47 protein-coding genes and 1 riboswitch (1 of these 48 running past the window's edge) are annotated in these 57,671 nt (G+C 48.6%); of the genes, 34 read left to right on the top strand and 13 right to left on the bottom strand.

Annotated features, from left to right (window positions below):
- The 5 genes in view from FS628_RS28020 to FS628_RS28000 are tightly spaced (at most 60 nt apart) and all read left to right on the top strand, a layout consistent with a single transcriptional unit that may run on beyond the window.
- Positions 1-3 carry the final stretch of a helix-turn-helix domain-containing protein gene (locus FS628_RS28020; RefSeq protein ID WP_186328001.1) on the top strand. It extends 2,217 nt beyond the left edge of the window, so the window shows 3 of its 2,220 coding nt (coding positions 2,218-2,220); the start codon falls outside the window, past its left edge; its stop codon occupies positions 1-3.
- Positions 4-48: 45 nt separating this feature from the next.
- Entirely contained in the window at positions 49-2,361 is a 2,313-nt protein-coding gene (locus FS628_RS28015; protein ID WP_145326355.1) for a glycoside hydrolase family 3 N-terminal domain-containing protein, read from the top strand.
- Positions 2,358-5,483, top strand: a complete 3,126-nt coding sequence (locus FS628_RS28010) for an alpha-mannosidase (protein WP_145326354.1) — start codon at positions 2,358-2,360, stop codon at positions 5,481-5,483. The genes FS628_RS28015 and FS628_RS28010 overlap by 4 nt, the downstream gene beginning before the upstream one ends.
- Positions 5,484-5,543: 60 nt before the next feature.
- Complete coding sequence (locus tag FS628_RS28005) at positions 5,544-6,419, top strand: sugar phosphate isomerase/epimerase family protein (protein ID WP_145326353.1); 876 nt, start codon at positions 5,544-5,546, stop codon at positions 6,417-6,419.
- A 12-nt stretch (positions 6,420-6,431) separates the two neighbouring features.
- Positions 6,432-7,304 (top strand): sugar phosphate isomerase/epimerase family protein, encoded by an 873-nt coding sequence (locus tag FS628_RS28000; RefSeq protein ID WP_145326352.1) that lies wholly within the window; start codon positions 6,432-6,434, stop codon positions 7,302-7,304.
- Positions 7,305-7,352: 48 nt separating this feature from the next.
- Here FS628_RS28000 and FS628_RS27995 read toward each other — a convergent pair whose 3' ends face one another.
- Both FS628_RS27995 and FS628_RS27990 read right to left on the bottom strand, forming a co-directional pair.
- Positions 7,353-8,114 (bottom strand): MerR family transcriptional regulator, encoded by a 762-nt coding sequence (locus FS628_RS27995; protein WP_145326351.1) that lies wholly within the window; start codon positions 8,112-8,114, stop codon positions 7,353-7,355.
- A 16-nt stretch (positions 8,115-8,130) separates the two neighbouring features.
- On the bottom strand, positions 8,131-9,006 hold the full coding sequence (locus FS628_RS27990) for a CPBP family glutamic-type intramembrane protease (RefSeq protein WP_145326350.1): 876 nt from the start codon (positions 9,004-9,006) through the stop codon (positions 8,131-8,133).
- A 175-nt stretch (positions 9,007-9,181) separates the two neighbouring features.
- On the opposite strand from FS628_RS27990, the gene FS628_RS27985 reads away from it, so the two are divergent.
- Positions 9,182-9,409 carry a DNA-binding protein gene (locus FS628_RS27985; protein ID WP_145326349.1) on the top strand — a complete coding sequence of 76 codons (228 nt, stop codon included), beginning with the start codon at positions 9,182-9,184 and terminating at the stop codon, positions 9,407-9,409.
- Between the two features lie 210 nt (positions 9,410-9,619).
- The gene (locus tag FS628_RS27980; RefSeq protein ID WP_145326348.1) at positions 9,620-10,048 is read left to right on the top strand and encodes a VOC family protein; all 429 of its coding nucleotides are present in this window, start codon (positions 9,620-9,622) and stop codon (positions 10,046-10,048) included.
- Positions 10,049-10,141: 93 nt separating this feature from the next.
- Here the strand turns inward: FS628_RS27980 and FS628_RS27975 are convergent, their stop codons facing one another.
- On the bottom strand, positions 10,142-11,029 hold the full coding sequence (locus FS628_RS27975; RefSeq protein WP_260871228.1) for a hypothetical protein: 888 nt from the start codon (positions 11,027-11,029) through the stop codon (positions 10,142-10,144).
- A gap of 189 nt (positions 11,030-11,218) precedes the next feature.
- On the opposite strand from FS628_RS27975, the gene ytxJ reads away from it, so the two are divergent.
- The 9 genes from ytxJ to FS628_RS27935 all read left to right on the top strand — a co-directional run bounded on the left by ytxJ (position 11,219) and on the right by FS628_RS27935 (position 21,420).
- Complete coding sequence (gene ytxJ, locus FS628_RS27970; RefSeq protein ID WP_260871226.1) at positions 11,219-11,758, top strand: bacillithiol system redox-active protein YtxJ; 540 nt, start codon at positions 11,219-11,221, stop codon at positions 11,756-11,758.
- Between the two features lie 76 nt (positions 11,759-11,834).
- Positions 11,835-12,017: a hypothetical protein gene (locus FS628_RS32110; RefSeq protein ID WP_076329646.1), complete on the top strand. Its 183-nt coding sequence runs from the start codon at positions 11,835-11,837 to the stop codon at positions 12,015-12,017.
- A gap of 21 nt (positions 12,018-12,038) precedes the next feature.
- Entirely contained in the window at positions 12,039-12,116 is a 78-nt protein-coding gene (locus FS628_RS33155) for a potassium-transporting ATPase subunit F (protein WP_074096687.1), read from the top strand.
- Positions 12,117-12,175: 59 nt separating this feature from the next.
- Positions 12,176-13,855, top strand: coding sequence for a potassium-transporting ATPase subunit KdpA (gene kdpA / locus FS628_RS27960; protein ID WP_440131316.1), 1,680 nt, complete (start codon positions 12,176-12,178; stop codon positions 13,853-13,855).
- 208 nt (positions 13,856-14,063) lie between these two features.
- Complete coding sequence (kdpB, locus tag FS628_RS27955; RefSeq protein ID WP_222125301.1) at positions 14,064-16,064, top strand: potassium-transporting ATPase subunit KdpB; 2,001 nt, start codon at positions 14,064-14,066, stop codon at positions 16,062-16,064.
- A 61-nt stretch (positions 16,065-16,125) separates the two neighbouring features.
- Complete coding sequence (gene kdpC, locus FS628_RS27950) at positions 16,126-16,686, top strand: potassium-transporting ATPase subunit KdpC (protein ID WP_145326345.1); 561 nt, start codon at positions 16,126-16,128, stop codon at positions 16,684-16,686.
- A 91-nt stretch (positions 16,687-16,777) separates the two neighbouring features.
- Positions 16,778-19,117 (top strand): histidine kinase, encoded by a 2,340-nt coding sequence (locus FS628_RS27945; RefSeq protein ID WP_145326344.1) that lies wholly within the window; start codon positions 16,778-16,780, stop codon positions 19,115-19,117.
- Between the two features lie 4 nt (positions 19,118-19,121).
- Positions 19,122-20,717: an ATP-binding protein gene (locus FS628_RS27940; protein WP_145326343.1), complete on the top strand. Its 1,596-nt coding sequence runs from the start codon at positions 19,122-19,124 to the stop codon at positions 20,715-20,717.
- 1 nt (position 20,718) lies between these two features.
- Entirely contained in the window at positions 20,719-21,420 is a 702-nt protein-coding gene (locus tag FS628_RS27935; RefSeq protein ID WP_145326342.1) for a response regulator, read from the top strand.
- Positions 21,421-21,537: 117 nt separating this feature from the next.
- Here FS628_RS27935 and FS628_RS27930 read toward each other — a convergent pair whose 3' ends face one another.
- Complete coding sequence (locus tag FS628_RS27930; protein ID WP_145326341.1) at positions 21,538-22,839, bottom strand: alpha-glucosidase/alpha-galactosidase; 1,302 nt, start codon at positions 22,837-22,839, stop codon at positions 21,538-21,540.
- A gap of 202 nt (positions 22,840-23,041) precedes the next feature.
- On the opposite strand from FS628_RS27930, the gene FS628_RS27925 reads away from it, so the two are divergent.
- From FS628_RS27925 to FS628_RS27900, 6 genes are all read left to right on the top strand, one after another.
- Positions 23,042-23,869 (top strand): AraC family transcriptional regulator, encoded by an 828-nt coding sequence (locus FS628_RS27925; protein ID WP_145326340.1) that lies wholly within the window; start codon positions 23,042-23,044, stop codon positions 23,867-23,869.
- Positions 23,870-23,946: 77 nt separating this feature from the next.
- A riboswitch (cobalamin riboswitch) is annotated at positions 23,947-24,138 on the top strand.
- A gap of 193 nt (positions 24,139-24,331) precedes the next feature.
- The gene (nikB, locus tag FS628_RS27920; RefSeq protein WP_145326339.1) at positions 24,332-25,270 is read left to right on the top strand and encodes a nickel ABC transporter permease; all 939 of its coding nucleotides are present in this window, start codon (positions 24,332-24,334) and stop codon (positions 25,268-25,270) included.
- Positions 25,271-26,104: a nickel transporter permease gene (gene nikC / locus FS628_RS27915; protein WP_145326338.1), complete on the top strand. Its 834-nt coding sequence runs from the start codon at positions 25,271-25,273 to the stop codon at positions 26,102-26,104. It abuts the gene before it with no gap.
- A gap of 14 nt (positions 26,105-26,118) precedes the next feature.
- Positions 26,119-27,711, top strand: coding sequence for an ABC transporter substrate-binding protein (locus FS628_RS27910; RefSeq protein ID WP_145326337.1), 1,593 nt, complete (start codon positions 26,119-26,121; stop codon positions 27,709-27,711).
- 53 nt (positions 27,712-27,764) lie between these two features.
- Positions 27,765-28,508 carry an ABC transporter ATP-binding protein gene (locus tag FS628_RS27905; RefSeq protein ID WP_222125299.1) on the top strand — a complete coding sequence of 248 codons (744 nt, stop codon included), beginning with the start codon at positions 27,765-27,767 and terminating at the stop codon, positions 28,506-28,508.
- Complete coding sequence (locus FS628_RS27900; protein ID WP_186328000.1) at positions 28,498-29,361, top strand: ABC transporter ATP-binding protein; 864 nt, start codon at positions 28,498-28,500, stop codon at positions 29,359-29,361. The genes FS628_RS27905 and FS628_RS27900 overlap by 11 nt, the downstream gene beginning before the upstream one ends.
- A gap of 35 nt (positions 29,362-29,396) precedes the next feature.
- Here FS628_RS27900 and csaA read toward each other — a convergent pair whose 3' ends face one another.
- The 5 genes from csaA to FS628_RS27875 form a co-directional block, all read right to left on the bottom strand.
- Positions 29,397-29,726, bottom strand: a complete 330-nt coding sequence (gene csaA, locus FS628_RS27895) for a chaperone CsaA (RefSeq protein WP_145326334.1) — start codon at positions 29,724-29,726, stop codon at positions 29,397-29,399.
- A 112-nt stretch (positions 29,727-29,838) separates the two neighbouring features.
- Positions 29,839-30,471, bottom strand: a complete 633-nt coding sequence (gene udk, locus FS628_RS27890; RefSeq protein WP_017691162.1) for a uridine kinase — start codon at positions 30,469-30,471, stop codon at positions 29,839-29,841.
- Between the two features lie 204 nt (positions 30,472-30,675).
- Positions 30,676-31,254 carry a VanZ family protein gene (locus tag FS628_RS27885; protein WP_145326333.1) on the bottom strand — a complete coding sequence of 193 codons (579 nt, stop codon included), beginning with the start codon at positions 31,252-31,254 and terminating at the stop codon, positions 30,676-30,678.
- A 27-nt stretch (positions 31,255-31,281) separates the two neighbouring features.
- Positions 31,282-32,406 carry a DUF4179 domain-containing protein gene (locus tag FS628_RS27880; protein WP_145326332.1) on the bottom strand — a complete coding sequence of 375 codons (1,125 nt, stop codon included), beginning with the start codon at positions 32,404-32,406 and terminating at the stop codon, positions 31,282-31,284.
- Positions 32,390-32,923: an RNA polymerase sigma factor gene (locus tag FS628_RS27875; RefSeq protein WP_145326331.1), complete on the bottom strand. Its 534-nt coding sequence runs from the start codon at positions 32,921-32,923 to the stop codon at positions 32,390-32,392. Before FS628_RS27875 ends, FS628_RS27880 begins: the two co-directional genes overlap by 17 nt.
- 331 nt (positions 32,924-33,254) lie before the next feature.
- On the opposite strand from FS628_RS27875, the gene FS628_RS27870 reads away from it, so the two are divergent.
- From FS628_RS27870 to FS628_RS27855, 4 genes are all read left to right on the top strand, one after another.
- Positions 33,255-34,079 carry a PRD domain-containing protein gene (locus FS628_RS27870; RefSeq protein ID WP_145326330.1) on the top strand — a complete coding sequence of 275 codons (825 nt, stop codon included), beginning with the start codon at positions 33,255-33,257 and terminating at the stop codon, positions 34,077-34,079.
- A gap of 125 nt (positions 34,080-34,204) precedes the next feature.
- Positions 34,205-36,130 (top strand): beta-glucoside-specific PTS transporter subunit IIABC, encoded by a 1,926-nt coding sequence (locus FS628_RS27865; protein WP_145326329.1) that lies wholly within the window; start codon positions 34,205-34,207, stop codon positions 36,128-36,130.
- A gap of 45 nt (positions 36,131-36,175) precedes the next feature.
- A complete protein-coding gene (locus FS628_RS27860; RefSeq protein WP_145326328.1) occupies positions 36,176-37,633 on the top strand; it encodes a glycoside hydrolase family 1 protein in 1,458 nt (485 codons plus the stop codon).
- Between the two features lie 6 nt (positions 37,634-37,639).
- A complete protein-coding gene (locus FS628_RS27855; protein WP_145326327.1) occupies positions 37,640-38,599 on the top strand; it encodes a 2-keto-3-deoxygluconate permease in 960 nt (319 codons plus the stop codon).
- Between the two features lie 102 nt (positions 38,600-38,701).
- Here FS628_RS27855 and FS628_RS27850 read toward each other — a convergent pair whose 3' ends face one another.
- From FS628_RS27850 to FS628_RS27840, 3 genes are all read right to left on the bottom strand, one after another.
- Entirely contained in the window at positions 38,702-39,385 is a 684-nt protein-coding gene (locus FS628_RS27850; RefSeq protein ID WP_145326326.1) for a type 1 glutamine amidotransferase domain-containing protein, read from the bottom strand.
- Positions 39,386-39,944: 559 nt separating this feature from the next.
- Positions 39,945-42,965, bottom strand: coding sequence for a DEAD/DEAH box helicase (locus tag FS628_RS27845; protein ID WP_145326411.1), 3,021 nt, complete (start codon positions 42,963-42,965; stop codon positions 39,945-39,947).
- A 5-nt stretch (positions 42,966-42,970) separates the two neighbouring features.
- Positions 42,971-44,746 carry an SWIM zinc finger family protein gene (locus FS628_RS27840; RefSeq protein ID WP_186327999.1) on the bottom strand — a complete coding sequence of 592 codons (1,776 nt, stop codon included), beginning with the start codon at positions 44,744-44,746 and terminating at the stop codon, positions 42,971-42,973.
- Positions 44,747-45,029: 283 nt separating this feature from the next.
- On the opposite strand from FS628_RS27840, the gene FS628_RS27835 reads away from it, so the two are divergent.
- On the top strand, positions 45,030-45,848 hold the full coding sequence (locus tag FS628_RS27835; protein ID WP_145326324.1) for an endonuclease/exonuclease/phosphatase family protein: 819 nt from the start codon (positions 45,030-45,032) through the stop codon (positions 45,846-45,848).
- Between the two features lie 166 nt (positions 45,849-46,014).
- Here the strand turns inward: FS628_RS27835 and FS628_RS27830 are convergent, their stop codons facing one another.
- Positions 46,015-46,842 (bottom strand): methyl-accepting chemotaxis protein, encoded by an 828-nt coding sequence (locus FS628_RS27830; RefSeq protein ID WP_145326323.1) that lies wholly within the window; start codon positions 46,840-46,842, stop codon positions 46,015-46,017.
- Positions 46,843-47,212: 370 nt separating this feature from the next.
- Between FS628_RS27830 and FS628_RS27825 the strand changes: the two genes are divergently transcribed.
- From FS628_RS27825 to FS628_RS27795, 7 genes are all read left to right on the top strand, one after another.
- Positions 47,213-49,456, top strand: coding sequence for a glycoside hydrolase family 88/105 protein (locus FS628_RS27825; protein WP_145326410.1), 2,244 nt, complete (start codon positions 47,213-47,215; stop codon positions 49,454-49,456).
- Between the two features lie 334 nt (positions 49,457-49,790).
- Positions 49,791-51,131: an ABC transporter substrate-binding protein gene (locus tag FS628_RS27820; protein ID WP_145326322.1), complete on the top strand. Its 1,341-nt coding sequence runs from the start codon at positions 49,791-49,793 to the stop codon at positions 51,129-51,131.
- 48 nt (positions 51,132-51,179) lie between these two features.
- Positions 51,180-52,130 carry a carbohydrate ABC transporter permease gene (locus FS628_RS27815; protein ID WP_260871225.1) on the top strand — a complete coding sequence of 317 codons (951 nt, stop codon included), beginning with the start codon at positions 51,180-51,182 and terminating at the stop codon, positions 52,128-52,130.
- Positions 52,127-52,975 carry a carbohydrate ABC transporter permease gene (locus FS628_RS27810; protein WP_145326321.1) on the top strand — a complete coding sequence of 283 codons (849 nt, stop codon included), beginning with the start codon at positions 52,127-52,129 and terminating at the stop codon, positions 52,973-52,975. Before FS628_RS27815 ends, FS628_RS27810 begins: the two co-directional genes overlap by 4 nt.
- A gap of 28 nt (positions 52,976-53,003) precedes the next feature.
- Positions 53,004-54,860 (top strand): sensor histidine kinase, encoded by a 1,857-nt coding sequence (locus FS628_RS27805; protein WP_145326320.1) that lies wholly within the window; start codon positions 53,004-53,006, stop codon positions 54,858-54,860.
- Positions 54,857-56,461: a response regulator gene (locus FS628_RS27800; RefSeq protein ID WP_145326319.1), complete on the top strand. Its 1,605-nt coding sequence runs from the start codon at positions 54,857-54,859 to the stop codon at positions 56,459-56,461. Before FS628_RS27805 ends, FS628_RS27800 begins: the two co-directional genes overlap by 4 nt.
- Positions 56,462-56,514: 53 nt before the next feature.
- Positions 56,515-57,060, top strand: coding sequence for a GNAT family N-acetyltransferase (locus FS628_RS27795; protein WP_145326318.1), 546 nt, complete (start codon positions 56,515-56,517; stop codon positions 57,058-57,060).
- Positions 57,061-57,671 lie beyond the last annotated feature (611 nt).

The following is a 57,671-nucleotide window of genomic DNA, read 5'->3' as shown; positions in this document are numbered from 1 at the left end:
TGAGTGTACGCGCCTAACTAATTCCGAACGCATAAGGAGAATGTGCATATGGACTATAAAGATGCTTCGCTTCCCATTCAGGAGCGGGTTCAGGATCTGATCGGACGGATGACAACGGCAGAGAAGATTGGACAACTCATTCAGCCGATGGGATGGAAGACGTATGATAAAGCAGCTGATGGTACAGTACAGGTGACGGAAGAGTTCAAAGTGGACATGGAACAAGGTGGTGTCGGTTCTCTGTACGGTGTGCTTCGGGCCGATCCATGGACTGAAGTGACACTTGAGACGGGGCTGTCCCCACGGCAGGGAGCTGTCGCGACGAATGTCATTCAGCAGTATGCCATGGAGCATTCTCGGCTGGGCATTCCCATTTTGTTCGGAGAAGAGTGTTCCCATGGACATATGGCGATTGGAGCAACTGTGTTTCCCGTACCGTTAACAGTAGGCAGCACGTGGAACATGGAGTTATATCGCAGGATGTGTGAAGCTATCGCTGTGGAGACCCGGAGTCAGGGAGGAGCGGCAACCTACTCTCCAGTGCTTGATGTAGTGCGTGACCCGAGATGGGGGCGGACGGAGGAGTGTTTTGCCGAAGATCCCTACTTGATTGGTGAATTCGCAGTAGAAGCGATGAAGGGACTACAGGGTGATCGCCTCGATTCCAACCAGACGATAGTCGCGACACTCAAGCATTTTGCGGCTTATGGCAGCTCGGAGGGCGGGCGTAATGCAGCACCTGTGCATATGGGATTACGTGAATTGCATGAAATAGATCTGTTGCCGTACCAAAAAGCGGTAGAAGCCGGAGCATGCTCTGTCATGACCGCGTATAACGAGATTGATGGTGTACCTTGCACGTCCAGTACGTATCTGCTGAATGACCTTCTGCGTGAGCAGTGGGGTTTTGAAGGATTCGTGATTACTGATTTTGGCGCCATTCAGATGCTGGTCCATGGACATAACACCGCTGAGAACGGGGAGCAGGCCGTTGCACAGTCCCTTCAGGCAGGGGTAGATATGGAGATGTCCGGGTACATGTACCGCAAACATCTCGGTCAGGCGTTGGAGCAGGGGCTGATCGAAGAGAAGGATCTGGACTTGGCTGTGTGGCGGGTGTTGGAGATGAAATTCAGACTTGGGTTATTTGAAAAGCCTTTCGTTGATCCAGAGTTTGCAGAGCGGGTTATCGGATGTGAAGACCATACTCAGCTGGCGAGGGAAGTTGCACAAGAGGGAATTGTTTTACTGAAAAATGAAGGGGCTACCCTGCCACTCTCCAAAACAGGCACGAAGCTGGCCGTCATTGGTCCGAACGCGAACCATATCTATAACCAACTTGGGGACTATACCTCGCCACAACCGAGAGAGCAGATCGTCACCGTACTGGATGGCATTACGCGCAAGCTTGGCGCTGATTCGGGTCAGGTGCTGTACGCGCCTGGCTGCCGGATTAAAGGCGACTCCAGAGAGGGCTTTGCGCAAGCGCTGGCCTGTGCGGAACAGGCAGATGCCATTGTGATGGTGATGGGAGGGTCCAGTGCCCGCGATTTTGGCGAAGGTACGATAGACTTGCGGACAGGTGCGTCTGTGGTAACCGATGATCCATGGAACGACATGGAGTGCGGTGAGGGCATTGACCGGGCGTCCCTGAATCTCATGGGTGTTCAATTGGAGCTGGTGCAGGAGGTACATAAGCTGGGAAAACCGGTTATTGTGGTGTATATTAACGGCCGCCCGATTGCTGAACCTTGGATTGATGAGCATGTTCATGCCATTGTGGAAGCGTGGTACCCAGGACAGGAAGGCGGTAACGCAATTGCAGATATTCTGTTTGGCGATGTGAACCCATCGGGTCGCCTGACCGTGTCCATTCCCAAGCATGTTGGTCAACTCCCAGTCTACTATCATGCCAAACGCACTCGTGGCAAGCGGTATCTGGAGATGGATCTGGCGCCGCAGTATCCGTTCGGATATGGACTGAGCTATACCGAATTCAAATACGAGAATGTAAGGGTTATACCGGACGTAATCGGCCCGGAAGATGAAGCTCAGGTGATGGTTGAAGTCACGAATACCGGCGCGGTTGCGGGAAGCGAGGTTGTGCAGTTGTATATCACCGATGTATCGGCTTCGGTCACCCGGGCTGAAATGTCACTGAAAGGTTTTCGTAAAATCCATCTGGAGCCAGGACAGACCCAAACCGTTACGTTCCCTGTGCAAAAGGAACACCTCGCACTGGTCGACTCCCGTCTCCAGTCTGTCGTGGAACCGGGTGAATTCAGGCTCATGGTTGGCCGTAGTTCCACAGAATGGACTGCTTGCAGTCTGCAGATCCAGAAGGTGGGGGCGGAGGTATGATTCGAATTCAGCGATTCATCGAAGATCTGAAGCAGCGGCAATGGCTGGATACGATCGAGCTTCCAGCGTGGGAGATGCAGCGGGCCAAATATATCCGGCCAGGAGAATACGAGTACGAACAGGGATATGAACATAAAGATGAGCAGACAGACAAGGCCATGCCAAGCTTGAATCCGCTGAACAGCGTACACGGAACGACATATTTTCTGAGTAAACGTATGGAGATTCCGGACAGTTGGGAGGATCAAGCCGTTGGGTTGATCTTTGAAGCCGGAGGAGAAGGGCTGTTGAAGGTGAATGGCATACCTTATCACGGACTGGATCGAAATCACGGATTCGTACCTCTGCCAAGAAGTCGGGTAGGGAATACGCCGCAGTTGGAGATTGAACTCTACGATCCGATTCCAGAGCCGCATGATCCACTCAACCGACAAGCTGTTATTCAGCCGCCCATTCGGGGCATTCGAGCAGCATTGGTTCATGTGAACCAGCCACTCCAGAGCCTGATGTACAGCATTACGGTACTCGCTGAGTCACTCCGGGCATATACCGAGAAGGAGCCCAAGCGGATGGTACTTACTCAGGCCATTCATCAGGTGATGGATGAGATGTACAATGACCCAGACCAGTGGAGTGATGCAGCCTGGATACAGAACTTCGAACATGGATTAGCGCAGTCGGTACAGCAGGAAGACCCGGAGGAATATCGGAGTGGCTTCATGCATCTGGTCGGGCAATCTCATATTGATATTGCTTGGCTATGGCCTGTGCGTGAGACGGTGCGCAAGTCCAGTCGTACGTTCTCGACCATGTGTACGTTGATGGATACGTACCCGGATTTTGTATATTCCCAGAGCCAGCCGCAGTTGTATGCCTTCGTGAAGGATCATTACCCGGAGCTGTACGAGCGAGTAAAAGCCCGCATTGCCGAAGGCCGTTGGGAATTGGTTGGAGGCATGTGGGTGGAGCCGGACCTGAATATTCCGAGTGGCGAGTCATTGGTTCGACAGATTCTATATGGACAGAACTTTTATCAGGCGGAGTTTGGTAAACGCTCCAACATTGAGTGGCTACCCGATACATTCGGCTACTGTGCTTCCTTGCCGCAGATGCTGAAGCTCGCGGATATTCCTTATTTTATGACCACGAAGCTGAATTGGAATGATACCAATGCGTTTCCTTATGACCTCTTCGACTGGGTAGGCATTGATGGTACTTCGGTGCTCGCTTATCTGAATCATGGGGTGAATGAGCACACAAGGCCCAAAGATGTGGATGAACATTGGCAATCATACAAACAAAAGGGTGTGCACCCTGAGCAAATGTTGCTTTACGGACATGGCGATGGTGGTGGTGGCGTAACCGATGAGATGGTGGAGTTTGCGGAGCGGTCCCATTTTATGGTGGGACAGCCGATCAGCAAATTCAGCACAGCAGGCGCTTTTTTTGAAGACATATCGATTAATAAACCGACTTTGCCGAAATGGCACGGGGACTTGTACCTGGAGCTGCATCGCGGAACGTACACGACTCATGCGAGGAACAAACGTAGCAACCGAAAGGCAGAGGTATTGTATCGGGAAGCGGAGATCTGGGGGCAGTTTGCCGGAGCTTGCGCCGCACACAGGAAGAATGATCTGGATGAAGGCTGGAAGCTGATTATGCTCAACCAATTCCATGATATTATTCCGGGGACGTCGATTCCTGAAGTATACGTAACGTCTACCGAGGAGTACACGAAGGTATTTGCATTAGGTAGATCCGCACTGCGGGAAACGCTGGATACCCTTGCGGACAGGGTTACGACAGATGGAGTGGATGGTCTCCCCTACATTATATTCAACAGCCTCGGCTGGGAACGTGGAGAGAATATCACCATTACAGGAGATGCCCGCCTCGACGGATTGGCTGCATTCGGTCGTCAAGGGAGCCGTCTGGCCTGTGATCTTGAGCAAAAGGAAGACAAGTATACGCTGCTCGTGCATGTTCCATCGATTCCTGCCTTTGGGTACACAACTATATGGCTGCGCGAGGCACCGGATGTTATCCTTTCAGTAAGGGAAGAAGAATCCATCCCTTCTACATGGGACACCGAGTTCTATACCCTTGAGTTTAATGATTTGGGAGAGATCACCAGATGGTATGACAAAACAGTAGGACGCGACTGGCTGAAGCCCGGTGATCGGGCGAATGAGTGGCAGTTTTTCCACGACAAACCGACGTACTGGGATGCATGGGATATCGATCCACGATTTGAATCCCAGCGGGCAGGTGCAGTGCAATTGATCTCCAGAGAGGTTGTACAGCGCGGGGCTACGCGAGATGTACTGCGTTTTGTCTGGAAGTTGAATCAATCGGAGATCAGCCAGGATATCATTTTGCATCGCTACCAGCGGCGTGTTGATTTCCATACGAAAGTGAATTGGAATGAGAGTCATAAGCTGCTGAAGGTGGCCTTTCCGGTGGATCTGGTAGCAGCCAAAGCAACCTATGAGATTCCGTTTGGAGCGCTGGAGCGTCCAACTCATAACAACACCAGTTGGGAGCAGGCACAGTTCGAGGTCTGCGGACATCGTTGGGCGGATATCTCGGAGGGCAACAGCGGTGTGAGTTTGCTGAATGATTGCAAGTACGGCTATGACATCAAGGATCGGACGATACGTCTGTCCCTGCTTCGTGCCCCAAAATGGCCGGATGAACATGCCGATCAGGGCGATCATGAATTCACGTATTCATTCCTGCCCCATCAGGGGGATTGGCGACAAGCTGCCGTGGTTCGCCGGGCGATGGAGCTTAATCATCCGGTGGAGGTTGTGGCAGCGAGTCAGCATTCTGGTCCATTGCCAGCAGAACACGCTTGGGTTCAATTCCAGAGTGAACATGTCATTCTGGATGCAATTAAGGCTGCAGAAGATGGCTCGGGAACGGTACTACGTTTCTACGAATCATCAGGAAGTCGAGAAACGGTGCATGTTCAGTGGGCTGAAAAGGAAATCAAAGCGTCCATCATTAATCTGTTGGAGGATGAGATCCATCCGTTGGCTAGTGTGAATGGAGCATTCGAACTGACCTTTAAACCGTATGAGATCAAGTCGGTGAAACTTGTTGATATCAGTAAATGAGTCGATTCTTACATTTATATGAGAACGTAGAGTTACTCATTCAATCACGGGAGGTATGACATGAAATTAACGAACAAGATCGGTGTCATCGTGGATAGCTTTGGTGTAGGCGTACGGGAAGGGTTGAACAAAGCCAAAGACGTAGGTGCAGAAGGTGTGCAGATCTACGCCGTCAAGGGAGAGATGGACCCCGAAAATTTGTCGCCTGCGGCGCGCAAAGAGTTAAAGAGTTACATCGATTCTCTAGGTCTCGAAATTTCAGCATTGGTCGGCGATCTGGGTGGACATGGGTTTCAAGTCAAGGAAGATAATCCGTGGAAAGTAGAGAAGTCGAAGCGGATCGTGGATCTCGCTTTGGATCTGGGCACCAACATCGTCACAACACATATCGGTATTGTTCCACATGACCCTTCATCGGAAGTCTACGCTACACTTCACGCTGCTTGTGAGGAGCTGGGCCAATACGCCAAAAGCGTTGGTGCATACTTTGCTATTGAGACAGGACCGGAAACGGCTGCTGATTTGAAAGGATTTCTGGATACGCTGTCCACCAACGGAGTATCGGTGAATTTTGACCCGGCAAATATGGTGATGGTGACCGGAGATGATCCGGCGCGGGGCGTTCATCTGCTCAAGGATTACATCGTACATACCCATGTGAAGGATGGGGTGCGGCTGAAGGAAGTGGACCCAAGAGATGTCTACGGTGCAGTCGGTTATGCGCCTATGGATCACGATAAGATTGCCGAGATGGTCTCTTCCGGAACCTTCTTCCGTGAGGTGCCACTGGGCGAGGGTGGCGTTGATTTTGACGAATACTTTGCAGCTCTTCAGGAGATTGGGTACACCGGGTATCTGACGATTGAACGTGAGGTAGGCCATCAGCCGGAGCAGGATATTCGCAAGGCAGTTCAATTTATTCAACAATATCGATAGGGAGTTGAGCAGATGAAAGTGGGCCTGAGCACGTATAGTTTGTTGAACGATTTGAATTCGGGTGAGATGACGGTGCTGGATGTGATCGACTGGATTGCGGCGAACGGTGGCGAGCATATGGAGATGGTTCCTTACGGTTATACCGTGGAGGATAATCATGATCTGGCTGATGCGATTCGGGAACGGGCGGCATCTGCAGGTATTGAACTGTCCAACTACTCGATGCCAGCCAATTTTGTGCAGGAGACGGAAGAGGCGTTTGCTGAAGAGATGGCTCGGGTCAAAAGACATGTGGATGTCGTGCATCGGATGGGTGTAAAACATATGCGTCATGACGTAACGGCGTTTACCCTGCCGAAAGAGAAGATGACCATTGCCTGGTTCGAGGAACATCTGCCTCTGATGGTACGGGGAAGCCAGATTATTGCGGACTATGCCGCGCAGTTTGGTATCACCACAACCATTGAGAATCACGGCTTCAGCGTGCAGGCGAGTGACCGGGTGCAGCGTGTGCTGCATGCTGTAGATCGTCCGAATTTCAAAACAACACTCGATATTGGCAATTTCATGTGTGTGGATGAGAACCCGATCATCGGTGTCATGAAAAATCTGCCGTATGCTTCTCTGGTCCACTTCAAAGACTTCTACTTCCGTCCTTATGATGAGCATCCGGGTGAGGGTGAATGGTTTCTGACGGCCTACGGCAATTTTCTTCGTGGTGCCATCGTTGGACAAGGGGATATTCCAATCCGTAAAATTGTAAAGCTGATCAAAGATTCCGGTTACGATGGCAACATTACAGTGGAGTTCGAGGGCATGGAGGAATGCAAGTCGGCATCCAAGATTGCCATGGACAACCTGCGTCGCTTCTGGGAAGAAGCTTAAGAAAGCATTGCGAAGAAATGGATGAAGGGCCACTTTTCGAAGTGGCTCTTATAGTTGACCCCTAGGATTCTGGACTGTCCATCGGTCTAGGATTGTTTCAATGTAATGCATGGTTTCCGTTGTCATACCATACACACGAGCTGGCTGATCATCCGGCGGGGCGATATAATCCCAATATTTTTCTGCCAATTCTGCATTCCCTTGAAAAGCCCTTTCAGCATAATCATAGATTCGGATGGCCAGTAATCGTGAGGCTTCGGAATCGGCAGGTTCCATCTTGCATGTATGAATTTCTTTAAGAATATCGGCCCATTCCAGGGATAGTGAATTGTTCTGATTATTCAGGGGTAGCGATTCGATTTCTTCCGGTGTAAAAACATCTCGACGGGATCTGCCCGGAGGCTGATCCAGTTCACGGATGAAACCCATCATCTCATCTAGGTTGATTCTACCGGAGGCTCTGATGGCATATATGGTTGAAAAAAGAAGATGCTCGACCTTGCTTAATCTCTCCTGCTGTTCCTTGACAACGGCCATTTGTTGTTCCAACGTATGATTCCATAAAGTGAGGGTGCTCTCCGGCGCAGAGTGGGCAGCATCCTGATCGAGGAATTCTCCAATCTCATTTAATTTAAAATGCATTTTCTTCAGAATGGTAATCTGCTGAAGCCGCAAGATGTCTTTTTCACCATATAAGCGATACTGATTGTTCTCATTACGGGTCGGTCGCAGCAAACCCAGCTTCTCATAATAATGCAGTGTTCGTATAGATACTCCGGTATGTTTGGATAGTTGTCCGACGGTATACAACAGGCAGAACCCTCCCTCATGATTTCTGTATTCTCCACCAGCGCCATGAATTAAGTACCGCCAGAATGATCGCACCGACGAAGATCATCATCATATACAAAATAAATATTTCGACCAACCCGTTATCTTGCGTGGTATAGCTTAACAATGCAGGTCTATCACCTGGAATAACAACGAATCTGGCTACTTCCAGGTAAGCGATATGAAATCCGATGGAGGCCCATAAAGATCTGGTCAAACTGCGCAGAAGCTGTAACGTAGTACCATAGGTCAAGAGCAAGATCATGTAATCCAGGGTTATTTGGTTTCCGGCGTCCATACCGATGAGCTCTTGCAAAAGGCTGACGCTCATTGGAACCAGCAGAAAGAGTATGATTTGAGATACATAAGCGAAAAACACAGGAAGTCGCAGTCTAGAGCGCAATCCATCATATACCATGCCTCGCATGGACAGTTCCTCTGGCAAAGCTTCATACAAGAAAGCTATACAGCTATTGATTATGACAGCAATCAAGAACTCAGCTGAGAAGTGCCATTCCGTAATTGTAATCCAGCCGTTCATACTGGCTATCACCAAACCGGTGAAGGCCAGAGAAGTGGCAAATAATGCCCCGGAGAGCAAGTGAATTATGCTTTTTCCTGTCAGAGGAAGAAGAACGGACTTCATGTGGAAGCGTCTTCGAATGACGAATAGTACGGGGAAGACGATACTAATAATGACAACAGCCTGGGTGAGATGAACCATCCATTCAGCAGCACCAATAGTGCTGACAAGCTCCCCTGCGAGTGTAGCAAAAAACAGACCTAATGTCATCGTTAACCAACTCATTCCAATAATGGCTATACCACTGCTGCGTCGTTTCTTGGTTACATGTTCAGGTGACATACTCATGTTAATCCCCTCCTGCAGCCAGTATAAACCCTCCAGTTAACGTCAGGGTCAAGAAGGAAATGACTAACAGAATATGGTTCTGTGCAAGGATTAAGCTACAAGTAGCACAAGTATGGTATAATAGATACATTCAGCCTGATAATAACTGGCTATGGATAGGAGAGGTCGCTGATCTATGCAGGTATTCGAGGACTGGAATCAGAAAGTAAAGAGGACGTTTAATGCTACGAACCCAGAGGTAGTATTGACGGTATCGGAAGCTGGAAGTTTGCTCGGTTTGACCAAAGACCAGATGAAACTGTACGTGGACAAGAACAAACTAACGAAGGTCCCGATCATGAGAAGTGTTCACCGATACCTCTTATTGAAAAGTGAAATAGATAGCATCGTTCAAACGCGATAACTTTATAGGATTGAACACAACCATTTTACCGACAGGATTCGGGAGAGTGGTCTTTTTTTTTCTTGGAAAGGGGACAGAACGTGCTGAATAAACGAACGCCTGTATTAGTGAGAAAATATACGCTTGTCAAAGGACAACCTGTTCATATATACTCATGTCGCAAGTGGCGTGAATCGTATAATTACATGAGCCCAAGGAGATGAAGAACGCATGTCGATCAGCTTGAATGTGTATCTGGTTACAGACGGTAATGGACGTGAAGCGGTAGAATTTTATCAAAAGGCATTTGGAGCCGAAGTGCTCGCGCTTCAAACATTTGGCGACGGTCCATCTGACCCGAATCACCCCATCCCGCCCGAAGCGAAAGACCGTATTATGCATGCTTCTTTGCAGATTGGCAGTTCGGTATTAATGTTGTCTGATACGTTTCCAGGCATGCCGCACACTGTAGGTAACCATATTACGGTTACAGTGAACACGGATACGGCGGAAGAAGCCAAAGCGATTTTTAACCAACTGCAAGACGGCGGCGAAGTGAAAATGCCGATACAAGAGACGTTCTGGAGTCCAGCCTACGGTTCGGTTGTTGACAAGTTCGGTGTACAGTTTCAGATCAGTGCTACACCGGAACAAGCTTAAGAGCGTACTCTTCACTAAATGTAGCCTTCAAATGGAAAAACCTCCGCGATCTGCTTCAGGCAGTCTTGGAGGTTTTTTGCGGTGATTGTGAGATTAACCTTCCTTTTGAATCTTGGAAGGATTGTTGATTTTATAAGGAACCGGGTTACGTGTCAGCTTCTTCTTGATAATTTTCGCTTCAAACGTGATAACATCTCCCACTTCCAGTTCTTGTTTCTTAACCGTAGCACTGTGGCTCGACCAGGCTTCCCCAACATCGATGACGTCTGGCTCCGTGATGGTAACTGCTTCATAGATGATGACTTCATCGTCATTGTCAGAGAAGTGATTCGGTACGGTGGTGAACTCTTTGACAACGGCACTCATCTTCACTTTGCCTTCTGGCAGATCAATCTTGACGCTCTTAGCTTTGCTCGCTGTTTTGGCTTTGGGTTTGGCTTCACTGGCTGCCCCAGACTGAGGTCCAACATACTCTTCTACCAGCCCGTCCGGATCACCCTTCATCCCCGAGGAGAATTCATCTGTGTCCGTATCGTCCGAATCATCCAGATCCGGCGGAATTTCATCCGGGTTAACCAGGGCATCTGGAGTTGGCGTAACATCAGCAGCGACTGGTGCGACTGTATCCGAAGTTGCCGATTCTGTGCTTCGATCTGACCCGGCATTACTTATGCTTCTGGCGCTGTAACTGGACGCTTGCATTTCCTTCAGATACGACGGGTGAATACAATGCTTTTGTCCATTATCCAGTTGAATAACGGCTGCCATGTGATCGACATATCCAATGATGGTGCACGGCATGTTCAATCCGTTTCCTTTATAATAGAACGTTTTGAGTTTGGTCGCTTTACCCGAAAGCAGGCCCCACTCCTGACATTTCTCAATCAGCTCATCTTCGTTATCCAGCGCAATAAAATCCTGCGGTTCAATCATAAACGCGTATGTCATATGGAATTTCCGCCCTTCCAATCCATTCTTCATGTTCATCGTTTCCAAATTACAATCAGTGTATCACAAATGAGCATTTTGCATAAATCCAATCACTGAAATCTGTACCCGGAGATGAAGATTATCAAAGCCTGCTCGCAGAAGGCTATGCTATAATTTCATCAGAATATACGGTGGGAAGTTATAGCCCTGATATACATAGTCTAAGAAGGGAAGATCTGCATGAAGAAAAAAGTAAATCATCAAGCCGTATGGCTTGCTATAGGAACGGCTATGGGAGTCAGCATTGGTACGGCTACGCAGCAGCTTGGACTCGGGATTGCTTTTGGCGTGGCGCTTGGCATTGTGATTGGTTCGGTGGTTAGCAAACGTGCCGGGTCGGACTCGGAACATATGCTCAGCGAACATGTCCGTGAATTGCACAAACCCGGTGACTGGGAAGACGCGCTTCATCGCTCGCAGGATCATCCGGTGCTTATTCTGAAGCACAGCACAACTTGTCCGACGAGTGCGAGAGCGTACAGAGAGTTTATGGCGTTTGTAGGCACCAATGCATCAGATCCCAAACAACCCATGGATTACCGCATCGTCAAAGTGATTGAAAATCGTTCGCTATCCCGCTACATTGCGGAAGAGACCGAGGTTCATCATGAGTCACCACAGGTACTCCTGCTCGATCAGGGACAAGTCGCCAAACATACCTCCCATGGCAAAATCACGAAAAAGAGATTATTGCAGTGGGCACAGAATCCATTTGGATAAATAGTAAACCTTATAGACCCATTCTTTTCAGCCTATAGCTGAGGAGAGCGGGTCTTTTTACGCTTTTTTTACACCTGTGGAGGCATTTCTTTACCCCTTTTTTACAGCGTTTCGTATTACGATTTTACATGTAGCAGGTGCAGAGAACGGTAGAGAGAGGGAGGAAGGGCGCATGGTGAATGATGCCACGATGATTGGATTGGTTGTGCTGCTGTTTGCGGTGTTTTGGGGATTCGTGAAATTCTGCGAGAAGGCTTGAGGGTAGAGAGGGGGAAGCCAGATGATCGTCATCGGCATGATTGTGCTCGCACTGGTGATTTATCTCGGTTATGTGCTGGTGAAGCCGGAGAAATTCTAATGCTGGCGATGTGCGTAATACGGGAACAAGGGAACGTCGAATAGGGAGGAAATGCGGATATGGGTATCGGTGTAGTGCAAGTAGCAGTGACGCTACTGATCATCCTGCTGTTGGTTAAACCGGTGGGGAAATATGTAGTGAACGTGTTCGATGGACATCGAACGGGGCTGGATCGGGTTTTTGGCGGGCCGGAGCGACTGCTCTATCGAGTGATGGGAGTACGCGAGAACGAATCCATGGGGTGGAAAAAGTACCTTACGGCGGTTCTCCTCTCCAACTTCGTGATGTTGGTGTTAATGTTTCTGGTGCTGCGACTGCAAAAATATTTACCGCTCAATCCGGATGGGATCGGCAATATGCCAGCGGCGCAGGCATTTAATACGGCCGTATCCTTCATGACCAACACGAACTGGCAGTCGTATACGGGCGAGAATGCCCTGTCGTACCTGTCACAGATGCTGGCCGTGACGTTTCCGATGTTTACGTCGGCAGCGACGGGATTCGCAGTAGCCATTGCATTCATTCGCGGACTGGTAGGCCGCCGGGATGAACTGGGGAACTTTTACGTCGACCTTGTACGGTCGATTACACGTATTTTTTTACCGCTGAGTTTCATCGTGGCTCTGTTCCTCGTGTTCCAGGGTGTGCCTCAGACGCTCGCGGGAGCGGTGAATGCAACCACGCTGGAAGGCGCGCAGCAGACGATCACACGTGGACTGGTCGCTTCACTGGAGTCGATCAAACATATTGGAACGAATGGCGGTGGCTGGTTTGGAACCAATGCTGCACATCCATTCGAGAATCCGACGGCCCTGAGCAACTTGGTGCATATCGTCTGCATGATGCTGCTGCCAACGGCACTGGTATACGCCTCTGGCTTGATGGTCAATAACCGGAAGCAGGGTTGGGCATTGTTCGCGGCGATGAGTTTTCTTTTCCTTGTGATGTTGACCACCGTATTTGTCTCCGAATATCGAGGTGTACCCGCACTGGATGCAGTAGGTCTTCAAGGCAATATGGAGGGGAAAGAGGTCAGGTTCGGCATACCGGAGTCGGCCTTATTCACAGCGGTCACGACGGCGGCTACAACAGGATCGGTCAATAATATGCATGAGTCGCTCACTCCACTTGGAGGCATGGTATCACTGGCTCAGATGATGCTTAATAACGTGTTTGGTGGCAAAGGGGTCGGGCTGATCAACGGACTGTTGTATGTGATTCTGGCTGTGTTTATCTGTGGATTGATGGTGGGACGAACACCTGAGTTTCTGGGCAAAAAAATCGAGGGGAAAGAGGTGAAGCTCGCATCCATTGCGTTGCTCATTCATCCTTTGATTATTCTTGCGCCAACGGCACTCGCGCTTATGCGGCCTGAAGCCATTGCGTCCATCTCGAATGGGGGCATGCATGGTCTGACCGAGGTTCTCTATGCTTTTGCCTCAGGTGCAGCCAATAATGGATCGGCTTTTGCCGGACTAAATGCCAATACAGACTTTTACAACATTGCGATTGGTATCGTTATGCTGCTGGGAAGGTACGTTTCGATGATCGCCATGCTGGCCATAGCGGGTTCACTCGCTACGAAACGGGTTGTACCGGTAACTACAGGTACGCTGCGTACACACACGCCTTTATTTGCTGGCATCTTGGTCATGATGATCGTTGTTGTCGGCGCGCTTACGTTTTTCCCGTCGCTTGCTCTTGGACCGATTGCAGAGCATCTGGCGATGATTCAATGAGGGATATAACAGGGGAGCAACAGAGGAATTGGTGCAAGGACGTAACGTATGGAGGTGGCAGTGCACGATGAATGCAGTCGAACGAAAGAAGGAGCAGACGATGCAACACATGGATACAGAAATGTTCAGATCGAAGGGCAATGAGCCGGATAACAACCGCGGTAATATTCAACGTGATCCCGGATCGAAACGGTCGTTAAGCAAGGATATGATACTTCAGGCTTCACTGGATGCGTTCAAAAAGCTAAATCCGGTGGTCATGATCAAAAATCCGGTCATGTTTATTGTCGAGGTAGGTACATTCATTACGTTCTTATTATGCATTAATCCCGATCTTTTCACCGCATCCGAGGCTGGGCGCGGGTACAACATCGCCGTGTTTTTCATTTTGCTGTTCACGCTGCTGTTCGCTAACTTCGCGGAGGCACTTGCAGAAGGCAGAGGTAAGGCGCAGGCGGATACGTTACGCAAGACGAAGTCGGACACCCTAGCCAATCTGGTGCAGAAGGATGGAACAATCCGGCAAGTGTCTTCGACCCAGTTGAAAAAAGGTGATATGGTCCGCGTGGAAGTCGGTGAACTGATCCCGACGGACGGTGAAATTACGGAAGGCTTGGCCTCCATTGATGAATCGGCCATTACGGGAGAATCTGCACCGGTTATCAAGGAAGCAGGAGGCGATTTCTCCTCCGTTACCGGAGGTACACGTGTCGTGTCCGATTATATCGTCATGCGTGTTCAGACCGATCCGGGTGAGTCATTCCTTGACCGGATGATCTCTCTGGTTGAGGGTGCACAGCGCCAAAAAACACCCAATGAAATTGCGCTGACAACCCTGCTCGCCGTATTAACCCTGATCTTTCTGGTCGTCATTCTGACGATGGTCCCGATGGCGAATTACTTGGGTATTCGACTGGATCTGGCGACCCTAATCGCACTGCTCGTCTGTTTGATCCCAACCACAATTGGTGGTTTGCTGTCCGCCATTGGTATTGCCGGGATGGACCGTGTTACGCAGTTCAATGTACTGGCCATGTCGGGTAAAGCGGTGGAAGCGGCCGGGGATATCGATACGTTGATTTTGGACAAAACGGGGACGATCACATACGGAAACCGTATGGCATCTGAGTTTATTCCTGTTCAGGGCATAACTGCATCAGAGATGACGCAAGCTGCTTTACAGGCTTCTGTGCGGGATGAGACCCCGGAAGGACGTTCTGTTGTGGAATTGGCAGGCAAACAAGGTCAGAGCTGGTCTGAGACGGAGTATGCGAATGCGGAAAATGTGGAATTCACAGCAGAGACTCGGATGTCCGGTCTCAATCTGAGTAACGGTATGAAGATTCGTAAAGGTGCCGTGGATGCGATCAAACGTTATATTGCTTCCGAAGGAGGTCGCATACCCGATGATCTGGATGAGATTGCAAATCGTATTGCGAAGGCTGGAGGCACGCCGCTTGCTGTAGCCATCGATGAGCGAATCTACGGTGTGATCTATCTGAAAGATACCGTGAAGCCAGGGCTGAAAGAGAAGTTCGCCGAGATGCGCGCCATGGGCATCAAGACCATTATGTGTACAGGCGATAATCCGCTGACCGCAGCGACCATAGCGCTGGAAGCGGGCGTGGATGATTTTATTGCCGAAGCGAAGCCCGAGGACAAGATTGCGGCGATCAAAAAAGAGCAGCAGGAGGGCAAACTCGTCGCCATGACGGGCGATGGTACGAACGATGCTCCTGCTCTGGCGCAGGCCGATGTGGGCCTGGCGATGAATTCTGGCACCATGGCGGCCAAAGAAGCGGCCAACATGATTGACCTGGATTCCGACCCGACCAAGCTATTGTCGGTCGTCTCCATTGGCAAACAGTTGCTGATTACACGCGGCGCGCTCACAACCTTTTCGATATCCAATGATATTGCGAAGTATTTTGCCATCATTCCAGCCATGTTCATCCTCGCTATGCCGCAGCTTCAGGCACTAAATATTATGAATCTGGCTTCACCGCAGTCTGCGATCCTGTCGGCACTAATATTCAACGCTATTATTATTCCACTGCTCATTCCCATAGCGATGAAAGGGGTTAAGTACCGGGCGATGTCAGCCGAAAGACTGCTCGGGCGCAATGTGTTTATCTATGGCGTAGGCGGTGTGATTGTGCCTTTTATCGGGATTAAGCTGATTGACTTGGTTCTGTCGGGAATTCTTTAACGAGATAACAACGCTTATCAACATTATTCTTTTATCCTAATGAATTCAGGAAGTGATCTGTATGAACATGTTCTTGCCCGCTATTCGGTTATCCGTCGTACTTATGCTGATCTGCGGCCTAATCTACCCGCTCGTAACGACTGGCGTAGCCCAGCTTCTCTTTCCTGCGCAGGCGAATGGAAGTCTGATTACGCAAGATGAGAAAATCATCGGCTCGTCACTGCTGGCGCAGGAAATACAATCGCCGGGGCTGTTCCAGCCCCGGGCATCGAATGCCAGTTATGACCCAACGGCTTCAGCCGGTTCGAATCGCGCCGTAGCTTCAGAGGAGTATATCAGCGAGATGAAGGAAAAGATTGCTCAGCTTAGACAGGGAAACCCGGGACTGCAGCAGATCCCCGCTGATCTCGTGACGGGTTCAGGTTCGGGACTTGACCCGGATCTGTCTCCTGAAGCTGCTGAGGTGCAGATCCCGCGCATTAGCGAAGCTACGGGAATTAGTGAACAGCAGCTCATGCAAATTGTAAATGAGCATACGGAAGGCCGTCAGATGGGTATATTCGGGGAGCCGCGTGTGAATGTAACGGCTCTGAATCTGGCGCTGACAGCAGAACTGAAATAAAGGACGAATGTATTAGCCTGCTCACGATATATCGGGAGGGGCTTTCTCCATTTTTTTCTTCATATTTTAATAAGAAAGGGGGAGAGGACGGATGGAAGACAGCTTCAAGCGCAAGTCACCGGAAGAGATGCTGAAGATGATTACGAAGCTGCAGCAGGGTACGCTCAAAATCTACATCGGCCCAGTCAGCGGATCGGGCAAAACGTATCACATGCTGCGGGAAGGGAACACGTTACGCCAACAGGGCATTGATGTGGTCATCTGTGCCGTGTCCACGATGCGCAGACCGGAAACGGTGGAGCAACTTGGCGCACTCGAAAGGATTCCAAGCATTCACTGGTTGCGCCAGAGTGATGATGTAGAGATGAAGGATCTGAACTTGGATGCACTAATGGCGCGTAATCCGGAGGTTGTGCTGGTGGATGGTTTGGCACATCGCAACAGAGAAGGCGCTCGCTATGCTACCCGGCTGGAGGACATTCAGTTCTTGCTCCGAAACAACATCAGTGTCATGACAACGGTGAATGTGTATGAGCTGGAAGGGTATACCGAGCTGGCACGACAACTTACGGGGATCGCAGCAGAATATACGGTGCCTGCCGATACATTGGAGCTTGCGGATGAAGTGAAGCTGATAGACGTCACGCCGGAAACGATACTGAACCGTCTTGCAGAGGGTCATTTGCAGGGACATGAGGGTGAAGCTGTATTTCGTCAAGGCAATCTGGGTATTCTGCGCGAACTGGCCCTGAGATTGGTTGCGGAAGGGGTGAATGAATCCCTGCGTGAGCATCGGGAGGAGATGGGAATTACCGTCACGACAGGCATCATGGAGCGGATTCTGGTGTCCACGCAATATCATTGGAACGGCTCCATCTATATCCGGCGTGGGCAACAGATTGCCAAACGGCTGAATGGTGATTTGTGCGCCGTTGTTTTCCGGAATATGAAGCAGCCATTAACCAAGGAGGCAACCGTATTTCGGCGCAATATGATCAAGCTGGTAGAGAAGTTTGGCGGACATATGGAGGAGTTGTCTATATTACACCGTCGCAACATCCCGTCTACGCTGGCGCGTTACGCAATGGAGCACCAGATTACCCGCATTGTGATGGGACACTCCCGGCGTACGCGCTGGCAGGAACTGTGGCAAGGGTCCGTTGTTAACTCGTTGCTGCGCAGATTACGTGGTGTCGACCTGTTCCTGGTTGCTGATCGAGCTGCCCGGGAGGGTGAACGTGTGGTTCCGGCTAAGGTTAACGATGTGGAGTCGCTGACATACCGCAGACTAAGCGAGCAGGAAATGAAGGAACAGATTGGTCAGATTCAGCGCGGCACATTCAAAATATATATCGGAGCTGCACCAGGTGTAGGCAAAACCTACATGATGCTTCGGGAAGGCAATGATTTGCTCCGCAAGGGCATCGGTGTGCAGATCGGCTTGCTGGAGACACATGGGAGGGCGGAAACCGTGGAGCAGATGGGCCACCTGTCTGTGATCCCTCGCGCGCAACGCGTTTATCAGGGAACTCGTCTGGAAGAGATGGACACGGAGGCCATTCTGCATCTTTGCCCAGAAGTGGTGCTTGTGGATGAACTGGCGCATACGAATGTACCCGGGAGTGTTAGGCAAAAGCGTTATGAAGATGTTCTGCTCCTGCTGAATGCAGGCATCTCGGTGATTACCACAATGAACGTACAGCATCTCGAAAGTCTGAATGATGCCGTTGAACATATTACAGGTGTTCGTGTCCGCGAGACCGTACCCGATCGGATCATTCAGATGGCGGATGAGGTGCAGTTGATTGATGTGGCGCCTCAGGCCTTGCGGCAGCGCATGAGGGAGGGTAAAATCTATGCAACTGCCAAGGTCGAGCAAGCCCTTGCGAATTTCTTCAAAATCGGTAATCTGATTGCCTTGCGAGAACTTGCCCTTCGTGAACTGGCGGACGATGTGGATGAACGGCTTGAAGCACAGCAGGCCAAAATCGCACTTCGAGGACCTTGGCGCAGACAGGAAGCAGTCTTCGTATGTGTAAGCAGTGATCGTCATGCCGAGCGGCTGATCCGACGTGGATTCCGTATGGCTTATCGTCTAAAAGCCATCTGGCATGTACATCATATCCACATCGGTGAGTCCATGAGTGACGAAGTGAAATGCCATCTGGAAGCCTTGGAACAGCTGACGATTCGGCTTGGCGGTCAATTTCACATCCACCACAGTCCAAAGCTGCGGGATGTACCTGGGATTTTGGCAAGGAAGGCATCCGAGGCGCGAGTAACCCAGTTGGTGGTCGGGCAGGCAAGACGGGTATGGTGGCTGAATGGCTATCGCGGCTCAGGCTCGGTGGTCAACCGACTTGTACGCTTGTCGCGGCATCTGGATATATTGATCGTTGCAGATTACGATTATGAACTGAGCGGGATGTGAATGGATGTTGTCTGAACGAATAAAAAAAGAAACGCGGGCATCCCATGGGAAACGGGTTCCGGCATATGTATGGGTGACCCTCGGGGTGACGCTGTTAACCTTGCTGCTTCATCCCATCGGCATGAGTGGTGATTTGGTTAATGTAGCGCTGATATACCTATTTCCCGTACTGGTGAGTGCCGTGTATTGGGGAATGGGGCCAGCTATATATGCCGCGAGTTTTAGCGTCATTATGTTTGACTTCTTTTTTGTACCACCATATCTGAGCTTTACGGTTGAAGATCTGAGATATCTCATCTCCTTTGTCGTGTATCTTGCGGTGGCGATCCTGACAGCCAGTCTTGCAGGTCGATTGCGACAACAGCTGGAGATGGTAAAAGCACGTGAGGCCACGACTAACTCTCTGTACGCATTGAGTCGTCAGATGACAGCCATTACGGATCTGAATACGTTGCTGGTTAATATTGCGACCCAAGTATCGCTTACCCTGGGTAAGCCGACGGCTGTGTATCTTCCGGATAAACAGGGTGATCTGATGGTTACAAACTCTTCCGCATCCGCATCAGAAGGGGAGAAGGATGGGTGGGGGGATGGAGAGTCGGAGATTGCCATTGCCAAATGGGTATATCTTCACGGAAAGATCACCGGTAAGGGATCATCCACTTTGAGGGAATCTACCGGACTTTACGTACCGCTACGCACAGAGGAGCAGATTCATGGCGTGCTCGCTGTGAGTATGGACGCTGGTGAGGTTCATGAGCAGCAAGAACAGCTTCGTCTGTTGGAGGCATGCGGTGGACTGGCCGCAGGTGCTATTGCCCGAGTGAAGCTGGCGGAAGAGGCCCGATTGGCACAGATCACTGCCGAATCGGAGCGCATACGCACAGCGCTGCTGGACTCTGTTTCTCATGAATTGCGTACTCCCCTAACCGCCATTATCGGCTCGGCTACGGGATTGTTGGAGAATGATACTCTTTTTACACCCGAGGATCGGAGAGAATTAACAGGCAACATTCGGGATGGGGCCATGCGTATGAATCGTCTCGTCACAAATCTGTTAGGCATGGTTCGGCTGGAGAGCGGCATGTTGCAACTCAATCGGAAATGGTGTGACGTGGAAGATATAATCAGCGTCGTACTGACACAGGTTCGGGAATTCAGTCCGCATCGCAACATTCAAGTTGAGCTTCCTGATGATCCGGTGTTCATTTACGGAGATGAAGTATTGCTGCAGCAGATGCTGGTCAATATTGTCAGCAACGCCATCAAATATTCACCCGATGAGAGCCTGATTGTCATCATTGTGGCGAGTGATAGAAGTCCGAGTCAATTGACGATTATGGTCGCTGATCAAGGCATCGGTATACCGGAAGCAGAAAGAACACGTATATTTGATAAGTTCTATCGCTCAGAGTCTACTCAGCATGTCACAGGGACGGGGCTTGGTCTGGCCATCTGCAAAGGCATTGTGGAAGTCCACGGAGGTACTATTGTAGCAGAGCCGAATTCGGGTGGCGGAACGAAAATGCGCATAGATATCCCCATGGAGGCTCACGGACCACGGTTTCCCTATTCAGAACAAGGAGAGGTTGAAGAATAACATGAACGCACCACTAGGGGCTCGCATACTGGTGATCGATGATGAGCCGCAGATTCGCAAATTGCTCAAGGTCACCCTTCAGGCACACCAATTCGAACTCCACGAGTGCGGGGATGGCGAAGAGGGTGTCATTCAGGCCAGCATTGTACATCCGGATCTGATCATCCTTGATCTCGGTTTGCCGGGCATGTCCGGTATGGAGGTGCTTCGCCGGATTCGTGAATGGTCACAGGTGCCGATTATCGTGTTGACAGCGAAGGATCAGGAGGGAGATAAAATTTCTGCGCTGGATGGTGGTGCAGATGATTATGTGACGAAACCCTTCGGGATGGGTGAGTTGATCGCTCGTATTCGGGTTGCGCTGCGTCATGTAGCCAAAACGACAGATGAGCCCATATTGCGCTTCGGATCACTTACGATTGATCTGGCCCAAAGGCAAGTCGAACTGGAGGGAACTTTGGTCAAATTAACCCCAACGGAATATGAGATGCTGAAGGTGCTCGCTTCCAATGCGGGAAAGATCATCACCCAGCGTCAGCTTTTGCAGCAAGTATGGGGAGGGCATCATCATGAGTCTGACAGTCATTACCTCCGGGTATATGTGGGACATCTGCGTAAAAAATTAAAGGAAGATCCGGCGAATCCCCGATATATTCAGACGGAGCCGGGCATTGGTTATCGCTTTTTGCTCCCTGCCGAATAAGGTTTAAGTGTGCGTGGCGTTATTATAAGAGATGCGATGCACGCCTCAGCAGATGAGCGCTATGAAACGAACAAAAACACCGCCCCCTTCAGCTGCAAAGGAAACGGTGCTTTTATATTATGACGTGTATTTTGGCAACCAGTCACCGTGAGCCTCAATCAACTCATCACACATCGCTACGATGTCATCGATAGACAGCTCCGCAGCCGTGTGAGGATCAAGCATGGCGGCATGATAGATATGCTCCTTTTTGCCAGTGATTGCTGCTTCAATCGTCAGCAGTTGAGTGTTGATGTTTGTCCGGTTCAATGCCGCGAGTTGTGGAGGCAGATCACCAATGTACGTAGGGCTTATTCCTGAGCCATCGACCAGACAAGGTACCTCAACACATGCCTCGCGCGGCAGATTCGTAATCAGTCCGTTGTTCATGACGTTGCCGCCAATTTTGTAAGGTTGGTTCGTCTCCATAGCCTCCATAATATGCGATGCGTATTCCCGACTGCGGGTATGTTCAATATTTTCGCTGGCAAACAGTTTGGTACGCATCTCTTTCCAGCCTTCAATCTGGTTCACACAGCGGCGTGGGTACTCATCCAGTGGAATGTTGAAGCGTTTGATTAGCTCCGGGTAATTCCGTTTGATGAAGTAAGGGTGGTACTCAGCATTGTGCTCGGAGGACTCCGTTACATAATAGCCAAAACGCTGCATCAGTTCATAACGAACCATGTCATCATGCTGTTCCTTCTGTTTCTCCTTCGCCAGACGTTTGATCTCGGGGTACAGATCCTGTCCGTCTTTTGTGACTTCGAGCAGCCATGCCATGTGGTTGATGCCTGCAATTTTGGCTACGACACCCGTCTGATCGATCCCCAGTGCATCAAACAGATGCGGTACACACACCTGCACACTATGACACAATCCTACGGTTTTGATCCCACCATGTACGTTCATGACGTTGGTAAGCACGGCCATCGGGTTGGTATAGTTCAGGAACCATGCATCCGGACATACTTCCTGCATATCCCGGGCAAAATCCAGCATGACCGGAATCGTCCGCAAGTTACGGAAAATTCCGCCGATACCGAGTGTGTCTGCAATCGTTTGACGCAGTCCGTATTTCTTCGGAATTTCGAAGTCCGTAATGGTGCATGGATCATACCCACCCACCTGAATGGCATTGATGACATATTTCGCTCCGCGAAGCGCTTCTTTGCGGTCATGATATACGTTAATGACACAACGACTTCCAATCGAACGGGCCAGACTGGTCAGCAAACGCTCTGAGTCGCTCAAGCGTTCAGCATCGATATCGAACAATGCCAGCTCAAAATCTTGCAGTGCTTCGGTCATCATGACATCACCCAATACATTTTTAACAAAGACGGTGCTGCCTGCACCGAGGAACGTAATTTTATTCATTTAAGTTTAGCCTCCCTGAAAAATGTTGTACCCCAACTATAGGCCGATTCGGCGCATATAACTATGGCTCAACCCCTTTCAAACATGTCATAATCCCATTTTTGTTCCCGCTTTCAACTAATATGGAAGCACTTTAGCTGTTATAATATAAATAGATTGAATGAAGAGGTAAGCGGAACGAAGTCAGGATGGAGGGCGAAAAATGAGTCGCATTGAGATGAATGTGGTTCCCGCAGGCTGGACACAGATGGAGCTGATTTTGTTGTTTTTCGGGTGGGAGGCATGTGACCCTGCGCATTATTGGGGACCGGGTGTACGTGATTCTTACATTGTGCACTACATCCATGAAGGACGGGGGATCGTTTACATGGGTGACCAAGAATACAAGTTGACTCAGGGACAGGGCTTTGTCATACTGCCGGACACGCTTATTCATTATGAGGCAGATCCAAAGGATCCCTGGACGTATTCGTGGTTTGGATTCAAAGGTGTGCAAGCCAAGGCATTCATGCAACGTGCCCGATTGAGCCTGGAGCATCCAGTGTATGATGCCCGTGATACGAATACAATGGAGCGCCTGTACTCAGAAATGGTTCAGGCCTCCACGTATTCGGGAGGGGATGTGATGAACCAGAGTCTCTTGTACCGCCTGATAGCGGAGTTGATCTCATCGTCACCGGTTGAGGAAGAGGAGGGACAGCTTCATTCGAACAAAGAAGAGTACATCAGGCAGGCAGTTCAGTTTATGGAGAACAGGTACAGCCAGCGGACCTCCATTCTGGATATTGCCCACGCCGTGGGGCTGGACCGCACATATCTGTCGGGATTGTTCAAGGAACGATACGGCAAGTCGCTACAGTCATTTTTTCTGGAGTACCGTATGAATCGTGCTGCCGATCTTCTTCAGAACCCCGGACTTTCCGTTAGTGAAGTAGCCCATTCGGTGGGTTATACGGACCCATTATTATTTTCCAAGATGTTTAAGCGTGTGACGGGTGTGTCTCCGAAGGGTTCGAGAATTCGCGGTTAGACGTATCCAGTGTTTCAAATTTGAAAGAAAAGTTTTGATCATTAATCGTCGTCCCGCTATACTGATACAGAAGTGCAATTGAATATGTGGAACTTGGTGCTTCGCCCGTCAGGGTGAAAGCTTAATAGGGAAGTCCGGTGTAATACCGGCGCGGTCCCGCCACTGTAACAGAGGAGTCAAGTAGCGATAATCCACTGGTTTAGACCGGGAAGGAGCTGCAATGACCATGATTCTGGAGCCAGGAGACCTGCCAGGTTTAACAAACACAGTAGTACCCTACGGGAGATAGGAAGGTGTTTAGAGAGCATGATTTTTTCTGAAAATCTGTTTATTTAAGGCGTCCTCATCCAGTAACACGGAGAGGGACGCCTTTTTTGATAGAATTTATACGTTTTCAGCGGAGCTGTGGACGGAGAGCATCATGGCACATACATAAAGTTTTGGGGAAGGACGTTTGAGCACTTGACCAGATATATCGTTAAGCGTTTATTACAACTGGTTGTCGTATTGTTCGGCATCACGTTTCTGACATTCCTGCTAACCTATCTGTCTCCTGGGGATCCAGCCAGACTTATGCTCATGTCTACAGGGGTAACGCCATCCGATGAACTGGTCAGGCAGGTGAGGTCAGAGCTTGGATTGGACGAGCCTTTTCTCTATCGATACGGGACATGGCTGGGACAGGTGGTGACCGGAGATTTTGGTACGTCGTATAAATACAATCGTCCAGTACTGGACGTGCTGATGGCACGGCTCCCGGCAACGCTTTGGCTAACAGGAAGCGCTATGATTCTGGTTATTCTGGTTTCCTTTCCATTGGGGATGTTGTCGGCTGTCTATCGTAATAAATGGCTGGATTTTGTTATTCGTTTGTTCTCTTTTGCCGGATTATCGATGCCCAGCTTCTGGTTGGGTATGTTGCTCATGTTGGTCTTCGGCGTACAGCTGAAGCTGCTGCCAGTGATGGGCAATTCCGGCTGGAACAGTCTGATTCTGCCTGCATGTACACTCGCGATTCCACTTGTTGCCCAGTACAGCAGACAGATTCGTACGGTCCTGCTTGAGGAGACAAGCCAGAACTATGTGATCGGAGCAAGATCCAGAGGTGTGAAGGAGTCGATCATTATTTTGCGTCATATTCTCCCCAATGCCCTGCTGCCGATCGTTACCCTTATGGGTATGACGACAGGTGCTTTGTTAGGTGGTGCAGCGATTGTGGAAAGTTTATTTGTATGGCCTGGCGTTGGTCAGATGGCAGTAGATGCCATTTTCACACGGGATTATCCGCTGATTCAGGGGTATGTCATCTGGATGGCGATCATATATGTCACACTGAATCTGCTGGTTGATGTATGGACACATCTTCGTGATCCTCGAATCCGACTGGATGTGGATGTATAGATGAGAGCCTTCAGACTTGTATTACTACAAAATCGCTGGTTCACATTCCTGTTATCTCTAACCGTCTTCTGGATTATTCTCGCCATGGTTGCGCCGCTGCTCGCACCACACGACCCACTTGCAACGAATTTTGCCAAAGTGTTGCAGCCATCCAGCGCCGAATATCCACTCGGAACCGATCAGCTAGGTCGCTGTGTATTGTCCCGTCTGCTATACGGAGCGCGAACCTCGCTGCTGCTTACCTTTATGATGATTGGCATTGTATTTGTACTCGGTGTAGCGATTGGAGTTATCGCCGGTTTCGCTCGAGGTGTGACGGATACGATTCTCATGCGGTTGTCCGACACACTAATGGCATTTCCGGGCCTGATTTTTGCGATCGCTGTGGTGGGGATGCTTGGGCCGGGATTGTTCAATACGGTGCTGGCACTGTCGGTTGTCTGGTGGGCGAAGTATGCACGGATGGCCAGAAGCCTGGTGATTTCCCTTCAGCAAAAGGAATATGTCGCTGCCGCTGCTTTCAGCGGAGCACGTAAGATACAGATCATTGGCAGGACGATCCTGCCCAATATGATGTCACCACTCATCGTCATGGCGATGATGGATGTGGGTGGCATGATGCTGTCCATCTCGGGGTTATCTTTTCTCGGACTCGGTGCGCAGCCACCGAACCCCGAGTGGGGTGCTATGTTGAATGAAGGCAGAAGATACCTGCAGACTGCGCCTTGGCTGTTGATATATCCGGGCCTGGCGATATTTAGCACTGTTATTATTTTTAATTTACTGGGAGACAGCCTGCGAGACGTGCTTGATCCCAAGAAAAATACAACTTAACTGGAGGAACCAGAATGAAGAGGAATTTTCCAAAATCGATCCTGCTCACCATCATATCCATGTTCGTTGTGTTCTTGCTTGCAGCTTGTGGCACCACCAATAATCCATCGACCTCGTCTGATGCAACGGGAAAGTCGGTGGCTACCGACAATGAGACTGCAAGCGCACCAACTCATCTGAATGTGGCCCTGTTCTGGCTTGGAAGCAATCTGGACCCGGCAGAGGAATGGAACGGTTGGACGCTTACGCGTGCAGCAATTGGTGAGACACTGATTCAGTTTGACGAGAATATGAAGCTGGTTCCTAAAATTGCAGACACGTGGGAACGTGTTGATGACACGACTTGGCATTTTCATATTCGGGAGGGTGTAACTTTCCATAATGGAAATAAGGTAACCGCAGATGCAGTAAAAAAATCGATTGAACGCTCCATTGAGCTAAACGAAAGAGGACAAGCGACTGTGCCAGTGGCCTCGATGACTGCTGAGGGACAAGATCTGACGATCAAGACGACAGAGCCTTATGCGTCCCTGCTTGGTAATATTGCCGAGCCACTGTTTATCATAGTGGATACGAGTGCAGATACATCCAAATTCAAGAGCGAGCCTATTGCTACCGGGCCTTTTATGGTGACAGGATATACGCCGGATCAGGAAATCCAGGTGAAGAAGTATGACGGGTATTGGGGCGGCGCGGCAGATGTCGACACATTGACGTTGAAATACATCAAGGATGACAGCACGCGCGCCCTTGCCCTGCAGTCAGGAGAGATTGATGTAGCAAGTAACGTGGGACGCAGCAGTCTGGCATTATTCCAGGACAAGAGTCAATACACCATTGACGAAATTCCCAGCCTGCGTACCCAATTCGTATGGTTCAACACAACCAATCCGCTGCTGAGTGATCCGGAGGTTCGCCGTGCGATCTCTTATGGTATTGACCGGGAGATGTACGCGAATACACTGGTGGGCGGTCAGGCAGCCAAAGGACCATTCACATCAGCTCTGCCTTTTGGCTATGACAAGATCAAAGGATATGATTACGACCCGGAGAAAGCTAAACAGTTGCTGGATGGGGCTGGTTTCAAGGATACAGATGGCGATGGCATTCGTGAAAAAGAAGGAAAGAAGCTGTCGTTACAGCTGATTCTCAACTCCTCTTACGAGTCCGATTCAATTGTGGCTGCTGCGATGCAGTCCCAGCTTAAAGAGATTGGCGTTCAGTTGGATATGACCTCTTATGAGGATCTGACCGATCATCAGAAGAGCGGAAATTACGATCTGGCTTTAACAAGTATCAATACAGGCATCACGGGTGACCCGCAGTATATTCTGGATTTCTACTTTATGACGGGCGCGGAATGGAATGTGGGCGGATATAGCAATCCGAAGCTGGATGAAGTAATTACTCGCCTTCACTCTGAGTTTGACGTGGAGAAAAGGTATGCCCTCGCAGCTGAGGCCCAGCAGATGATTCTGGACGATGCAGCATATATGTTTTTGACCTATACCCCGATTAATATTGTGAGTAAAAGCAACGTGCAAGGTGCGACGATGTATCCCATCGATTTCTATCTGCTGGATCGTAATATTAAGGTTGGACAGTAATGAAGCCCTTGCTTAGTGTCAACGACCTTTCCGTAACTTATAAGGATGATTCTATGGCTCTGCGGGATTTGTCCTTCTCCATGAATAAGAGGGAGATTATCGGGATTGTAGGTGAAAGTGGCAGCGGAAAGTCAACCCTGATTCGGGCCTTGCTTGGCCTGCTTCCAGAAGGTGGCCGATACACCGGGGGAGAGATCTCTTTTCAGGAAAAAGCGCTTCTACGTGAGTCGCGGTTGGATTGGGGTGGAGTGCGTGGGAAGCGGATTGCCATTGTGTTTCAGGATAGTGGTTCGTATCTTAATCCGATTTGCAGCATCGGTAGTCAATATATCGAAGCAATTCGTACTCATTTCACTGTATCCAGAAAAGCAGCTCAAGCCATGGCTGTGAATATGCTCTCGGACATGGGATTGGATGATCCGGAACGAATCATGCGTGCCTATCCCTCGCAGCTGAGTGGGGGGATGAAACAACGAACGGCGATAGCTATGGCGGTGACGATGGAACCTGAACTCTTACTTGCAGATGAGCCGACGAGTGCATTGGATGTGACGACACAGAATGAAGTGATGAACCGATTGAGCGAGCTTCGTTCCCGGCAAGGGACAGGCATGATCATCGTAACGCATAACATTGCCGTTGCAGCTCATATGGCGGATCGAATTGGTGTGATGCAGGGTGGTACCTTGGTTGAAATGGGAGAGACTTTCCGCGTCATATCCGAACCTCGGCATGAATATACCCGCAAACTGCTGAGTGCTGTACCTGAATTGGAGGGAAATGTTCATGGATCATAAGGAGTTACCAATTCTGGAATTAAGAAATCTGAGCAAAACCTACGAGTTAAAGGGGCATAGGGCAGTTGATGCATTGAAAGCTGTTCATTTGGAACTGTATCCGGGAGAATGTCTGGGGATTGTCGGGGAGAGTGGTAGCGGGAAGAGCACACTGGCTAGATGTGTAACCCATCTGGAACGAGTGACGTCAGGACAGATTCGCTATCGTCAGCAGGATATTACGCGATTGAACGGAAAGGCGCTACGCTCTCAACGAGAGCGGATCCAGATGGTCTTCCAGGAGCCTTCGGCTATCTTTAATCCGCGAATGAAGATTGGAGCTTTTATCCGGGAGCCACTCATTAATTATAAAATAATGAAGGGTCAACAAGCGGAGCAGGAAGTGCTCAGGCTGTTGGAACGGGTGGGATTGTCTGCTGCGACGGCAGGTAAATATCCACACGAACTGAGCGGGGGAGAGCAGCAGAGAGCAGTCATTGCCCGTGCGATTGGTGTTCGGCCGGACATCATCCTGTTCGATGAAGCTACCTCTGCACTGGATGTTTCCATTCAGCAGCAGATCATGGATCTGTTGCTGGAGTTGAGAAAGGAAACAGGCATCTCATCTATTTTCATATCGCATGATCTCGCGGTGGTACAACAGGTCAGCGATCGAATTGCCGTGATGTATCAGGGGGAAGTCGTTGAAATCGTAGAAAGTTCGCAGCTGACCAGCTCAGCGAATCATCCCTATACCCGGAGCCTGATGGCCTCGGTTTTGTCCGTGAGAGAAATGAAGCATAAGATGAAGGCGCAGAAGCAGGAAGAGGAACAAGGACGGATGGGGGTTCTTCAGGAAAGTCTGTCAGGATAACACCGATGTGCGGGTTTTCGTTACTCCAAATAAAGTCAGGCTATCGGTGTTCCATTAGGTAATGGGCTATCCGGTGAGAGCAAGACAACATCACCTTCACCAGGCACACCGCCCAGTACGAGTACTTCAGAGACAAAACCGGCAATCCGTCGAGGCGGGAAATTAACTACAGCTATCACCTGTTTGCCGATCATCATGTCAGGCGTGTAGCGTTGGGTAATCTGAGCACTGGAACGTTTAAGACCAAGTGGTCCGAAGTCGATCGTCATTTTAATGGCGGGAATACGAGCCTTGGTGAAGGGTTCGGCTTCCACCACTGTACCAACCCGGATGTCATGCTGCATAAACTCTTCAAAAGTAGCCATAGGGGAGATCTCCTTTCAACTATTGGGGACTATTATAAATGAAAAATCAACAAAAAATCCAGATTACGCTGTATCGTAACCTGGATTTTTTGTTTTGTTGCTTTGCAACAAATTAAGCGCCGTTCCAATTCTCTCCGGTGAGGTATTTCTCGGTGAGGATGGATAACATCTGAATGCCTACTTCATTATGTCCGCCTTCTGGAATAATGATGTCAGCATACTTTTTGGATGGCTCGATAAAAGCATCGTGCATTGGTTTTACCGTTTCGAGATATTGTTTGTACACGGATTGGATCGTGCGTCCGCGTTCTTCAATGTCCCGCAGCACTCTACGTAGGATCCGCACATCGGAATCGGTATCAACGAATACTTTGATGTCCATCAGACTGCGAAGATGTTCGTCAATCAGCACATGCAATCCTTCTACAATGACAATATGGTTCGGTGCCAGTTCAACCGTCTCATTGGCAGCACGGTTATCTATGGTGAAGTCATATACGGGAGCATACGCCGCTTGGCCTTTTTTCAACAGGGTGAGATGCTCAATCAACAGATCATTATCGAATGCAAACGGGTGATCGTAATTGGTGAGTCGGCGTTGCTCAGGTGTGAGCTGCGACTGGTCTTTGTAATAATTGTCTTGGGATATAAACGTAACCTTACCTGATCCCAGACGGTCTATGACGGAGCGAGCTACCGTCGTTTTACCGGAGCCGGTTCCTCCGGCGATACCAATAATGAGCATGGTTGTTCCATAAGCCTCCCTAGAATGGCAGCATAAACATGGATAAAGTGTACTGATTCAGAATCATTTCAGCACCTTTACCCACATGTCTGTCTGTGAATACACAATTCTTTCATTGTACCACAGCGCTTTACTTTTTTCATCTGAGGGAAGTGACCATGTTTTGCCTGAATTAAATCCGAATGGAAGAGAGACTGATTTCGCCTACGATTGTTTAGAAAGGAAGCGATTCGGTAGCCTCCATGGGATCATGAACCGCTGGCCTATCGCGAGTTTGGTAATTCTGTGAAAAATGAGATAACCAATGATGCTGCCGACTGTATTCGCGATCAGATCGTTTATGTCCGTAGTACGGCCATTACCCAGAGTAATCCGGATGATGAGCTGCAGCATTTCGATGGAAAAGCTGAAGATTAATCCGCTCCGCACAGCTTTTCTCACCGAGTCTGCCGAAGACCTAATCAGAGGCAGCATGAAGCCGAGTGGCATAAACAACAGCATATTCAGTGCAAAACTGGGGATATCCAACGTAAGCATGGGAATGAACTGAATGGTTTTGTACCATGGCGTCTGATTGGCATACATACCAATATTGACGTCGATGGGGAAGAAGACAAAATGCATAACTGCCAGAATATATACAGCAAATGTAATGATAGAGATGTACTGCCTTATCGTGTACCTGATCTGGTTTGCCCTGGTGTAAAACACCAGAGCAATCAGGAACAGAATAAATAGTGGACCCAGTACAGTTATGGACTCAACCGTATGTTGAATGGACATGAAGAAAACTCCTTTATGAATAGATGGTTACGGTTGATTCAGCTCGATTTTCATGTCCATTCCCTTGATGAACTGCCGATCTTTAATCTCTTCCGTAAAATCATCCTCAATCTCAAATGGTTTCACGACCAAATATGCTGAGTCGCCAGGTGTGGTGGCATAGATCCGTTCAGATTTTAATTGATTGCCCCCATACAAGCCCTCCGCATTTAATGCGGTCAATTGCCGGCCCTGATCATCGAAAATTGCAAACCCTATATTTCGTAATTGTTCTTCATCTTTAGCCGTGAGCATGCTCTTACCATGAAGTGAGATCACCGTGGACAGACGTGTTGTAATCGGCGTAACCTGTGCTTCCGTAACGGAAGCGGTAATCAGGTCATTGGAGACGATGACGTTAGGTTCAATATGCTGAATATCCTCAGTCGTTTTTGTGAACGGGATGCTCAGCTTAAACTCGTGATCAATGCCCTGCAAAGTGAATGTGACCTCAGCATTGAACTGATCTGGCAGTCCGGCAGCAGCCTGGTTAGCGGGGATTACTTGCTCGAACAGTAATGTATCTGGCTGCGTTTGTCCTGCAGGGCCGTAGAATAAGCCGCCCTCCTGGTCTGTACCATTAACGTTGAAAAAGACATTATCCATTCCATCGCTAAGCTTCACGATGTCCTTGCCATTGTCATACTCACCATTGTTCAGGTTGGGTGCAGTGACATGAACCAAAAAGGCTGCGCGAGTACCATCATATATGGTCTCCTTCACTTCCAGCTTCACGTCTTTGAACGATACATTGCTGTTTACGAATTTCGTCAGACCTTCGTCTCCTGCAGTGCGTAATCCCATATCGGCTTCAATAGAGCTGAAGAGACTGCCAACCAGCGGGATGCTGCGTAGAGAATCAGCCATGACAGGAGACACAAATCCAGAGGCAAAGACGGTTATACCTAACACTCCCGCTGCAATCGTTGCTGCGGCTGTACGACGCAGACCTCTACGAAGACGAGGATTACGAGATTGTTCTGAATTCAGCATGGTTGCTTCCGGCAGTGATTCCAGGGTGGCATCGATTCGATTGCGCACAATTTCTGACATGACGGGTCGCTCCTTCGCCTGTTCTCTTAATTCTTGATCGATATTAAACGGGTTTGACATGTAGTTTTACCTCCCGAAAGTTTTTGAATTTGTGATACAGCTCCTGTCGTGCACGGCTTAATCGCATTTTCACCGCGCTTTCGGATATATCGAGCGCCTCTGCTACCTGCCGCAGGGAGAGATCTTCGAAATAATGCAGCACGAGGACAACTCTCTTTTGTTCGTCAAGCCGATCAACGGCTTCTCTCATATCTACCTCATCGAAGGGACTGGAGGATTCCTGCTTTGCGGGCACCTCTGCATAGGACGTGGAGAGGGAGCGACGGGACAATAGCGTGTTGCATTCATTAATCAGGATACGGAATATCCACGTTTTGAAATAGTGAGGTTCCCGAATCGTATGGAGTGATTTGTAGGCTTTCAGAATCGTCTCCTGAATGGCATCAGCTACATCCTCCTCTTTTCGAAGCATGGATTTTGCCGTATTGTATAGAGAGTTTTCAATTTCTCTGATGAGCCTGATAAAGGCATCGCGATCTCCGGATATCGCCTGATGAATGAGATCGGTTGGGTCCATGGATAGCAGCTCCTTTCTTGGGTTACAGGGATTCAACTTCCCGTTTGTTTTTACATGAATTAGACTTCCAGTGGGCTTATATGGTCACAATTATTTTTTATAGTGAAAAAGATGCTGTTATATATGACGTATTCCTACGACATGTCCCCTTCAGTCAAGAACAGCATATTCTTTCCTGATATTGACGGATTGACTTTTTGAAGAACAGGCCTATAATAATAAATATATTCATAACACGGACTGTTACTGGGCGAACCAGGCATGACCGAATTCGATTATTTAACTGTAATCGCTTTCGGTCTTTTTTTATTTTCGTCGGGGGGTGAGGACAATGAAGGTTATTAAGAAAGTGAATAACAATGTGGCGATTGCCATTAATGATAACAACGAAGAAGTATTCGTCGTAGGTAAAGGGGTCGGATTTCTGAAAACGCCTTACGAGCTGACAGAGACGGACTTGGTAGAGAAAATTTTCGTAGCACCGAAGAATATCCGTATGTATGATCTGCTGAACAGCATTCCAATTGAGGATATTTATCTCGCTGAGGAAGTCATCAAGCTGGGCAGTCAGATTTTGAATAAACAATTTAACCCGAACCTGCTTCTCACCCTGTCTGACCATATCAGTTTTGCATTAACCCGAACCAGAGAAGGCATCAGTATCAAAAATCCGCTGGAATGGGAAGTGCGGACACTCTATCCGGACGAGACCCGGGTGGGGGAGGCTGCGCTGAAGCTGATTCAGGAAAAAATGGATATTGCTCTGCCGACAGCCGAAACAACACTGATTGCTCTGCATTTTGTTAATGCGCAGGTTGGATCGGGAGAGATGACGGATACCACTAAGGTAACCACAGTGACGGGCGAGATCCTATCCGTGATCAAATATGCTCTCAAAATTGATTTTCAGGAAGACTCCATTCACTTTATGCGATTTGCCACACATATCAGATATTTCATCATGCGACAGATGAGCGGTACATCGCTCAAGGATGAGAATGAATCGCTTTTCCTGATGGTCAAAGAAAAGTTTCCGAAGGAACTGGCTTGTGTGGAGAAGATTGCTGATTTTCTGAAAAATAATTACGGCTGGACCTGTTCTGATGATGAAAAGTTATATCTCATTCTGCATATCCAACGATTAATCTCGAACTAACCAATTGCATAACAATTATGGACTGTTACTGATTCGATCAGGCATGACCAAGCGTAGGGAATGACGATTCCCCGGCTTGGTCATTTTTTATATAACCATTTCAGTTGATGTAGAGGAGAAGGGTCATGAACAACAAAGACTTGGCTAAAAACGTACTTGAGCTTGTTGGCGGCGAGCAAAATATATCGGGTCTGACACACTGTGCAACCCGTTTGAGATTCGTATTGAAGGATGATAACAAAGCAGATCTCAAGGCGCTGGATCAGCTCGAGGGCGTGCTTAAGGCACAAAATTCCGGAGGACAGATTCAGGTTGTTATCGGTGCCAAAGTAGACGCGGTATACAGTGAAGTGAAGAATCTGACTTCTGACAAGATTGGCGAACTTGCGGAGTCCACAGATCGTGGACCGAAAAAGAGACGCAACCCTGTCAATGTAGTACTTGAAACCATTGCAGGTATATTTACGCCTGTTCTGCCAGCACTTGTTGGTTGCGGGATGATCAAATGTTTGGCCACCGTTATAGCTGCCATGGGCTATTTGGAAGGTTCAGGCTTTCTGACGATCATTAACATGATCGGGGACTGTATTTTCTACTTCATGCCATTCTTCCTGGCTGTTAGTGCAGCAAATCGTTTCAAAACCAATCCCTATTTGGCGGTAGCACTTGCTGCGGGGCTAATGCACCCCATCATTCTGAACGCTGCGTCCCAGATTGCCGAGACAGGTGTGAACAGCATTGATTTTCTTGGCATGCCGATCCTGTTGATGAAATATTCATCTTCCGTCATTCCCATCATTCTGGCGGTATGGATCATGAGTTATGTGTATCCAATCGTCAATCGAGTGATTCCCAAGTTTCTGCAGGTCCTGCTTACCCCAATGATTGTTTTGTTCATTATGATTCCAGTGGAACTAATCGTGCTTGGCCCAGTAGGATCATATATTGGTGACTGGTTGACCAATGGTATTAACTCATTGTTCTCCACCGCAGGTGTTCTTGCTGGTGCAATTCTTGGATTTTTCAAACCGATCATGGTTATGTTCGGTATGCACTATGCCATCATGCCTATCCAGGTTCAACAAGTGGCTACACTGGGCGCAACCGTGTTGTTACCAACGGCACTGGCGGCGAATTTGGCTCAGGCTGGAGCAGCCTTCGGTGTGTTTGTCCTGACAAAGAGTAAAACGATGAAATCGGCAGCTGCTTCGAGTGGATTCACCGCGTTGTTCGGGATTACCGAGCCGGCGATCTATGGTGTAACGCTCAAATATAAACGTCCCTTTTTCGCAGGTTGTCTTGCAGGCGGATTAGTCGGTGGATTCTACAGCTTGGTGCACACAACAGCGAACGCAATTTCACTTCCAGGTGTATTGGCAATTGGTACATATACATCTGATCGTTACATGTATGTCGTTATTGGTTGTATTGCAGCTGTCGTACTTGGCTTTGTGTTCACCTTGATGGCAGGCATCAAGGAAGGTACAGAAGGAGCCAAACAGCAACAAGCTACGAATAAGGTAAATGACAATTCAACAGCAGTTGTCACAGAGGTAGCTCCAGAGTCAGTATCATCACAGACATCCACTTCTTCGGACATGCTTATCGTTAGTCCAATGACAGGAGAGATCAAACCGATCTCTGAAGTGGAAGATCAAGCATTTGCCCAAGAGTTAATGGGTAAAGGTATTGCGATAGTTCCGACAGATGGCAAGGTATACGCTCCATTTGACGGAGTAGTCGAGGCGCTTTATCGCACCAAACACGCCATCGGATTGAAGGCAGCGAATGGTGTCGAGATCCTGATTCATATCGGGGTGGATACCGTTAGTCTGAAAGGAAAATATTTTAACGCCCATATCGAACAGGGACAAACAATCAAGGCCGGCGATTTATTGGTGGAGTTTGATCCAGAAGGCATTACGTCAGCAGGCTATAACACCATTACATCCATTGTCGTTACCAACATGCAACAGTATGGAGACGTGCTGACTACCGCGACCAGCGGACCGATCCGGGAGAGCGAAGCGCTAATGAAGTTGATCCCATAAAACATGAAATAAGACCACAACACGTAATAACAGGAGGAAACTAAAATGACGAATTCCAATTTTCCAAAAGATTTTTTATGGGGCGGTGCATTGTCTGCCTGTCAGGCCGAGGGAGCTTATAATGTGGACGGCAAGAGTCTGACCATCCCAGAAGTGATGAAGTTTAACGAGAAGAACGACCGCAAAGTGACCAAGCAGATCAGAGTGAATTGGGAGATGATTGAAGAGGCCAGGAATGACCCGGATACGGTTAAATATCCGAAGCGCCGGGGAATTGATTTCTATCATTCTTTCCGTGAGGATATCGCCTTGTTCGCCGAGATGGGCTTCAAAGTATTTCGTTATTCGATTTCATGGGCCAGAGTATTTCCAGGTGGCGACGATGCCGCTCCTAATGAAAAGGCATTAGAGTTCTATGATCAGGTTATTGATGAATGTCTAAAACATGGTATGGAGCCCTTGATCACCATCAGTCACTTTGATACGCCAATTGTACTGATGGACAAGTTCGGAGGATGGTATAACCGCAAATTGATCGATCTGTATGTGAACTATTGTGATGTGCTGTTTAATCGCTACAAGGGTAAAGTGAAATATTGGGTGACCTTTAATGAGATCAACATGAGCGTGAAAGCATCGGCCAAGACGCTGGGAATCATTGATTATGATGCTCCGAATTATGAGGAAATGCTGTTCCAAGGGCTGCATCATCAATTTGTAGCTGCGTCCAGAGCAACCAAGATGGCTCATGAGATTGATCCGAATAACCAGATCGGAAGTATGGTGGCTTATTTTACAACGTATCCTTACACTTGCAAGCCGGAGGATGCACTTCAGATGCAGCAGGATGATCAGATGAAAAATCAGTTCTATCTCGATGTGCTTAATAAAGGCGAATACCCTTACTATAGTAAAACGTATTTCAAAAACAAGGAGATCCAGCTGAATATCGAGGATGGTGATCTGGATAGCATTCGCGCACACACGGCTGATTTCGTGGGGATGTCGTATTACAACTCCATGATATCCAGCAGTGATACGGAGCAGCTCGAACTAACGGCAGGCAATGTACACAGTGTGTATAAAAACCCGCATCTGCCCGCTAACGAGTGGGGTTGGCAGATTGATCCCATTGGCCTGCGTTATACGCTTAATCTCGTCTATGATCGGTATCAAAAACCAGTTTTCATTCTGGAGAACAGCTCAGGCTTCTACGATAAGCTAAATGAAGATGGAACGATCAACGATCCGTACCGGATTGATTTCCTGAGTAAACATATCGAACAGATGGGACTCGCCATTGCCGATGGGGTCGAAGTGTTGGGATACACGATGTGGGGACCAATCGACATGATCAGTTCAGGGACTTCCGAGATGAGCAAACGGTACGGATTTATCTATGTGGATCAGGATGACTATGGCAATGGTACGCTCGAAAGATATCGTAAGGATTCGTTCTTCTGGTATCAGAATGTGATCCGCACCAACGGAGCAGAACTGTAATAGAGCATGAATATTCTGGGTCGTATCAAAAGAATACCCGGCGGCTTGCTGATTGTTCCTATGCTGGCTGCCGCGGTCATCAACACAGTGTTTCCATCGTTCTTTCAGATCGGAGATCCAACAACAGCGCTGTTCACATCGAAAGGTACCATGGTGTTGATTGGCATGATTTTGCTGGTGTCAGGGACACAGCTTAACTTGTCACAGCTTCTGGTGACCTTGAAGAGAGCAGGGGTGCTCTGTATTTCACGAATCCTCATCAGCTGCCTGTTCGGCTGGGCGTTTGTACACTTTTTCGGTATCAGTGGGGTTGGAGGTGTGTCAGCGGTAGCCTTCATTGCTGTCCTGACCAGTTGCAATCCGGGGTTATATCTGGCCCTGATGAACACGTACGGAGATGATGTGGATCGTGCTGCGTTTGGCATTCTGAATCTGATCGCTGTACCGGTTATTCCGGTCATGATATTGAATTCGGCAAGCGGCGTCGGTATGGATTACCTCAGTATAATTGCTACGCTGGTGCCTTTCTTCATCGGCATACTGCTTGGTAATCTGGACAGCAATATACAGAAGATGTTCGCTCCGGGAACACTGATTCTTCTGCCTTTTCTGGGCACCAGCTTTGGGTCCAATATTGATCTGCGTATTGCATTTCAGTCCAGTCTGTCCGGCTTGCTGGTCACGGTGATATTTTTGCTGATCTGCATGCTGCCGCTCATTGGAATCGATCGCACGATACTAAGACGGCCCGGTTACGCGGCGGCTGCAACATGCTCGGTTGCTGGACTGTCCATGGTGGTACCATCGATGGCTGCCGAATTCAATCCGGCGTATGCGCCTTATGTGGATACAGCTATCGCTCAGATTGCATTTGCTGTGATCTTGACGTCGGTGACCGTGCCTTACATCGTAAAGCGTTTGGCTGGAACAACAGCGACGGAAGCTCTTATACGGGAAAATCATTAGCAAAAACAGCACGTGCTCTGTCAGGTCATGACGGATCACGTGCTGTTTTGATATGTTCATCTATATGATCTCCTGGGGGAGGAGAGGGATCAAGCAGTTATTTTACAGACCAAGCAATTGTTTAACACTTTCCGCTACAGCTTTGCTGGATTGCGGATTCTGTCCTGTGACCACTCGGCCATCTGTTGTGACATAGGAGCTGAATGCAGCAGCTTTATCATATTGTGCAGCGCGTTCTCTCAACGCATCTTCCAATAGGAAAGGAACATACTCTGTTTGTTGAACCAATGCTTCTTCTTCATTCGTGAAGCCGGAAACGGTTTTGTCTTTGATCAAAAGCAGGCCGTTGGACAGCTTCACATTCAACAGGGCTGTAACACCGTGGCACACACCGGATACAACGCCACCTTTTTCATAAATATCACGAGAAAGCTCTTGAAGTTCGGCATTATCCGGGAAATCCCACATCGTACCGTGACCCCCTGTGAAGTAGATTGCATCGTAGTCACTCGCGTTTACTTCGCTAGGTTTCAACGTATTTTTCAATTGGTTCATGAACGTTTCGTTCTCGAAATAGGCTTTGGTGCTCTCATCGAGGGAGTCACCTAGACTTTTCGGATCAAGAGGTACGTTCCCACCTTTAGGGCTAACCAGATCGATCTGAACATTTTCGTTGTGATCAAACTCTTCAATAAAGTGAGTTGCTTCGCTTAGCCACAAGCCGGTGGGCTCGTCCTTCGTTGCGTATTTATCCACATTTGTGAGAACAACCAGTATCTTTTTCATATAAAAAACCTCCCGTAAGTATATATCAATAATTTATATTTAATATTACAAAATTAAATTGTTTAAAATACATTATTAAATATAACATAACCATTTTCTAAAGTAAAATAGGGAGCCTTCCATCCATCTCCAGCATGACCTTTCATGCGTAGAAATAATTCATAATGGCGTGTATCAACATTAATTCAAATTTGAAGTTAATTTGATTGAATGGCGGAAGATGCCAAAGAAAAGCAGCTGTTCAAAAGCTGAAAAGCCCAAATTGATGCTGCGAGTAATTCCCAACAGATGGACATGCTTCGTCTGCAGTCTATGTCCAACAAGCGCAATGAAGCATTTGATGTCATGACGAACTTTATCAAAAAAATGCAGGATTCAAGATCATCCATCATCGGTAACATGCGTTAAGAACGAATGATTAACTGCAACAACACAAAAAGAGCGAAGCCGGAATTCAAATTCCGAAACTTCGCTCTTTTTTGTAGTTCTCTTTTTATATTTTATATCTTATCTAATCCGGGTATGGTACCAGTCTTTATACTGCATTCTTCATTCCAAGTCACCCAGACCAGTCACGACGCCGAGTGAACAGATCCTTCAACTCGTCTGTCGACAATTCGGTAATCCAGTTTTCGGAGCTTGTGATGATGTTATCACTAAGCTGCTGTTTGCTCTCCAACATCTCGTCGATACGCTCCTCCAATGTGCCAAGAGAGATGAATTTATGCACCTGAACATCTTTGGTTTGGCCCATTCGGTAAGCCCGGTCGGTGGCTTGATTCTCAACAGCAGGGTTCCACCAGCGGTCAAAATGGAAGACATGATTGGCTGCGGTCAGATTCAATCCCACACCGCCTGCCTTGATGGACAGGATGAAGACGGATGGTTGCTTGTCCTCAGGCAGTGTACGGGATTGGAATTCCTCAATCATGCGATCTCGCGCCGTTTTGGACGTACCCCCGTGCAGGTACAATACAGGCTCCTGTAACTCCTGACGCAGTACCTGCTGCAGCATCTGTCCCATACCGATATATTGGGTGAAAATCAGGCATCGTTCGCCCTCGTCCCGCAATTCGCGGACAAGCTCCATCAGTCGTTCCAGCTTCGCAGAGCGGCTGATCAGCATCGCCATATCCTGCGGGCTATACACGTCATAAGAGGATGTCAGTGCGCCGTCTTCGGGTAGTTCCTCCGGCAAAGCCTCTTTCGTCAGCAGAAGTGGGTGATCACACAACTGTTTAAGCTGGGTTAACGCCGATAGAATCGCACCTTTGCGCTTGATGCCTTCCAGCTCTTTCATTTTATCCATCAAGGCCTGCACGGACTGGTCATACAATGCACTTTGTTCACCCGTAAGGTGAATGTAGGTTTTCATCTCGTTTTTGTCCGGTAGATCGAGTTGGATATTCGGATCTTTTTTCTTCCGGCGCAGCATAAATGGTTTCACCAATTGCTGCAGATCCTGCATCCGCTGCTCATCTTTGTCTTTTTCAATAGCACTGATGAAGCGAGTCTGGAATGCCCGGGCGTTGCCCAGATATCCTGGATTGATAAAATCATAGATTGACCACAGCTCGGACAACCGATTCTCGATCGGCGTACCCGTCATGGCGATGCGGTGTTTCGCCGGAAAACTGCGAACAGCCAGGGACTGTTTGGTCTGGGCGTTTTTGATATTCTGTGCTTCATCGAGACAGATGCATGCCCAGGTATAGGTTTGTAACATCTCCTGATCCAGTGTAGCTGTAGCAAAGGACGTGATAATAATATCCACCTGCTCGGTCTGCTCCCGGAATTCTTCTCCACTTAATCGGCGTGCCCCGTAATGCAGACTGACATTAATGGAGGGGGCGAAGCGGCTAATTTCCTTTTGCCAGTTGCCCAGTACGGAAGTCGGGCAGATCAGAAGTACCGGGGCTTGTCCCGGCTTACGTGGTTCATGATCCTTGATGTGTAACAGATACGTGATGAATTGAATGGTTTTCCCAAGCCCCATATCATCGGCAAGACATGCCCCAAGCCCGAATCTGCGCAAGAAACCAAGCCATGCAAAACCTTCCTTCTGATACGATCGCAGCTCGGCATGAAGTCCTGTCGGAATGGGCAGGGAAGGCGCGCCGCCTTGTCCGCCCCCGAGTTGTGCGATAACCCGATTCAGGTGCTCATTCAGCTCTACTTCAAGCCGAATGTTCTGGTCATTCTGTGGTTGTTGCTCTTCCTCGGTTTGTTGTCCTTCCTTCCATTTCTGATTGCGATATTCGCGCTGTTCATTATGCAGCAGATGCAGGTGCAGAATATCCTGGAACGAGAGTCCCTGTTCCCGATCTACACCGCCCATGGCCCGACGAATCTGTTCCAGCAGATCGGGGTCGAGCGGGACCCATTCTCCGCGGAAGCGCACCAGTCGTTCATTGCGGGCAACCAGATCAGCGAATTCATCTTCACTGAGGTCCGTGTCACCGATAGCAATGCGCCAGTCAAAATGAATAATCGAGTCCAGTCCAAAGAACGACTGTCCCCGCTCACTGCCTTCCTCCGGCTGCACCTTGGCGCGAAGCTTTGGTTTCTTCTTACGGGCTGCTTCCCACCAACCAGGGAGCAGAACTTGCCAGCCCGCTGCGAGCAACCTGCCGCTATCCTGCGTCAGGAACTGCCAGGCTTCCTGATCTTCCAAAGGATCACTCAGCACATCCCGCCTGCCGCTAATGGAGCTTCCAAGACGCGGCAGATGTGCGCGCAGTTGATCCAGCCACCCGGCGGAGCGATCCAGAATGAACGGTGTCCATACCTCGGGCCATTCTCCTTCAAGCCTGCCGCGCGAATCCAGCATGACGGGTACCAATACGGCGGCATCCAGCTTGTTCTGCAATACCAATCGCAGTCGCCAAGATGGCTCATCATCGTCTGGCTCCTGCAATTGCAACATGGGTCTGAAGGGTGCTGCATCTGCCTTCCAACCAATGGATACGAGCCAGGACTGGGCGTCCATTCCGGCTGTCTTAGGGAGAGAGCCGCGCTCTGGGAACAACTGCGGAAATTCACGCCGCAGATCCGTCGCAGCTTCTTCCGAACTGTACCAGCGCTGGAATACGAAGGCGGAGTAGGCCGCCCCAAGTCCTTCGGCATAGCTCTCATCCGTTTGTTGAAACGCTTTGGTGAGAGAAGCTCGATCCTGCTTCTTCAAACTGTCCGGGTCCCAAGTCCACTGAAGCTGTCCTGCACGGTAGGCTTCAAAGCTGGGTACGTATTTTCGTTTCTCGATGGAGGATGCCAGTGCTGGAGCTAGTCGAATCAGATGTTCAGCCTGCTCATCCCATTTCCATTCAATATGAAGCAGGGTATGCATCTCTGCAAAGAAGGGAATCACTTCTTCCGCTGGCAGAACAACCAGCTCAATCTCTTCAATCTGCCGAACTTCCAGTTCGGTGCCGTAGAAGGAAGGCACATGCCAAGCGAACAATCGCTGCTTAAGTGACTGTCCGGATACAAAGTGATGCGTGTTGAGTGCTCCGTAAAACAAAGCATCGCCATATCCGGTTAAAGCGACGTGAACCTCAATCGTTTCAGTGTAAGGATGAATTAAGCTCATGAGATCAGTTTACCTTTCCGAAGCTCTTCCTGCAGGGCGCGCAGCCGACTGTTACGAACAGCGAGTGTGGTGATAAATTGCTCCCAGTGCGCTTCTTGCTTCAATTTCTTATAGATTTTGGACAGACGTTTCAGCAGCTTCACGGCTGCTTTGTATCCGTCCCTGTTTTTGTGTCCGATATATCGCTCCACTGCCTGATGATAGAAGGGGAGCAGCAGCTCAGGTGCATCTTTTTCGATCGGTTGCAGCATCGCTACGCGGAATTCGAGAGGTTCCGTTCCCGTACTCAGCTGAAAATCAATCCACCTGCGCCACTGTCCACGCGAATGCATGGCATCCTCGTAGGCGGGGCGGGAGTGGGGAAGCATACTGACAAGCGTGTCCCACATGCGGTTCTCTGCATCGGGCAGATGTTGGATGGCCGAATCCCACAGATGCATGTAATCATTCAAAGGTGTGTTGCGCCGATTCGCCAGAAGGGGGCCAAGTTGTACCAACCAATCCCCAAGCCGCTTCCATTCAGCCGAATCTGCGAGTACATGGAGAAAATGCAGCAGATGTTCTGGTGGGATGCCATAGGCTGAGCTTCCATGGACGAGTCGTTGCCACGCCTGATCATCCTGCCCCAGATGGAAGTGCATCCAGCTTTGCGCGAGTACCAGCGGCAGGGGCAGCGTTACGGCTTTGCTCGATCTCTCACTACTACTTCCATTACTTTGAGCGCCACCCAAGACACTTTCGCCTGACTGGGAAGGTGCAGAAGCGGCGATTATACCGCGCTCTATATCATTTAATATGGCCTGTTCCGAGTTCAGCATGTCCTGAGACTCTTGAAGCTCAGGCACAATCCAGTTCAACCACAGTTGTCGATAGATCGGAGTGAAGAACATCATGCTGGCTGTCTCCGACATCATCTGTTTACGTAAATAAGCCGAGGTTTCGGCCAGTCTGTTCCAATGTTGCTCAAGCTTGTTTCCCTTTAGACCTGACAGGTCTAGCGGATGGTTAAAGATCCGTTCAATGTCTTTCTGAAGTGCATCCACCGCGAGCTGGGCAGGGTAGCTCAAGTACACGGGGGCATGCGTGATGGAGTTACGAGCTGGAGGCACGCAGAATCGTATGAGGTACAGCTGTACATGCAGTTCAAAAAGTTGGTCCATTGCAGCGGACAGCCTTGGTTTAATGGCATATAGCTCGTCCGTTGCTTCCTGTACGTAGGATGTGCTTGCTGTGCCAGTACCCAGCCGCCTCAGACAGGAGTGGAATAGTTCGTGCCATTCCGAGATTTCGAGATCGGCAAGTTCTGTTGCACGCTCCTTGATCTGGCTGTATTGGTTGTCTGGAATATCCATATCCTGCTGTTCATCGGCATCTGCGTAGCTGGATAGTCCCGCGGACATGGCCCCGACAGGTTTGGTCGTTTGTTTGAGTGCAGTACTGGAGTGTGCATTCACAATGGCATGCACAGGTCGCTCCAGTTGCTCGGCATAACTCATCAAAACAGCGGTCATATGTTTGCAAAGGGAACTCACCGGGCAGGTACAATAACTGGTAGACAGGGATTGCATGCTTAGTGTGACCTCGTACTCTTCCGATCCTTGTACAACGGCCGAAATCCCTTTTTGTTCGGAATAAGTTAATGGTCCGACACGTTTCTGTTTATAATATTGGAATCCGCGCATAATCGTCAGGTTGTTAAAATGCTCTGCAACTTCCCGAATCAATTGTTGCCACTGCGCATCATCCATTCTCATGTTATTGGGTATGTTCATCATTCCATCTCCTGGGGTAAACATAGGTTCGGTAATCACGACGTCTATGACGTCATGGTGTGAATTTGATGTATCCATCATATCAGTTATGAGTCAATTCGTGCATGGGTTATGAAGAATTTGAAGTTATTTTAGACCAACATGAACCAGGATGAACACGGCGGTTCTGCTGGCGGCCGACATGCAAGAATGCACCATATTGTGTATGCTTATAGTATGTATTCCTATCAGGAACGATGCAGGCCGTAGAAACGGCCATACTACAAACAACAGGAGAGAGCATATGAAAATACTTACGTTAAACACACACGCCTGGGCGGAAGAGGATCAACTGAACAAGATCAGTCAGCTGGCTGATTTTATTAATACACATCAATTCGATGTGATCTCCATGCAGGAGGTCAACCAATCGATGCAGGAAGCCGCGCTTTCTGAAGAAGAACTGAGGATGTATTATGCTACTGAATCGGATGCTGTGATTAAAAAAGATAACTATGCCTATGTCCTGCTCCAACAGCTAACAGAGCAATATTACTGGACGTGGATTCCCGCTCATGTCGGGTTCCAAAAGTACGACGAAGGACTGGCGATCCTTAGCCGGACGCCGATTAAGCAGGCTTTTGGAGAATACGTGTCTCACATGAGGGATTATAACAATTACCGTACACGCAAGATTGTGGGAATCGAGACGGTCGTTCAAGGTGAAGCAACCTGGTTTGTAAATGGACACTACAACTGGTGGGATGATGCGCAGGAACCGTTCAAGGGACAATGGGAGATGACGGAGAGCAAGCTTGCACCCTACATGGATCAGCCGTTATATATGATGGGTGACTTCAATAATGTGGCTGAAGTACGTAATGAAGGCTATGATTATATGATGAGCAAAGGCTGGAACGATCTGTATACCACAGCATTGCAAAAGGATGATGGAGCAACCGTGGTGAAGGCCATTGCCGGCTGGGCAGACAATAAACGCGATTTGCGGATCGATTATATTTTCTCCAATCGTCCAATCCAGGCCAAGTCTTCCACCGTGGTCCTGAACGGTAAAAACGGGCCGGTCGTGTCCGACCATTTTGGCGTCGCTGTAGAAATATAACAGCCATTCGACTATAAAGGTGATATCACCGCAAATACGAAACAAAGCCTCCGCTGACTTCCTGTAAAGGGAAGTGTAGCGGGAGGCTTTTTCCATTCAAAATAATTTACTATGTACATATCATATTGTTTGTTCTTTTTGTTGTGTAATGGCGCTAATACTAGTACTACTCGAGTGCCAGCATCTGATGTACAAACTTTTTCAGATTCGCACTTGTCTCGCTAAGCTGTTCAATACTTTCCATGAATTCGGTAACGAGCTTGGCCTGATCCACCGTTGCGGTTGTAATCTGACCGATCTCCTGCTCCATATGTTTCATGGATTCTTGTACACTGCCGAGTGATGATTCAATATCAGCCGCTGCTTGTTTCGTATGATCCGACAGCTTACGCACTTCACTGGCCACCACGCCGAAGCCGGCCCCCTGATCACCAACACGGGCTGCCTCAATCATGGCGTTGAGTCCAAGCAGATTGGTTTGTTCGGATACTTCACGGATGACGTTCGTTACTTTACTTACACTGACCGAGTTCTCGGAAGCTTTTTTGGAATTGCGCAGAATCTCTTCCGATGTCGCGGAGAGTTCTTCGGAATGTGCAGCAATCTGCTGAATGCCACCAACGAGAGCATTAATGGTTGTTTCATTTTCACGAATCAGATTTTCGAGGGTCATATGGCTATCCAGCGCGTAGTTTACACCCAATATACCAACGACCTGATCGTTTTCTTTAATAGGGATTAGAATGGCATCAAAGGGTCTGCCCTGCAAATCACCAGGCATGCGTGCCACGGTACGGGAATCTCTGTTAGTCAGCATTTTGAAATGTTTATAATCATCATGCAGCTCATCCCCAACCTTCACGCCAATCTCCAGACTTTTTGCCTCGGAAAAATACAATACTTTCTCATGATCATTAATGGATATGGATATGTCGTCACGGAACATTTGGCTAACAAAAGGCATAGCATTTACCAGAGATTCAAGAGTATTCAATGTGCATCTTTCCTTCCCGATACAAAAAGTGGAATTTTTCAATCTAGTATTTATATCGGTAACGTTTTCTTGTTTTTAAACCATTGTTTAAATTTAAGTTAACTTAGAAAGACAAGGCGACTAAATCCAATATAGTTGTAAGCGTAATCAAAAATCTGTAGCCACCACCGAACATGTCAGTTATACTGGGATTATTATTCGGCTATTCAGAAGATAACCAAGGGACATACCTATTTCCCGGTAAGGGGATTATCCACCCGGGTTAAGCGCTATACTAGATTGCTGCATATCAGTTTGGTGCTCCAGTGTGGATGGTATGAATGCAATGATATAAGACTTTATTTCAACGGGAGAGGGATGTGTGCCATCGATGACGACCTATTTCAGTGAACCGCAGAGCATGTATTACCGATTTGGAGAAGATCAGGATCAGGTACTGAAGGTACTGGCCGAGAGGTATATTGGAGCCAATGCACAGGCTGATTTTGTATATCGGGTATTTCAGAAGTCTGGTATTTTGCAAAATGAAAAAGGGCTTTATGATCTGAATTTAGGTAAACGCTTTCCTGATGCACCTAAAGACCATATATCTTACGCAGCTGCACTGGTCTGGGGGGATGAGGACCGAAATCTGGATGTACTGGTCCGCTGTTATGGACCTGTTCGTTTCTACTTCAATGAGCAGATGGTCTATCGCTCTACGGTAATGGATGAGATTAGTCCAGATGCCACGGTGAAGCTCAGCATCGACATCAAGCCTGGTTGGAACACTATTTGGCTGGAAATGAAAAACACGCCTGCCGGCTTCGGTTGCCAGTTCGGATCAGATGAAGGTAAAGTGCGCATTTTGAACATCCTTGCTCCGTTTCAGGAGAGACAAGGACAAGCAGGGTGGATATTCTCCCAACCGGACCGGGCCGCAAGTAAGCAACCGGACCTGCTTGGACAAGAAGCAGATTACAGTTTAAAGTGGCTGCCTGAGACAGGCTGGTCTGATCAGGATGATTCCAAACCAGCCCTTGAACGAATATATGGGCATCTTCCAGGTCGGCATGCTTATGCTTGGACCCATCTGAACAACATCGATTCAACCGGGAGTCCAGTGCGATTGTCAGGTCAATCTTCTGGTTCTCTAAGTATATGGATTAGCGGCAAGCCTGTGGCACAGGTGAAGGAAGCGGGTACGTTCGAAGTGGATATACCAGTCTCCTTTGGACGGAGTGACCTGATTGTCCGAAGTGAATGCAACGATAAGGCTGAACCATGGCATTTTAATATGAATGCAACCGTTTCGGGCAAGCCGCTTTCACTGGAACTTCCTCAGCGTGTGCACGGTGCTACTGGAGAGTCTTGGTTATATGTTGGGCCTTTTGAGTCGGGGGTTGAACCGGATTTGCAGGATCTGACCCGAACGGACCGAGTGTACCAAACAGGACTAGAACAGACATATTGGCGCTTGGATCGACCGGATGCCCGGATCAGACCCTATTATGAAAACGCCATGTTAAGCAACAAATGGACAGTGGGCAGTGTGACCAATTATGGCCGCTGGGATTATCCATTGGGTGTCACTGTATATGGTCTATTACGGACGGGGCGTTATCTGCAAAGACCGGACATTACGCGTTATGCGGCTGAGCATGTGCAGGCATGTACTCAGATGTATGAGTACTCTTTATGGGATCGGGAGCAATATGGTTTCCCTGCAGTCAATCAACAACTGGTCATGCTAAAAATGCTGGATAACTGCGGTTCTTTTGGTTCAGCCATGCTAGAAGCGTACTCCGAGTGCCATGAACCAACGTTTCTTCCCATTGCTGAGCGGATTGCGGATTTCATGCTTTCCCGTTTGGAACGACAGGAGGATGGTGCGTTTTATCGCACATGCGTAGGGGAGTATGCCGAGAATACCATGTGGGCAGATGACCTCTATATGAGCACGCCGTTTCTCGTTCGTTATGCCCGTGTGACGGGAAGCTCATCCGCACTGGATGAAGCCGCCAGACAGTTTTTATTGTATCGGAAATATCTGTTCATGCCTGAGTTCAAGATTATGTCTCACGTATATGATTTCAAATACGGACAGGCAACGCAGATTCCATGGGGACGGGGGAACGGCTGGACACTGTTTTCCTTGACGGAGGTATTGGAAGCTTTGCCAGCAGAGCATCCTGAGCGCCCAGCCTTAATAGATTTCTTCAATGAGCTGTGTGAAGGGTACGCAGCACTTCAAGGGGAAAGCGGGTTATGGCATCAGGTGTTGAATGACTCCCAGACATATGAAGAAGCCTCATGTACAGCCATGTTTGCCTATGGATTTGCACGTGGTGTGCGTTTTGGCTGGTTCAAAGACCCTGAAGTTTATGTCGCAGCTGCCCAGCGGGCATGGAAGGGACTCATCTGCAAAGCGATTGATCGTCAAGGGAATGTGCATGGTGTGTGCAGCGGTTCGAGATATGCGTTTACGGCAGAGTATTACGATCAGGACTTGCGTACCGTCACCAATGACAATCACGGAATAGGCATTATGATGTTGGCAGGAACTGAGGTTGCAAAAATGAAGAATCATTTGGCTGATCACAAGGTGTCTTCACCTGCCGCCACACACTCCTGACTGATCCACAGGAAACACATCATTACGGCTGAACATCGAGCTTTTCGGACATTCTAATGGTCCATTAAAAGAAATGCCGTGATTTGATGTTCATACTTTCGTTCCATATCAACCCGCTATCTTCTTCTCAACGTATCATGCATGTATACCCGTAATCATACCGATACGGGAACGGAACCGCCGGGAATATCATTCCTGGTGGTTTTTGATTCCTGTAACTCCTTACTTTTTTGACAGGAAAGCTTACTTTTCTTTATGTCATGTGCAGCAATGGACCGATACAATAGGTTTTGTAAGCGATTCCATAAATGCAAGAAGGGGAGGAAATTCATTTATGATGATTACAAAAAAGTGGGTAACCCTGTTCTGCCTGTCCCTGTTATTGTTCGCTACAGCCTGTTCTGGAGGGGCCACCGATACATCATCTTCTTCTGGAGAAGCAAGTGGAAGTGAAGGAGATTCATCAGGTAAGGTTGAACTGCGCATGACCTGGTGGGGATCACAGACTAGACATGATCTGACGACCAAAGTGATCCAATTGTTTGAAGAGAAACATCAGGGAATCACCATTAAGCCTGAATATTCCGGTTGGGACGGTTACTTTGACAAGTTGACTACACAGGTAGCCGGTTCGAATGCACCGGATATCATCCAGATGGATTACGCCTTTCTGACTGACTTTGCCCGGCGTGGGGCCTTGCTTGATCTGACCCCGTTTGCAGAGAGCAAAGAGCTGCGAACAGAGGATCATGATCAGAGCATGATTACAGCCGGTTCGATTGACGATAAATTATATGCAATTACCCTCGGAGTTAACGCACCAGGTGTCATCTATGACGCCACCGTATTTCAGGAATTAGGTATCGAAGAACCACAAGAGAGCTGGACATGGAAGGATTTTGGGGATATTGCGACCAAGATCGCCGCAGCCAAAGGTGAGGGGTTCTATGGATCGGCAGACATTTCCGGTACAACGAACATGTTTGAAGTGTTTATTCGGCAATCCGGGAAAGGATTGTTTGATGGTGGCACGATGACCGCTACCAGCGAGGAGCTTCAACAATGGTTCGATATGTGGGGTGCACTTCGTGAGAATGGTGGAGTCACCACAGCGGAGATAACGGCATCCACAACCAACGCACTGGAGACACGTCCGATCTCACTTGGAACAGCTGCCATGGATTTTGCGTGGTCTAATCAATTGCTGACATTCCAGCAGGTGAACAAAAACCAGGATCATAAGCTTGGCATACAAGTGCTTCCGCATGGTGTTAACGAGCAGCAAATTGGCGAATACCTGAAGCCAGGTCAATTCTTATCCGGTTATGGCAAAACAAAACATCCCAAAGAAGTGGCCATGTTCATCGATTTCATGGTGAATGATCCGGAAGCAACTGCCATTCTCGGTTCTGAACGTGGGGTGCCGGTCAATTCCAGCATTCGTGAACAGATGCAGCCTACGCTGCCGGAAGCGGAGCAAACTATTTTCCAATTTATCGATACTGTATCGAAGCATTCCAGCGAGATTGACCCGCCATACCCGCAAGGGTTTGCTGAAGTGGACACGAGTTTCAAGAGCGCAAGCGAGCAGATCGCCTTCGGTCAAGGCAAAACACCGGATGTGATTGCACAGTTTATTGAAGAAGCGAAGGCTGCGCTTGGATCGAGTCAATAAACCATTGAAACCGTTCCAGACTTCTAATTCTGCGGGGAGGTTGCGAAGATGACGACATCACAGGTCAGTCAAGCCCGAATCGAGCGTGTGGCTAGCCGGCGGGTGAAACGGAGATATGCCCACAATGGAGCAGCGCTTCTGTTCCTTGCCCCATGGCTTGTCGGATTATTATTTCTAACCCTGGGTCCCATGTTGGTATCCTTGTACATTTCGTTCACCGATTACAGTATCCTTGCCGCCCCTTCCTGGGTCGGTCTGGATAACTACACGACGATGTTTACATCGGATAAACTGTTTACCCAGTCGCTCAAAGTCACATTCACGTATGTCGCTGTATCCGTACCGGTCAAATTGATCTTCGCACTGCTTGTAGCGATGCTGCTCAACAAAGGGATTCGAGGGCTCGGTATTTACCGGACGGTGTACTACATCCCGACATTGCTTGGGGGTAGCGTGGCGATTGCGATGTTGTGGCGTAAGATGCTGGGTGGGGATGGGCTACTCAATAGTGTTCTTGCCATGGTAGGCATTAAAGCTCCCGATTGGGTTGCGAATCCGAAGTATGCCCTGTACTCCATCGTACTGTTATCCGTGTGGCAGTTCGGATCGTCGATGATTATTTTCCTGGCAGGCCTGAAGCAGATTCCACCCGAGTATGATGAAGCCTCAGCGGTAGATGGTGCAGGTCCTCTGCGGAGATTCTTCTATATAACGTTGCCGATTCTGTCACCCGTCATCTTCTTCAATCTCGTCATGCAGCTGATTACGTCCTTTCAATCGTTCACGCAGGCCTTCGTCATCAGTAATGGTAGCGGAGGGCCAGTGAACTCAACCTTAATGTACTCTCTGTATCTGTACAAAAAAGGATTCTCATTCTTTCAGATGGGCTATGCTTCCGCGATGGCCTGGGTGCTGGTGATCCTGATTGGCGTATTTACATTGCTCGTATTCCGCAGCAGCAAGCTGTGGGTGCACTATGAGGATGGTGGGAAATCATGATTGGACAACGGAACTCCACAGCATGGGTCGTCGGCAAACATGTGCTGATCTCTGGCATCGCCTTTGTCATGCTCTATCCGATTCTCTGGATGCTGGGTAGCTCGTTCAAACCGGGACATATGATCTTTACAGAGACCTGGTTCTGGCCGCAGGAATGGAATTGGCAAAATTACATGAATGGCTGGTCGGGAATTCAGGGTAATCCGTTCTCCCGGTTCCTAACTAACTCTGTCGTTCTATCGCTTGGCGCCGTGCTGGGCAATGTGATTTCCTGCTCTATGGCGGCGTATGCCTTCGCCCGACTGAATTTTCGTCTCAAAGCCATCTGCTTCGGCCTGATGCTCATGACGATCATGCTGCCACATCATGTGACGCTGATCCCGCAGTATATCCTTTTCAACCACCTGGAGTGGGTGAATACGTATCTGCCTCTCGTCGTGCCAAAATGGCTGGCGACTGACGCATTCTTCATTTTTCTTATGGTGCAGTTCTTCCGGGGATTGCCTAAAGAGTTGGATGAGGCGGCCACCATCGATGGATGCGGTCCTGTGAAAATATACACCAAAATCATCATTCCACTGGCTTTCCCAGCATTGGTCACCACGATGATTTTCACGTTCTTGTGGACATGGGACGACTTCTTCAGTCAGTTGATCTACCTGAGCGACGTGAGTAAATATACAGTGCCGTTAGGTCTGCGTTTGTTCCTTGATTCCAGCTCTCAATCCGATTGGGGTCCAATGTTTGCGATGTCGGTATTGTCGCTGGTGCCATGTTTTATCGTATTTATCGTGTGTCAAAAGTACTTCGTGGAAGGAATCGCAACCTCTGGACTCAAAGGGTAATTCCAAGACGAAACGAGTTGATTTTCGCATGCGGAAAGGAAGATGGTCTTCATTTATTAATCAAAAGCTGCAACAAAGCAAGCTCTCCACATTGATGGTGACTTGCTTTATTGCGTTTAACCTCCTGCTCGTCTCGATTGTGGTCTGGCTGGCATATCAGTCTTTCTCAGCAGTCACCTTTGCCGAGATTAGCAAAGCACGCCTGGCTCTTCTGAACGAGAGTACACGACGGGGATTTGACTTCATCACAAGTGTAACGGGCAATGCCTACGCTTTGGCAAGCAATCGGGAACTGTCCAGCTTGCTCGAAACGATGGAGACAGGAAGACTTTCGCAGATTCATCAACGGCGGGAAGTATCCCGCATATTGGATCATACGCTGGTCGTCAGTGAAGGCATTACTTCTATAGAGTTGTACACGGATGCATTTAACGGTGTAGCTGTTACCATGCCTGATCGCATCTTCCCGGTAGACACAATATCAGGTGATTCCTGGTTCGATGCACTGGAGCAGGCAGATGCAGCATGGGTACCTTTGCGCGAGAATGAATCTGGTCAATCATTAATTGGGTACGCCCAGCGAATCTTTGACAGCCGAGGGGGTACGGTTGCCTATGTGCTCATTCGACTGAGTCGTGCTGACATTGTACGCAGGTTTGCGGATATGCCCATGGTATTGGATGGAAAGGTGCTGCTGGTAGATACGGCTGGCAAAGTCGTCATGCAGATGGGGGAATCTAATCCCGTTGAGGGGTCTAAGTGGCCAGATGACTCTAATACAAGTGGTGGAGATGGAGATTCTTCTTCTTCTATAGTAGATAGTGCCTGGATTCAGGAACACGTCCAGCGTGGAGAAGACGGATTCGAAGTGGTCTCCGGTCAGTCCGGTGGTTCACAGCTTGTGCTATATTCCAGACCGGCCATGCTTCAGTGGCGTCTGGTGCAGACGATCCCGGTTCATATGCTTTTATCTCCAGTCAGGCAAGCAGGATGGCAGATCCTCGGCATTGCGGTGCTGGGGTTGTTGTGCTCGGCAGTACTCGCGTATCTCTTCGTGCGGCGGATTATTCGTCCTCTACGCCAATTGATCAAGCGGATGAGACAACTGGAGAAAGGGGATTTCAATACCCGGGTTCAGTTGTCTTTCACAGAGGAATACGCCCACTTGGCTTATGGCTTCAATCACATGGCTTCACAACTCACGACGCTGATGGAACAGGTGAAGGATGAGAGCCGTGCCAAGCGGGAAGCCCAGACGGGCTTGCTTGAGGCTCAGATCAAACCCCATTTTCTATACAACACCCTCGACATGATCCACTGGCGTGCACTCGATTACGAAGCCAAAGACATCAGTCGCATGATTGTACAACTCAGTAAGCTGTTACGGATCGGACTGAGTGGGGGGAAATTATTTATTCGGTTGCGGGATGAGTTGGAGCATGCACGTTGCTACGTCAGCATTCAGTCAGAGCGTCTACCCTTCTCTATTCAATATCAGGAACATATTGATCCGCGTATTCGCGGTTGTTACATTCCCAAGATCATTTTGCAGCCCTTTATCGAAAATGCCGTTATGCACGGGCATCCCGAAGAAGGCACACTTCGAATTCAGGTGCACATGCACGAAGCAGCAGAAGGCTCTCACCTAGATATCGTTATTCGTATCACGGATAATGGGCAAGGTTTACCGGAAGGCTGGGAGCTGGAAGATACGTGTGGTATCGGGGTACGGAATGTACATCAGCGCATTCAACTGTATTGCGGGAAGAGATATGGCGTTCAACTGAGCGATGCAGAGTCGGGTGGCGTGGAAGTGACCATTACGCTGCCGCGTATAGAGACCGACGAGCAATTAAATCTGTGGCTGGACGGTGAAAAAGGATGAAGACCATTATGCTTGTAGATGACGATCCGCATATTGTTAAGGCTCTAACCGAACATATCGATTGGCCTTCACTGGGCCTAAGCATTGCAGGTACAGCTTCCAATGGCTTGGATGCGCTGGAGTTGTTCCACCGGATGCATCCAGATCTCGTCATGACCGACGTCTATCTACCGGGGATGACCGGGCTTGAGATTACACAGGCGCTGCGGCGTGATCATCCCCATCTGCCGATTATCATCCTTAGTGGATATGACGAATTCGAGAACGCCCGGGCAGCCATGCGTTGGGGTGTGAATCACTTTTTGCTGAAGCCAGCAGAGGTCGAGGAGATTGAGTCTGTGTTGCGTGAGGTTTTATTAGAACAAGATGTACGAGAGCGGCATGAGCGGCTGGAGCGGACGTACAAGCAGGAGGTTGGACGGGTACTTCCCTATTTACGCAAACAATTTCTTCACGAATTGCTGACTACGCGATATCGAGCTGAGGAGCTGCCTAAAGAACGCATGGAGTATATAGGCATTCATATGTCCTCACAGGCACGAGCCATTAGTCTGCAATTGAATCGCCCCGTATTTCTGACACGGATGAAAGAGCGGGACTGGCAGCTTCTCCGCTATGGGGCAGCCGATATTATTCAGGAGACGGTAAAGGAGCAATCCGAGCACATGGCGGATGGGCAGGTAGAGATTGTTGATTATTCGGATCAGGTATTTGTGTTGCTTCTATTAGGAGATAGAGATCATTTGGAGGAAATCCTGCCACTTGTGGAGAGGATGATCGATCAGATCTTTACGTATCTGAAAATCGAAGTAAGTGCTGGAATAGGAAGATCCAAAAGTCATCCATGCGAGGTGATAGACTCTTATCTGGAGAGCAGGGAAGCGGTAGAAACAGCAGAGTTTCAGGGTGGAAGTCGCATCTACCGTTATGAAGCGTCAGCGGATACGGGGCCAAGTGCGACTGATTATTCATTATTGCTTCGCCAATGGAATGAGGCATGGGCAGATATCAGACCCGATCAGGCGGAAGAGGTGTGGCATCATATTCGCCTTTTACTGAAAGAGGGAAACTGTGTTGGGATACAGGATATACAGGTTGTAGCCGTCAGTCTGTTTGACACCTTGATTCATAGTTGGAATCGACTTCATCCGATGTTAACGCCGCCGCTTGCGATGAGTGATTTTTTGCGTGAAATTCAATCGAAATATGCATTGCATGATTTGGTAAACTGGATGGACCGTATTATCTGCAACTGGCTGGAACAGATACGCAAAGAGATGGGCGAGAAGAAAAGCAATAAACTGATAGAGCAGGTGAAACAGTATGTGGAGCTGCATTACGCCGAAGAGATTAGTTTTGAAGCGATCGCCAAGGGGCTATTCGTGCATCCAAAGTATCTGAGTCAACTGTTCAAAAGGGTGACTGGAGAGAATTTCGTCAGTTATTTGAACGGGTACCGGATTCAGAGAGCGTTGGAACTGTTGCAGTCAGGACATTACATGGTATACGAGGTAAGTGAGATGACGGGGTTTCGTAATGCCACGTATTTCAGTCAGGTGTTCAAGATGCTTACGGGCAAGAGTCCGTCTGAGGTAGGTTAGAGCAATAGAGAGTATATTAAGTTAAATAAAGAGGAATAGGCGGATTGGTTCTTATGATTATCGAGCAACAGGAGTATTACATTAGAGGAGTATCTTACTCGATTAGATCGGCAGAGGAAAAAGATGCTGAAGCCTTGTCTTCACTTCGTGTACAACTGGATGGGGAAACGGAGAACATGGATCGTGAAAAGGGTGAGGCGTACATCGATGCAGTCGGGTTTCGGCGTATCATCCAGTCGGATACCGAGAAGCGGCGTAATATATTCCTCGTTGCTGTAGTAGCAGGTGAGATAGTGGGATACTCCCGATGTGAAGGCACAGCGTTGAAGCGCTTTTGCCATAAGGTTGAGTTCGGTGTGTGTGTAGCCAAGGATTTCTGGGGACATGGGATTGGCAAGAACTTGTTGGAGAAGTCTATAGAGTGGGCAGACCAGAGTGGTGTGGAGAAGATGACGTTGAACGTGCTGGCAACAAATGAAAAAGCAATTGAGTTATATCAAAAGTGTGGCTTCGGAATCGAAGGCGTTTTGAAAAAGGATCGGCGACACGCGGATGGACAATATCATGACACGATAGTGATGGGCAGGTTCAAAGACTGACCGTGTAGAAAGTAAAGCTTACAATCTATCATGCTCACAGAAGAGTGAGTTCAATTACTATATTCGATATGTCAAAAATAATAGATAGCATTGTTCTCCAATAAGGTATTGTGTTTCTTATTATAATAGAACGTAATGATGTTGATAGGATCTGTTCGTAACCTATATTGAGACAGATTAGACTAGCGAGGGTATGTAGGGTATAGTAAGAGGATATTGCCGTCAATTGAAGAGTTTGAAAAGAGATTATATCAAACAAGCAATAAGGCCATTGATGGGATATTTTACAAGTAGTAATCATATTGTGCATATGGTATATTCTACTTCCGGCCAAAAAAACACGACAAACAAAGTGTGCAGGCAGAACAAAATAAGCTTCGAAAGAAACTTAAAAAAAGAGCTTGCTAAGTTGGTTCGGAAGTGTTATGATATAAAAGTTGCTGAGGGGAACAACGCTCGGTAACGAAATAAGTTTGATCTTTGAAAACTGAACAACGAGTGAGTAAACATTCTGCTTGCAGAATGAAACGCGAAAGTTGGAAACAAGTCTTGGCTTGAATCGACTGGAGCACAAATGAGATTTTTAATCTCGTCAGATTCAAAATGAGCTT

The sequence above is a fragment of the Paenibacillus xylanexedens genome (assembly GCF_007676705.1).
Classification (GTDB): Bacteria; Bacillota; Bacilli; order Paenibacillales; family Paenibacillaceae; genus Paenibacillus; species Paenibacillus xylanexedens_C.
The sequence above is the reverse complement of the archived record's forward strand: the minus strand, read 5'-3'. Positions and strand labels throughout refer to the sequence as shown.

What these genes read in the sequence shown, in the direction of transcription:
- FS628_RS28015 (WP_145326355.1), top strand. Translation starts at nt 49, where the DNA reads ATGGACTATAAAGATGCTTCGCTTCCCATTCAGGAGCGGGTTCAGGAT.
- FS628_RS28010 (WP_145326354.1), top strand. Translation starts at nt 2,358, where the DNA reads ATGATTCGAATTCAGCGATTCATCGAAGATCTGAAGCAGCGGCAATGG.
- FS628_RS28005 (WP_145326353.1), top strand. Translation starts at nt 5,544, where the DNA reads ATGAAATTAACGAACAAGATCGGTGTCATCGTGGATAGCTTTGGTGTA.
- FS628_RS28000 (WP_145326352.1), top strand. Translation starts at nt 6,432, where the DNA reads ATGAAAGTGGGCCTGAGCACGTATAGTTTGTTGAACGATTTGAATTCG.
- FS628_RS27990 (WP_145326350.1), bottom strand. Translation starts at nt 9,006, where the DNA reads ATGAGTATGTCACCTGAACATGTAACCAAGAAACGACGCAGCAGTGGT.
- FS628_RS27985 (WP_145326349.1), top strand. Translation starts at nt 9,182, where the DNA reads ATGCAGGTATTCGAGGACTGGAATCAGAAAGTAAAGAGGACGTTTAAT.
- FS628_RS27980 (WP_145326348.1), top strand. Translation starts at nt 9,620, where the DNA reads ATGTCGATCAGCTTGAATGTGTATCTGGTTACAGACGGTAATGGACGT.
- FS628_RS27975 (WP_260871228.1), bottom strand. Translation starts at nt 11,029, where the DNA reads ATGAAGAATGGATTGGAAGGGCGGAAATTCCATATGACATACGCGTTT.
- ytxJ (WP_260871226.1), top strand. Translation starts at nt 11,219, where the DNA reads ATGAAGAAAAAAGTAAATCATCAAGCCGTATGGCTTGCTATAGGAACG.
- FS628_RS33155 (WP_074096687.1), top strand. Translation starts at nt 12,039, where the DNA reads ATGATCGTCATCGGCATGATTGTGCTCGCACTGGTGATTTATCTCGGT.
- kdpA (WP_440131316.1), top strand. Translation starts at nt 12,176, where the DNA reads ATGGGTATCGGTGTAGTGCAAGTAGCAGTGACGCTACTGATCATCCTG.
- kdpB (WP_222125301.1), top strand. Translation starts at nt 14,064, where the DNA reads ATGATACTTCAGGCTTCACTGGATGCGTTCAAAAAGCTAAATCCGGTG.
- kdpC (WP_145326345.1), top strand. Translation starts at nt 16,126, where the DNA reads ATGAACATGTTCTTGCCCGCTATTCGGTTATCCGTCGTACTTATGCTG.
- FS628_RS27945 (WP_145326344.1), top strand. Translation starts at nt 16,778, where the DNA reads ATGGAAGACAGCTTCAAGCGCAAGTCACCGGAAGAGATGCTGAAGATG.
- FS628_RS27940 (WP_145326343.1), top strand. Translation starts at nt 19,122, where the DNA reads ATGTTGTCTGAACGAATAAAAAAAGAAACGCGGGCATCCCATGGGAAA.
- FS628_RS27935 (WP_145326342.1), top strand. Translation starts at nt 20,719, where the DNA reads ATGAACGCACCACTAGGGGCTCGCATACTGGTGATCGATGATGAGCCG.
- FS628_RS27930 (WP_145326341.1), bottom strand. Translation starts at nt 22,839, where the DNA reads ATGAATAAAATTACGTTCCTCGGTGCAGGCAGCACCGTCTTTGTTAAA.
- FS628_RS27925 (WP_145326340.1), top strand. Translation starts at nt 23,042, where the DNA reads ATGAGTCGCATTGAGATGAATGTGGTTCCCGCAGGCTGGACACAGATG.
- nikC (WP_145326338.1), top strand. Translation starts at nt 25,271, where the DNA reads ATGAGAGCCTTCAGACTTGTATTACTACAAAATCGCTGGTTCACATTC.
- FS628_RS27910 (WP_145326337.1), top strand. Translation starts at nt 26,119, where the DNA reads ATGAAGAGGAATTTTCCAAAATCGATCCTGCTCACCATCATATCCATG.
- FS628_RS27905 (WP_222125299.1), top strand. Translation starts at nt 27,765, where the DNA reads ATGGCTCTGCGGGATTTGTCCTTCTCCATGAATAAGAGGGAGATTATC.
- FS628_RS27900 (WP_186328000.1), top strand. Translation starts at nt 28,498, where the DNA reads ATGGATCATAAGGAGTTACCAATTCTGGAATTAAGAAATCTGAGCAAA.
- csaA (WP_145326334.1), bottom strand. Translation starts at nt 29,726, where the DNA reads ATGGCTACTTTTGAAGAGTTTATGCAGCATGACATCCGGGTTGGTACA.
- udk (WP_017691162.1), bottom strand. Translation starts at nt 30,471, where the DNA reads ATGCTCATTATTGGTATCGCCGGAGGAACCGGCTCCGGTAAAACGACG.
- FS628_RS27885 (WP_145326333.1), bottom strand. Translation starts at nt 31,254, where the DNA reads ATGTCCATTCAACATACGGTTGAGTCCATAACTGTACTGGGTCCACTA.
- FS628_RS27880 (WP_145326332.1), bottom strand. Translation starts at nt 32,406, where the DNA reads ATGTCAAACCCGTTTAATATCGATCAAGAATTAAGAGAACAGGCGAAG.
- FS628_RS27875 (WP_145326331.1), bottom strand. Translation starts at nt 32,923, where the DNA reads ATGGACCCAACCGATCTCATTCATCAGGCGATATCCGGAGATCGCGAT.
- FS628_RS27870 (WP_145326330.1), top strand. Translation starts at nt 33,255, where the DNA reads ATGAAGGTTATTAAGAAAGTGAATAACAATGTGGCGATTGCCATTAAT.
- FS628_RS27865 (WP_145326329.1), top strand. Translation starts at nt 34,205, where the DNA reads ATGAACAACAAAGACTTGGCTAAAAACGTACTTGAGCTTGTTGGCGGC.
- FS628_RS27860 (WP_145326328.1), top strand. Translation starts at nt 36,176, where the DNA reads ATGACGAATTCCAATTTTCCAAAAGATTTTTTATGGGGCGGTGCATTG.
- FS628_RS27855 (WP_145326327.1), top strand. Translation starts at nt 37,640, where the DNA reads ATGAATATTCTGGGTCGTATCAAAAGAATACCCGGCGGCTTGCTGATT.
- FS628_RS27850 (WP_145326326.1), bottom strand. Translation starts at nt 39,385, where the DNA reads ATGAAAAAGATACTGGTTGTTCTCACAAATGTGGATAAATACGCAACG.
- FS628_RS27840 (WP_186327999.1), bottom strand. Translation starts at nt 44,746, where the DNA reads ATGAACATACCCAATAACATGAGAATGGATGATGCGCAGTGGCAACAA.
- FS628_RS27835 (WP_145326324.1), top strand. Translation starts at nt 45,030, where the DNA reads ATGAAAATACTTACGTTAAACACACACGCCTGGGCGGAAGAGGATCAA.
- FS628_RS27825 (WP_145326410.1), top strand. Translation starts at nt 47,213, where the DNA reads ATGACGACCTATTTCAGTGAACCGCAGAGCATGTATTACCGATTTGGA.
- FS628_RS27820 (WP_145326322.1), top strand. Translation starts at nt 49,791, where the DNA reads ATGATGATTACAAAAAAGTGGGTAACCCTGTTCTGCCTGTCCCTGTTA.
- FS628_RS27815 (WP_260871225.1), top strand. Translation starts at nt 51,180, where the DNA reads ATGACGACATCACAGGTCAGTCAAGCCCGAATCGAGCGTGTGGCTAGC.
- FS628_RS27810 (WP_145326321.1), top strand. Translation starts at nt 52,127, where the DNA reads ATGATTGGACAACGGAACTCCACAGCATGGGTCGTCGGCAAACATGTG.
- FS628_RS27805 (WP_145326320.1), top strand. Translation starts at nt 53,004, where the DNA reads ATGCGGAAAGGAAGATGGTCTTCATTTATTAATCAAAAGCTGCAACAA.
- FS628_RS27800 (WP_145326319.1), top strand. Translation starts at nt 54,857, where the DNA reads ATGAAGACCATTATGCTTGTAGATGACGATCCGCATATTGTTAAGGCT.
- FS628_RS27795 (WP_145326318.1), top strand. Translation starts at nt 56,515, where the DNA reads ATGATTATCGAGCAACAGGAGTATTACATTAGAGGAGTATCTTACTCG.